Consider the following 47500-nt stretch of genomic DNA (forward strand, 5'->3'; position numbering starts at 1 on the left):
GGCCGTAACTATAACGGTCCTAAGGTAGCGAAATTCCTTGTCGGGTAAGTTCCGACCCGCACGAAAGGTGTAACGATTTGGGCACTGTCTCAACCAGAGACTCGGTGAAATTATAGTACCTGTGAAGATGCAGGTTACCCGCGACAGGACGGAAAGACCCCGTGGAGCTTTACTGTAGCCTGATATTGAATTTTGGTACAGTTTGTACAGGATAGGCGGGAGCCATTGAAACCGGAGCGCTAGCTTCGGTGGAGGCGCTGGTGGGATACCGCCCTGACTGTATTGAAATTCTAACCTACGGGTCTTATCGACCCGGGAGACAGTGTCAGGTGGGCAGTTTGACTGGGGCGGTCGCCTCCTAAAGTGTAACGGAGGCGCCCAAAGGTTCCCTCAGAATGGTTGGAAATCATTCGTAGAGTGCAAAGGCATAAGGGAGCTTGACTGCGAGACCTACAAGTCGAGCAGGGACGAAAGTCGGGCTTAGTGATCCGGTGGTTCCGCATGGAAGGGCCATCGCTCAACGGATAAAAGCTACCCCGGGGATAACAGGCTTATCTCCCCCAAGAGTCCACATCGACGGGGAGGTTTGGCACCTCGATGTCGGCTCATCGCATCCTGGGGCTGTAGTCGGTCCCAAGGGTTGGGCTGTTCGCCCATTAAAGCGGTACGCGAGCTGGGTTCAGAACGTCGTGAGACAGTTCGGTCCCTATCCGTCGTGGGCGTAGGAAATTTGAGAGGAGCTGTCCTTAGTACGAGAGGACCGGGATGGACGCACCGCTGGTGTACCAGTTGTTCTGCCAAGGGCATAGCTGGGTAGCTATGTGCGGAAGGGATAAGTGCTGAAAGCATCTAAGCATGAAGCCCCCCTCAAGATGAGATTTCCCATAGCGTAAGCTAGTAAGATCCCTGAAAGATGATCAGGTTGATAGGTTCGAGGTGGAAGCATGGTGACATGTGGAGCTGACGAATACTAATAGATCGAGGACTTAACCATATAATATGTAGCAAATGTTATCTAGTTTTGAAGGAATATGCCTTCATAGTTTGGTGATGATGGCAGAGAGGTCACACCCGTTCCCATACCGAACACGGAAGTTAAGCTCTCTAGCGCCGATGGTAGTTGGGACCTTGTCCCTGTGAGAGTAGGACGTCGCCAAGCAACTAAAAACACAAGTCATTTGACTTGTGTTTTTTTGTATTGTTAAAAAGAACGGGAAAGAAGTAAGGGTGATACAAACACGTTGCCCAAGAGTTAATCATATTATATAAGAGATGGGTGTATATTTTTCTGTAAATTGTTAAGGATTAGAAGTATAAAATAGGTTCACTAAAATAGGGAGGGAAGGCTATGAAATTACAAAGTGAAGTTTGTATTGTTTGTGAGACAAAAAGAAAAGAAGGTATATATGTTTATAATAATTTAATATGCTATGAATGTGAAAAGGATATGGTGAATACAGAGACAGATGATCCGAAATATATACATTATTTAAAGCAGCTTCGAAAATTAGAAGTATCATATTTTTAAATAGGCATATGCCTATTATTTTTTTTGTTCTGTATAATAGATAGAGAATGAATAATAAGGAAGAGATGTAGATGAATCAAAATCGTATGCCTTTATATGAGGCGTTAATAGAGTTTAAAGAAAGAGGGCCGTTATCCTTTCATGTTCCAGGTCATAAGAATGGTTTAAACTTCCCTCAGGAGGCAATAAGAGAGTTTAAAGATATTCTATCTATTGATGTAACTGAGTTAGCAGGACTAGATGATTTGCATAGTCCGTTTGAATGTATAGATGAGGCACAACAATTATTGGCTGAAGTTTATAATACAAAGAGGAGCTATTTTTTAATTAATGGTTCAACAGTCGGGAACTTAGCAATGATTTTGTCTTGTTGTGGGGAACATGATATTGTTCTTGTACAAAGAAATTGCCATAAATCAATTATTAATGCTTTAAAACTTGCGGGAGCAAATCCCATTTTTTTAGATCCATGGATTGATGAAGCTTATAACGTACCGGTGGGAGTTCGTAACGAAATTATTAAGAAAGCAATTGAAAAGTATCCAAATGCGAAAGCACTCATTTTAACGCATCCTAATTATTATGGTATGGGTATGGATCTAGAGGCAAGCATCGCTTTTGCACATGCACATAAAATCCCTGTTTTGGTAGATGAGGCACATGGGGCACATCTGTGCTTGGGAGAACCATTCCCAAAGTCAGCATTAACATATGGTGCAGATATTGTAGTTCATTCTGCACATAAAACATTACCCGCAATGACAATGGGTTCCTATTTACATATAAATAGTCACTTAGTAGACGAAGAGAAGGTTACTACTTATTTAAGTATGCTACAATCTAGTAGTCCATCGTATCCAATTATGGCTTCCTTGGATATAGCACGCTTTACAATGGCGCGTATAAAAGAAGAAGGTCACAGTGAAATTGTTGAGTTTTTACGAAGATTTAAGGAACAATTACGTTCTATTCCCCAAATCGCCATTTTAGAATATCCGTTGCAAGATGAGTTAAAGGTCACCGTACAAACTCGTTGTCAGTTATCAGGGTACGAATTACAGTCTGTATTTGAAAAGGTCGGTATATATACAGAGATGGCTGATCCGTACAATGTCCTATTTATTTTACCCTTACAAGTAAATGAGGGATATATGAAGGTTATAGAGATGATCCGAGTAGCATTGCAACATTATGAGGTGAAAGACAAGAGGGAATCTATTCGTTATACTTATAAAGGTGAATTCTCTCTTTTACCGTATACGTATAAACAACTAGACGGATATGAAACAAAGATAGTATCTATAGAAGAGGCTGTTGGAATGATAGCGGCGGAAATGGTGATTCCGTATCCACCTGGAATTCCATTGATTATGTATGGAGAGAGAATTACTTCAGAGCATAAAGAGCAAATTATGTATTTAGAGAGAGCGGGAGCTCGTTTTCAAGGTAATACGAAATATATGAAAGTGTATGATATAGAAAGTAGGTTTTAGGATGAAGGGATTATTTGTAACAATTGAGGGTCCAGAAGGTTCAGGTAAAACAACGTTAATTAAAAGCTTATTACCATATTTTGAAAAAAAAGCACAAAAGGTAATGGCGACAAGGGAACCAGGCGGTATTGCAATTTCTGAGGACATTAGGACGATTTTACATAAACAAGAATATACGATGATGGAAGCACGTACAGAAGCGCTTCTTTATGCTGCTGCGCGCAGACAACATTTAGTAGAAAAAGTTATGCCAGCACTTAATGAGAACTACCTCGTGTTATGTGATCGTTTTATAGATAGCTCTTTAGCATACCAAGGCTATGCAAGAGGATTGGGTATGGATAAGGTATTTGAAATAAATCGTTTCGCAACAGAGGACTGTATGCCTAGTTTAACAATTTATCTAGACATTGAGCCTGAGGTTGGTTTGGCTCGGATTGAAAAAGATGCAGGACGTGAAGTAAATCGACTAGATATGGAAGATATCTCTTTCCATAAACGTGTGCGCGAAGGGTATTTACAAGTTGTAGAACGTTTCTCGGATCGTATTGTATTGGTAAATGCTGATCAGCCGATGGAAAAACTTATAGAAGAAGTTGTTCAGATTATAGAAGATAAATTGTTATAATAGAAGGAAAGAATGAAATAAGTGAGGTATGCATTATGACGAAGACGTGGGAGCAGCTTTCTGCTATACAACCCATCGGTGTAAAAATGTTGATGAATAGCATTGCAAAAGAGCGTATATCCCACGCTTACTTGTTAGAGGGAGGTAAAGGGACAGGAAAGTTTGCGACAGCAATTCAAATGGCAAAGAGTTTTCTCTGTTCTGAGCGGAATGGGGTAGAGCCCTGCCATGTATGTACAAACTGTAAGCGAATTGATTCAGGTAACCACCCTAACTTACATATTGTAAAACCAGACGGATTATCTATTAAAAAGCAGCAAATTCATGATTTACAAGAAGAGTTTTCAAAAACAGGATTAGAGGCAAATAAAAAATTATATATTATTGAGCACGCAGATCGTATGACAGCAAATGCGGCAAATACACTTTTGAAATTTTTAGAAGAACCAAGTAGTGATACAACTGCTATTTTACTTACTGAACAAAGTCATCAAATTTTAAATACGATTTTATCTCGTTGCCAAGTTGTTACGTTTAGACCGTTACCTACGGAATCTTTAATTAGAAGATTACAGGATGAAGGGATTACAGCATCTTTATCGACACTTGCTGCTCAACTTACAAATAGTTTTGATGAAGCTTTAGCTTTATGTAGTGATGAATGGTTTGCACAAGCACGAGCTTTAGTGATAAAATTATGTGAAGCGCTCGAAAAAGATAAAACCTCTATTTTTTTTGTACAAGAAAAATGGGGAAAACACTTTGGAGAGAAAGAACAATTACAGCAAGGTTTAGATATGTTACTCCTTATTTATAAGGATTTATTATATGTTCAACTTGGAGAAGAAGATCGTCTTGTTTTTCATGATCAGAAAGAGATGTTTGAATCGTTTTCCTATGCTCAGAAGCGCATTGTATCAGCTCTCTTTAATATATTAGAGGCAAAAAATAGAATCAACGCTAATGTAAATGCGCAGCTTGTGTTCGAACAGTTAGTGTTGCGGTTGCAGGAGGGATGACCGTTTTGTATGATGTAGTAGGTGTTCGCTTTAAGAAGGCCGGAAAGGTATATTACTTTGATCCAAACCAGTTCGATATCTCTGAAAATGAGTTTGTCATTGTAGAAACGGTAAGAGGTATTGAATACGGAAAAGTAGTTATTACCAAAAAACAAGTTGATGAAAACGACGTTGTATTACCGCTAAAAAAGGTTATTCGTATTGCAAATGAAAATGATCGTACCATTGTTGAAGAGAACAAACATGCTGCCAAAGAAGCATATCAAGTCTGTCAACAAAAGGTAGTAGAGCATAATCTTGATATGAAACTTGTAGATGTAGAGTATACATTCGATCGTAATAAGATTATTTTCTATTTTACTGCGGATGGTCGGATCGATTTCCGCGAACTAGTGAAGGACTTAGCCGCAATTTTTAGAACAAGAATTGAACTAAGACAAATTGGTGTTCGTGATGAAGCGAAGATGCTAGGTGGTATTGGTCCATGTGGTCGTATGCTTTGTTGTTCTACTTTTTTAGGGGATTTTGAACCTGTATCCATTAAAATGGCAAAGGATCAAAATTTATCATTAAATCCTGCAAAAATCTCTGGTTTATGTGGTCGCTTAATGTGTTGCTTAAAATATGAGAATGATGAATATGAGGCAGCAAAGGAACAACTTCCTGATTTAGATCAACGTATACAAACCCCGCATGGTACTGGCCGTGTTATCGGATTAAATATTTTAGAAAGATTAATTCAAGTGGAACTAGTAGACAAGGAACGGATAGTAGAATATACGTTAGATGAGTTAGTGAATAAAGGGGTCGTTTCGAGTCAAACCACAGATTAATGAGGTGGGTGCTTGTGGAGAAAAAAGATATTTTTGAATCGGTTTCTAGTATGGAAGAGCAAATTGGACATTTATATAAACAGTTGGGAGAGTTAAAACAGCATCTTGCAGAGTTGTTGGAAGAAAACCAGCATATAAAAATGGAAAATAACAATTTGCGACACCGTTTTGAAGAAGTGCAGAATAAAGAAAAACAAAAAACTCAAAAACGTAAAGAAGTGAAGCCGAAAACGGATATTGGTGAAGGCTATGACAATTTAGCGAGACTGTATCAAGAAGGTTTTCATATTTGCAATCTACATTATGGAAGTGTACGTAAAGAGGGAGATTGTTTATTCTGTCTGTCATTCTTAAATAAAAAGTGAAATTACCTTTCCAATTATAATTGGAAAGGTAATTTTTTATACATGAAATAGGGTAGGTTAAGGGTAAGAAAAGGAGCAGTATATGAATTTATATGAAGATGAACGTTTAGATTACTTATTAGCACAAGACATGAAGATTATACAAAGCCCATCAGTATTTAATTTTTCTTTAGATGCCGTTTTACTTGCAGATTTTGCATGGGTACCAATTCAAAAGGGGAATTTACTTGATTTGTGTACAGGTAACGCGGTTGTTCCCCTTCTATTAAGTACAAGAACAAAAGGAAATATTACTGGGGTGGAAATTCAAGAACGCTTATATGATATGGGAGTAAGAAGTGTTCAATACAATGGGTTGGAGGAAAGAATTCACCTCATACATGGAGATTTGAAAGATATGCCAGAGAAACTTGGGCGTCATCAATATGATGTTGTTACATGTAATCCACCATATTTTCAAACACCTCAAACTTCAGAGAAAAATATGAATGAACATTTAGCGATAGCTCGTCATGAAATTATGTGTACATTAGAAGATGTTGTATCTGTAAGTAGTCAGTTAGTAAAACAAGGTGGGAAAGTAGCGTTTGTACATCGTCCAGGGCGATTACTAGACATTGTCACATTAATGCGTAAATATAAAATTGAACCAAAGCGTGTGCAATTTGTTTATCCTAAGGTTGGAAAAGAAGCAAATACATTGTTAATTGAAGGAATTAAGGATGGAAATGCAGATTTGAAAATTTTACCGCCTCTCGTTGTATATGAGAACAATAACGAATATACAAAGGAGCTACGTTCGATTTTATATGGAGAAGAATAAGCACTTTTTTTATGTGGTAGAGTGCTCTGATGGAAGTTATTATGCTGGATATACAAACCATATAGAAAAGAGAATTCAGACTCATAATAGCGGCAAAGGGGCTAAGTATACACGCGTCAGGCTTCCTGTTGTTTTAAAATATGTAGAGACCCACGATGATAAGCGTACAGCTATGCAAGCGGAGTATTACTTTAAGCAATTAACGAGAAAACAAAAAGAGGCATATATGCAAAAAGGAGAACGCTATGTGGCAACAAAAAAGCTTTCAACAAAATGAAAAGGGAGTTTTATATTTAGTACCAACTCCTATTGGAAATCTAGAAGATATGACATTTCGTGCAATCCGAATTTTAAAAGAAGTTGATTTAATTGCTGCTGAAGATACGAGACAAACGAAAAAACTTTGTAATTATTTTGAAATTGAAACACCTGTTACGAGTTATCATGAGCACAATAAAGAAGTAAGTGGGAAGAAACTATTAGAGAAATTAGAGGATGGAAAGAATGTAGCACTTGTTAGCGACGCTGGTATGCCGTGTATTTCTGATCCAGGTTACGATATTGTCGTTGAGGCAGTAGCTGAGCAATATCATGTAATTCCGCTTCCTGGAGCAAATGCAGCCCTTACAGCATTAATTGCATCCGGTCTTGAAACAAAGCAGTTTTATTTCTATGGTTTCTTGCAGAGAAACAAAAAGGAACGAAAGATGGAGTTAGAAAAGCTTCGTTATGTACAAACTACAATGATGTTTTATGAAGCGCCTCATCGTTTAGACGATACTTTAATTTCGATGCAGGAAGTGTTGGGAAATAGAGAGATTGTATTATGTCGAGAGTTAACTAAAAAATTTGAGGAATTTATTCGAGGGACAATCGAAGAAGCAATTGAGTGGACGAAGCAAAATGAAGTGCGTGGTGAGTTTTGTATTTTAGTAGCTGGTTCAACAGAAGAACCTGCTCCAGAAGAACAATGGTGGGAATCTCTTTCGGTATATGATCATATTGAATATTATATAAATGAAAAAAGTATGAATTCAAAAGAAGCGATTAAAACAGTCGCTAAAGATCGAGATTTGTCGAAAAGAGATGTATATCAAATCTATCATGTCGATAAAAAATAAGCTTCTCATAATTGAGAAGCTTATTTTGCTGTTTCGATATAATCTTGAAGTTCGTTTAAGATTTGCTCAGCGCCTTCTTTGCTTAAGATGATTTTACCTTCAGCTAAAGAAAGGTTACCGTCAGATACTTCACCAGTTACTTGGCAAGTCATGTTTGGTTTATATTTCTTTAAGATGATTTTTTCGTCATCAACATAGATTTCAAGAGCGTCCTTTTCTGCAATACCTAAAGTACGGCGTAATTCGATTGGAATTACTACACGACCTAATTCATCAACTTTACGAACAATACCAGTAGATTTCATAATTTTTTTCCTCCTAAATAAATAGTTTATAAGTTTCGAGTCTATTTTTAGATTCGTCATTTTTCGACAAAATACCCTATGGACATATGATACCAATCATTTACATTTCCGTCAATTCTTAAATTCTATATTTTTTAAAAAGATTTATAGATTTCTTATTTCTTATATATAATAGATTGAGAGGAAATTCCACAATTATTTACATTATTTTCTGAAAAAATAATAAATTAAAAGTGGAGATTGTATATTTTTGTGAAATATGAGCAATAGATGATAAAGATATCGAGCATTAAGACCTAAATTTAAAATTAGGTTGGCGTAAAGAAGATAAGTTAGATTTGGGCTGCTCGTAAAAGCCCAATTAATGTGGGCTAATAATTAGTGGGGAGGAACAAAAACCCTACTGATTAAAGTTTCACTTTATATATGAGTTTTTGATATACTGTTTATAAATACATATGAGGTTATTCGGGAGGTCCAAAACAATGACAGAGGAAAATAAGTCCTTTTATATTACTACCCCAATTTATTATCCAAGTGGAAAATTACACATTGGACATGCTTATACGACAGTAGCAGGAGATGCGATGGCACGATATAAGCGTATGCAAGGTTATAATGTGCATTATTTAACAGGAACTGATGAGCATGGACAGAAGATCCAAAAGAAAGCAGAAGAGTTAAATATTACGCCACAGGCATATGTTGATAACATTGTTGCAGGAATTAAAGAGCTTTGGGAGAAGATGGATATTTCTTATGATGATTTTATTCGTACAACTGAAGATCGTCATAAAGATGTTGTCGAAAAAATCTTTAAGCAATTAGTAGATCAAGGTGACATTTATCTTGATGAATATGAAGGTTGGTATTCTGTACAAGATGAGACGTTCTATACAGAGCATCAATTAGTAGATCCAATTATGGAAGGCGACAAAGTAGTTGGAGGAAAAAGCCCAGATAGTGGTCATGATGTAGAACTTGTTCGTGAAGAATCTTATTTCTTTAGAATGGGTAAATATGTCGACAGACTATTAAAGTTCTATGAAGATAATCCACATTTCATTCAGCCGGAGTCTCGTAAAAATGAAATGATTAATAATTTTATTAAACCAGGATTAGAAGATTTAGCGGTTTCTCGTACTTCATTTGACTGGGGAGTTCGTGTTCCTGGTAACCCAAAACATGTTATTTACGTATGGGTTGACGCATTATCTAATTATATTACGGCGTTAGGTTATGGAACAGCAAATGAAGAGAAATATAAAAAATTCTGGCCTGCAGATGTGCATTTAGTTGGGAAAGAAATTGTTCGTTTCCATACAATTTATTGGCCGATAATTTTAATGGCATTAGATTTACCTCTTCCGAAGAAAGTCTTTGCTCATGGCTGGATTTTAATGAAGGATGGAAAGATGAGTAAGTCAAAAGGAAACGTAGTAGATCCAGTTACATTAATCGATCGTTACGGATTAGATGCATTACGTTATTACCTACTTCGTGAAGTTCCATTTGGATCTGATGGTGTATTCACACCAGAAGGATTTGTGGAGCGTATTAATTTCGACTTAGCAAATGACTTAGGTAATTTATTAAATCGTACAGTAGCTATGATTGATAAGTATTTTAACGGAGAAATCCCTGCATTTAAAGAAAATGTGACGGAATTTGATGAAACGTTAGTAGCGTTTGCACAAGATACTTTGAAAAAAGTAGAAGAAGCAATGGAGAATATGGAATTCTCTGTAGCGTTAGGATCTATTTGGCAACTAGTTAGTCGTACGAATAAATATATTGATGAAACACAACCATGGGTATTAGCAAAAGATGAGAATGATCGTGAAAAGTTAGCTTCTGTAATGGCTCATTTAGCAGAAGTACTTCGTCAAACAGGTATTATGCTTATGCCATTCTTAACAGTAGCACCAAGCAAGATGTTTGCTCAGCTTGGCCTTACTGATGAAGCTCATAAATCTTGGGAAAGTCTATCTACAATTGGCTGCATTCCAGCTGGAACAAAAGTAGAAAAAGGAAACCCAATTTTCCCTCGTTTAGAAATGGAAGTGGAAGTAGAGTACATTAAAGAACAAATGAAAAGCTCTGCTCCTAAAGTAGAAGAGAAAAAAGAAGAAGAACCGAAGGCAGAAGAAATTACAATTGATGATTTCTTTAAAGTAGAATTACGCGTAGCTGAAGTACTATCTGCTGAACCTGTGAAAAAAGCAGACAAGTTGTTAAAAATTCAACTAGACTTAGGCACAGAAAAGCGTCAAGTTGTTTCTGGAATTGCAAAATTCTATTCGCCGGAAGACTTAAAAGGTAAAAAGGTTATTTGTGTAACAAACTTAAAACCTGTAAAATTACGCGGTGAATTATCGCAAGGTATGATTTTAGCGGGTGAAGAGAATGGCGTATTGTCATTAGCATCAATTGACCAAAATCTACCAAATGGTACAAAAATCAAGTAATTAAGACAAGAAAAGAGATGTTTCACGTGTAACATGTGTGAAGCGTCTTTTTTCTTTTTACACTCTCTATTTTTGCATTAAGATTGTAGTATTGTTATCGTTAAGTTATTAAAGAACTTATTTTTGTAGAATAAACTTGATTTCAATATAAAAGGAGTTATGTATTATGTTGTTTGATACACATTCACATTTGAATGCAGAGCAATTCGAAGAAGATTTGCAAGAGGTTATTGCCCGAATGAAAGAAGCGGGAGTTACTTATACAGTTGTTGTTGGTTTTGATGAAGTAACGATAAAAAAGGCGATGGAATTAGCTGAAGCCTATGATTTTATTTACGCTGCGGTTGGCTGGCATCCAGTTGATGCAATCGACATGACAGAAGAACATTTAGCTTGGTTAGAAGAACTTGCTTCTCATCCTAAAGTCGTTGCACTTGGAGAAATGGGCTTAGATTATCACTGGGATAAGTCTCCAAAAGAAATACAGAAAGAAGTATTTCGTAAACAAATTGCATTAGCGAAAAAAGTAAATTTGCCGATTATTATACATAACCGCGATGCAACTCAAGATATTGTCGATATTCTAGAAGAAGAGAATGCAGCTGAAGTAGGAGGCATTATGCATTGCTTTAGCGGTAGCGTAGAAGTAGCAGAGCGATGTGTTGATATGAACTTTTTAATTTCGTTAGGTGGACCAGTTACATTTAAAAACGCTAAGAAACCGAAAGAAGTTGCTACGGAGATTCCATTAGAGAAATTGTTAATAGAGACGGATTGTCCCTATTTAACGCCGCATCCATTTCGCGGGAAACGAAATGAACCGAGTTATGTAAAACTCGTAGCAGAAGAAATTGCGAATTTAAAAGGAATTTCTTATGAGGAAGTAGCAGAAATGACAACTAAAAATGCAAAAGTTTTATTTGGTGTTGAATAAAAAGAACGGGGGAAACCTGTTCTTTTTTATTTTGAGAAAAACTAGTAGAAGTAATCAAGAAAATAAATGTGAATGATGAAGTGTTACAATAAGGACAGAGAACAAAGATTTTTCTATTCTATTTTTTAAAATATAAGAATGGGGAAAATAATAATGGAAAAGTCGTCATTTTTTTGTTTTACTAAGTAGAGACGAAATGAGTGTGGAGGCAAGCATGAAAATAAAAGAGATTATCGTTGTAGAAGGTAAAGATGATACAGTTGCGATTAAGCGTGCTGTTGATGCGGATACAATTGAAACGAACGGTTCAGCAATCGGTGATCATGTTATTGAGCAAGTTAAATTAGCGCAGCAAAAAAGGGGCGTTATTATTTTCACAGATCCGGATTATCCTGGAGAGCGTATTCGAAAAATTATTTCTGACAAGGTTCCTGGCTGTAAGCATGCTTTTTTACCGAAGGAAGAAGCGCTTGCTAAAAGGAAAAAGGGTGTTGGGATTGAACATGCTTCTAATGAGTCGATTCGCCGTGCTCTAGAGAATATACATGAAGAAATGGAAGCTTACACAAGTGAAATTAGTTGGAGTGATTTAGTCGATGCAGGCTTAGTGGGCGGAGAAATGGCAAAGAGCCGCAGAGAAAGAATGGGTAAGCTATTAAAGATTGGTTATACAAATGCAAAACAGTTACATAAACGATTACAGATGTTTCAAGTTTCAAAGGAATCATTTGCAGAAGCTTATAAGCAAGTAATACAGGAGGAAAAAAAATGAAGGATATCGCAACGCCAAATCGTACAAAAGACATTGTTGAAAAGTATGGATTTTCATTCAAAAAAAGTTTAGGACAAAACTTTTTAATTGATACAAATGTATTAAATCGTATTGTCGATCATGCAGAAATTGGTTCAGAAAGTGGTGCAATTGAAATTGGACCAGGTATTGGTGCATTAACAGAGCAATTAGCGAAGCGTGCTAAAAAAGTAGTGGCTTTTGAAATTGATCAAAGACTATTACCAATTTTAGATGAGACGTTAGCGCCATATGGTAATGTTACAGTTATTAATAAAGACGTACTAAAAGCAGATGTACATGAAGTATTTAATGAGCAATTTGAAGAAGGGCAAGATGTAATGGTAGTAGCTAACTTACCGTACTATATTACAACGCCAATTTTATTTAAATTGCTTGAAGAAAAGTTACCAGTTCGTGGATTTGTTGTTATGATGCAAAAAGAAGTTGGAGATCGTTTAGCTGCTAAACCTGGAACGAAAGAGTATGGTTCTTTATCGATTGCCATTCAGTACTATACAGAGGTTGAAACAGTTATGACTGTACCGCGTACAGTGTTTGTACCACAGCCAAACGTTGATTCTGCAATTATCCGCCTTCTAAAGCGTCCTAAACCGGTTGTAGAGGTGACAGATGAAACGTTTTTCTTTGAAGTAGTACGAGCAAGTTTCGCACAGCGCCGTAAAACTTTAATGAATAATTTATCAAATAATTTAAATGGTTTCCCGAAAGATAAGGAGTTATTGGATCGAATTTTAACAGAAGTAGGAATTGATCCAAAGCGAAGAGGCGAAACGCTATCTATTGAAGAGTTTGCAACATTAAGTAATGCATTAGTTCTTCATAAATTATCATAAGAATATGAAAGGGACAGTTCAAGTTGAACTGTCCCTTTTGTCACCTTTCTCTCTCTAAATTCATACTTTAAAAACAGGTAAGATGGCCTAATGAGTTTGGAGGTAGGAGAATGGTTTTACATGTTGGAGAATTAGTGGAACGATATTCTCATAAGAGGGATATTCTTTTTCGTATTATAGAAATAAAAGGCGAGGTAGCTATATTGTTTGGAGAGGAAATTAGACTGGTGGCGGATGCGCCACTTGAAGATTTAATTAGTATAGATCAAAGAGAACATAAAAAAAGGGTGAAGCGTGAGAAAGAAACAATGGAGCGCACGTATCGTTTGTTTCAACAAGATTATGTACTGATGAAACAAAGGCATGAACATACTTCAACTGGTGGATACACAAGTGAGGTAAATTATTTTCAAATGCCGGGACGTGTATTGCATATAGATGGAGACCCTTTATATTTGCGCAAGTGCTTAGATTTATATAATAAAATTGGCGTTCCTGTTCAAGGTATTCATTGTAAAGAAACGGAGATGCATGAAAAAGTAGTAGACTTAATAGATCACTTTCGCCCAGACATTCTCGTTATTACAGGGCATGATGCATATACAAAATCAAAAGGAGTGAAGGGAGATTTAGCGGCATATAGGCATTCAAGGCATTTTGTACAGGCTGTTCGTGAAGTGCGAAAAAAATATCCATCATTGGATCAACTTGTTATTTTTGCTGGGGCATGTCAATCACATTTTGAGGCACTAATTCGTGCAGGGGCCAATTTCGCTAGTTCACCATCTAGAATTAATATTCATGCACTAGATCCTGTATATGTAGTTGGTAAAATTAGTTTTACTTCATTTATGGAGAGAGTCAATGTATGGGATGTCGTACGTAATACAATTACTGGTGAAAAGGGACTAGGTGGAATTGAAACGAGAGGGATTTTACGAACGGGATTACCTTTTCAACATTACGAAGAGTAAGCAGGGTACATATGTATCTTGCTTTTTTGTATGGAAGGATTTAAATGAATTTGGATAAAAAGAGGTAAGAACGTAAAGACTACGTAATGATACTTTTACAATATAGTATTTCTTCTATCTATTCAAACGCAGGATGATATTAGCTGTGAATCGCGGTTAATAATTAGGATAGATATTATCGTGCTTTAAGTGTTCAATCTAAATTACAGCGAGGTGTAGCGAAGTATATGTCAAAACGTTTAGATGAAATTAAAAGCGAATTAGATCACCATCTTGGACAGCGACTTATGTTAAAAGCAAATAGTGGAAGAAGAAAAACTGTGGAGCAATCAGGTGTACTAGCAGAAACATACCGTTCCGTTTTTGTTGTACAATTGGATCAACAAGAAGATGCGTTGCAACGTGTATCTTATAGTTATGCAGATGTTTTAACAGAGACAGTAGAGTTAACATTTTATGGAGACCCTCATAATGAGGTCATTTTATAATCCATATATCATTACATATATTCCCATAAATGAAAAGCTATATTATTTTGCATACTAACTATACCGTAGCAAAATAAGGAGGGACTCTGCATTGAGTAGACGAAGAGGTGTCATGTCAAACCAATTTAAAGAAGAGCTAGCAAAAGAGCTTGGCTTTTATGATGTTGTTCAGAAAGAAGGATGGGGCGGAATTCGTGCGAAAGATGCTGGTAACATGGTGAAACGTGCTATAGAAATTGCAGAACAGCAATTAATGAAACGAAACCAGTAGTTGTAAGATACTTTCTATGCTACGGTAGCCGAGGAGACATTCCTCGGCTTTTTGTACTCTAAAAGGTGCCATCATTTTACATAAGTAGTTTCATTCTGAATGCTTTTCGTTATAATTAGGGAAGTGTCATCGTCTTACTATAAATTTATGGTAAAATAAACGATAAAAGATTGAGTACATAGAGTGGGTGAATAGATTGAAGCTACTAGTGAAAGCACCAGCAAAGATTAATCTGTCGTTAGATGTACTGGGAAAAAGACAAGACGGATATCATGAAGTGAAAATGATTATGACAACCATTGATTTAGCAGATCGTCTAGAACTAACGGAATTAGCAGAAGACCGTATTGAAATTTTATCCCATAATCGGTATGTCCCAGACGACCAACGAAATTTAGCTTATCAGGCAGCGAAATTATTAAAAGAGAAGTTTAATGTAAAAAAAGGTGTATCTATTACTATTGAAAAAACGATTCCAGTAGCAGCTGGATTAGCAGGTGGAAGTAGTGATGCAGCAGCGACATTACGTGGTCTTAATAAATTATGGAATTTAGGGCTTACAATTGATGAGTTAGCAGAGCTTGGTGCAGAAATTGGATCAGATGTATCGTTCTGTGTATACGGAGGCACAGCAATTGCCACTGGAAGAGGAGAGAAAATTGAACATATAAAGACTCCGCCTTCTTGTTGGGTTATTTTAGCGAAACCACATATAGGTGTATCTACTGCTGATGTGTATGGAAATTTAAAGTTAAATCGAGTTACACATCCAAATGTAGATAAAATGGTTGATGTCATAAATTCTGGTGATTATAAAGGAATTTGTGATACTGTTGGTAACGTTTTAGAAGATGTAACATTTGGAATGCATCCTGAAGTTGCCCGTATTAAATCACAGATGAAGCGATTTGGAGCGGATGCTGTATTAATGAGTGGAAGTGGTCCAACTGTATTTGGACTTGTACACCATGATTCACGAATGCATCGCATTTATAACGGATTAAAAGGATTTTGTGAACAAGTCTATGCGGTACGTTTATTAGGAGAGCGAGAAACGCTTGAATAAAGACGTATAATACGTTATGATTTGTTTAGAATATTCGTGATTTGAGGTGAGAGTATGAAAATTAGAAGAAGTACAAGATTAGTCGATATGACTTATTACTTGCTACAAAACCCTCGTCAGCTAGTATCTCTCACTTTTTTTGCTGAAAGGTATCAATCGGCTAAGTCTTCCATTAGTGAAGATTTAGTTATTATTAAGCAAACGTTTGAACAACAAGGGGTCGGCACATTGCAAACGATACCAGGAGCAGCAGGAGGAGTGAAATATATACCGTATATAAGTGAAGAAGAGGCAGATCTAATTATTGATGAGCTTTGTGGCTTATTTGAAAACCCAGATCGTATTTTGCCTGGCGGTTACTTATACATGACAGATTTATTGAGTAATCCTCGCCATATTAATGGCGCAGGTCGTTTGTTTGCTTCTGTTTTTGCTAGGCAACCAATTGATGCAGTTATGACGGTGGCAACGAAGGGGATTCCACTTGCTTATGCAGTGGCAAATTACTTAGATGTACCAGTTGTAATTGCAAGGAAAGATAATAAGGTAACAGAAGGTCCGACTGTTAGTATTAACTATGTGTCGGGTTCTTCTAAACGAATTCAAACAATGACGTTAGCAAAACGCAGTCTTCCAGAAGGGTCGAATGTTTTAATTATTGATGACTTCATGAAAGCTGGCGGAACAATTCAAGGTATGATGAGTATGCTAGAAGAATTCAAGGCTAATGTTGTTGGTATCGGTGTATTAGTAGAATCTACAGATATTGAAGAACGACTAATTAATAATTTTGTATCATTAATTCGTCTATCGGAAGTTGATGTGAAAGAAAAAACGATTCAAGTGGAAAAAGGGAATTATTCTCTTGCACCATTTGATGAAGGGCTTGTAGAGGCGGAATAAAAGATAGAGCAGATAGCTCTATCTTTTTTATTTTATTTATAGATTATAAAATAGATGGACAAACTGCCTTTCGTACACTATTTTTAAAGAGTAAAATAAATAATAAAAGGGTGAAAAGTATGAAAGTTGTTCAAACAAGCAAGGCACCACAAGCAATTGGACCTTATTCACAGGGGATTATTGTAAATAACATGTTCTATAGCTCAGGACAAATTCCATTGATGGCAAATGGGGAGCTTGTAACAGGAGATGTAACAGTACAAACAGAACAAGTATTTCAAAATTTACAAGCGGTATTAGAGGAAGCAGGTGCTTCATTTGATACAGTCGTAAAAACAACAGTATTTTTAAAGGACATGGATGATTTTAATGCTGTGAATGAAGTGTATAGCTCTTATTTCTCTACTCATAAACCAGCTCGATCTTGTGTGCAAGTAGCAAAATTACCGAAAGATGTTTCCGTTGAAATTGAAGTAATCGCCCTAGTTAAGTAACCTTTTGTAAGCGATAACCTCCACTAATCTCTATATTCAACTACTTTAAAAATTTTTATCTTAAAAATTTTTAAAAAATTAAAGGGAAAATAGAAAATTTGTGGAATTTATACAAATATATCGCTTATTTAGAAAAGGGTGGTGAACACAAGATGGAAGTGACTGACGTAAGATTACGCCGCGTAAACACAGAAGGCCGCATGAGAGCAATTGCCTCTATTACTCTAGACCATGAATTTGTTGTTCATGATATTCGTGTAATTGATGGTAATAATGGATTATTTGTAGCAATGCCAAGTAAACGTACTCCAGATGGAGAGTTCCGTGACATTGCACATCCAATTAATTCTGGTACACGCTCTAAAATTCAAGATGCGGTTTTAACAGAGTATCATCGTTTAGGCGAGTTAGAAGAGGTTGAGTTTGAAGAAGCAGGTGCTTCGTAAAATTCGAATGAAAAGGGCTTTTGACAAAAAGCCTTATAATTTTGTAGCAAACTCCTGTAAGCATTTACAGGGGTTTGTTTTTTTGTTTTATATTTGGAAACTTCATAATTTATTAACATAAAAAGAAGAAACTACTAATTTTTTCAAAATCATTTTAAATAGTATAGCTTATTTCTTAAAAAAGATACTAAAGAGTAAAACATCTTATAAGAATTATGGTAAAATTTAATAGTTAAAATGTGTTTCTTGAAATATATGATGATTTAGGATAATATCTTTAATGGATAAATAGGTTGCGATGGAGGGTCTATATGTCAAACAGATTTGCAGTGATTCTAGCTGCAGGTAAAGGCACACGTATGAAGTCTAAGCTATACAAAGTGCTGCATCCTGTATGTGGAAAACCTATGGTACAACACGTAGTCGATCAAGTATCTCAATTAGGATTGCAGAAACTTGTAACGGTTGTTGGACATGGTGCTGAAATGGTACAAGAACAGCTAGGGAACGTAAGTGAATTTGCATTACAAGCAGAACAACTTGGTACAGCACATGCTGTAGATCAAGCTGCAAGTGTACTTGCAAATGAAGAAGGAACAACTTTAGTTATTTGTGGTGATACGCCTCTAATAACTGCTGAAACAATGGAAGCATTACTTCAGCAACATAAAGAAGCAGGAGCAATGGCGACGGTGCTAACAGCATACATAGAAGAGCCTGCTGGATATGGCCGTATTGTTCGTAATGAGAATGGTCATGTTGAAAAGATTGTTGAGCATAAAGATGCAAATGAGAAAGAATTAGCTATTAAAGAAATCAATACAGGTACGTATTGTTTTGATAATAAGGCTTTATTTGCTTCACTTTCTAAAGTTTCAAATGATAACGTGCAAGGTGAATATTACCTTCCAGATGTTATTGAGATTTTAAAAAATGAAGGTCATATCGTATCAGCTTATCAAACAGAGCAGTTCGATGAAACGTTAGGTGTTAACGACAGAGTCGCTCTATCGCAAGCGGAAATTATTATGAAAAACCGTATCAACCGAAAGAACATGGTAAATGGTGTTACAATTATTGATCCAAGTAACACTTATATTTCTGCTGATGCAATTATCGGTAGCGATACAGTTCTTCATCCAGGAACAATTATTGAGGGGAACACTGTAATTGGTTCTGATTGTGAAATTGGACCGCATACAGTAATTCGCGATAGTGAAATTGGAGATCGTACGACAATTCGACAATCTACTGTACATGATAGTAAGCTTGGTACAGAAGTATCGGTTGGTCCATTTGCACATATTCGCCCAGATTCAGTTATTGGAGACGAAGTACGCGTTGGAAACTTCGTGGAAATCAAAAAAACTGTCTTTGGTAATAGAAGTAAAGCTTCACACTTGAGTTATATCGGGGATGCACAAGTTGGAGAAGACGTGAATCTTGGTTGTGGTTCAATTACGGTGAACTATGACGGTAAGAATAAATTCAAAACTGTGATTGGTAATGGGGTATTTATTGGATGTAATTCAAACCTTGTTGCTCCAGTAACAGTTGAAGATGGTGCTTATGTGGCGGCAGGCTCTACAATTACAGAGAATGTTCCATCAAAAGCATTATCGGTAGCACGTGCACGTCAAGTTAACAAAGAAGACTATGTTGATCAATTGCTGAATAAGAAAAAATCATAATAATGTGGAGGGTTAATCTAGATGTCGACTCAATATCTAAATTCTAATTTGAAAGTATTCTCTTTAAACTCTAATAAGGAACTTGCTGAGCAGATTGCAAAGCATATTGGAGTAGGACTAGGAAAATGTTCTGTTGATCGTTTTAGTGATGGAGAAGTTCAAATTAACATTGAAGAAAGTATCCGTGGTTGCGATGTATTCATTATTCAATCTACAAGCTTCCCAGTAAACGAACATATCATGGAATTACTTATTATGATCGATGCATTAAAACGTGCATCTGCGAAAACAATTAATATTGTTATTCCTTACTATGGTTATGCGCGTCAAGACCGTAAAGCGCGTTCTCGTGAACCAATTACATCGAAACTTGTAGCAAACTTGCTTGAAACAGCAGGTGCAACTCGTGTAATCACTCTAGATTTACATGCTCCACAAATTCAAGGGTTCTTTGATATCCCAATCGACCACTTAATGGGTGTACCGATTCTTTCTGATTACTTTGAAACAAAAGGTCTTAAAGATATCGTAATCGTGTCTCCTGATCATGGTGGTGTAACTCGTGCGAGAAAAATGGCAGATCGTCTAAAAGCGCCAATCGCTATTATTGATAAGCGTCGTCCTCGCCCGAACGTTTCAGAGGTAATGAACATTATCGGTAATATTGAAGGCAAAACAGCGATTTTAATTGATGACATCATTGATACAGCTGGTACAATTACATTAGCAGCAAACGCTCTTGTTGAGAACGGTGCTTCTGAAGTATATGCTTGCTGTACACACCCAGTATTATCTGGTCCAGCAATTGAGCGTATTCAAAATTCAAACATTAAAGAGTTAGTTGTAACGAACTCTATCGTATTACCAGAAGAGAAGAAAATCGACAAAGTACATGAACTTTCAGTTGCTCCATTAATCGGAGAAGCAATCATTCGTGTATACGAAGAAGAATCTGTGAGTGTATTATTCAATTAATTGGATAGAATGAGACGTAACCAAAATTGGTTACGTCTTTTCGTATCGAAAAAAGAAAGTAGTGGTACAAGAATGAAATTGATAGTAGGACTTGGGAACCCAGGTAGAGAATATGAATTAACAAGGCATAATATTGGATTTATGGCCATTGATGAACTTGCGAAGCGTTGGAACATTTCTTTGAATGAACAAAAATTTAAAGGTGTATTTGGTGCAGGGTTTGTTAATGGAGAAAAGGTAATCTTATTAAAGCCGCTAACATACATGAATTTATCTGGGGAAAGTATTCGTCCACTTATGGATTATTATAAAATTGATGTTGAGGACTTCGTTGTTATGTACGACGATTTAGACATTCCTGTAGGTAAATTGCGTCTTCGCATGAAAGGTAGTGCTGGTGGACATAATGGTGTAAAGTCAACGATTTCGCACTTAGGAACACAAGAATTTCAACGTATCCGTATGGGAATTGATCGCCCGAAAAATGGAATGAAGGTAGTCGATTATGTATTAGGACGCTTTACATCTGAAGAGATTCCGGATGTTAACCATTCTATTGAAAAAGCAGCGGATGCATGTGAAGAGTGGCTAAATAAGCCTTTTCTTCAAATCATGAATACTTTCAATAGTTAAAAATGAGATTGGGAATATTTCTCTTTCGTTTTACCCATACTAGTAGTAATTGAATTTTTAGGAGGCTAGTATGGAAGGGTATTATTATTGCAGACACTGCGGAGGTAATGTAGGCTCCATTAACGCAGAAAAAGTATATAGCGACGTTTTATTTCAACTAACGGAGCAAGAAGTAGTAGAAATGATTCATTTTCATGAGAATGGAAATATATATATAAAAACGATTTGTGAATCGTGTCAAGAAACGCTCGCATCTTATCCTGAGTATTATGAGTATGAAAAATTTCTGCAATAAAATGTTGTCGCTTTGGCATGTCCAAAGCATTTTTCTGTTTTCCTTTTCCAAAATATTTGCATAAAATAGAATGACTTGCTCTTTATGTTGAGAGGAGTTTTAAAAATGATAGGTTTATTAGAGCAATTTTATAAAAATGAAGAGATACAATCGGTTATTAATGGGTTAGAAGATGGGTTAAAAGAACAACTTATATCAGGGATGGCAACGTCTTCTCGTTCATTATTAATGGCGGCTTTATATAAAAAAACAAAAAAATCACAATTAATCGTGACACATAACTTATACCAAGCACAAAAAGTACATGAAGATTTAGTGGCGTTACTTGGTGAAAAAGATGTGTGGTTATATCCAGTGAATGAACTGATAGCATCGGAAATTGGAGTTGCAAGTCCAGAATTGAAGGCGCAACGTATAGAAGTGTTAAATCGCTTGGCTGCGGGAGAGAATGGAATCATTGTAGCGCCAGTGGCAGGATTGCGTAGATTTTTACCAATAAAAGAATTGTGGAAGCAAAAGCAAGTTGAAATCAATCTAGGGCAAGAGATTGATTTAGATGCGCTCTTGCATACTTTACATCATATTGGCTATGAACGTAAGTCGATGGTAGAAGCTCCAGGGGAGTTCAGTTTGCGTGGGGGAATATTAGATATTTATCCTTTAACTGAAGAACTACCATTTCGTATTGAATTCTTTGATACAGAAGTCGATTCTATTCGATTATTTGATGTGGATGAACAGCGTTCTCAAGGTAAAAAAGAAAACGTTAGGTTTGGTCCGGCAACAGAGTTTTTATTTTCACAGGAAGAATTAAAATCAGGAATTCAGCATCTTGAAGAAGGCTTGACTAAGACGATGCAAAAACTTTCTGATGATAAACTAAAGACTAAAGTGCTTGAGACGGTAAGTCATGAAATTGAGATGTTGAAAAACGGGCAAAGTATAGAACAGATGTTTAAATACTTATCTATTTTCTATAAAGAACCTGCTAGTCTGATAGATTATTTACCAGAAGATGGTGTTGTAATTTTAGATGAGATTTCCCGTATTCAAGAAACAGCATCACATCTTGAAACAGAAGAGGCGGAATGGTATATATCACTTCTTGGTGAAGGAACAATTATTCAAGATTTATCTTTCTCTCACCCATTCGAGGGGTTTCTTCATCATAAAAAAAGAAGTTTTGTATATTTAACGTTATTCTTGCGTCATATCGCACACACACATCCGCAAAATATTGTTAATGTAACATGTAAAACAATGCAAGATTTCCATGGACAGATGAATTTGTTAAAAACAGAAATTGATAGATGGAATGAAGGGCATTTTACGACTGTTGTACTCGGAACAGATGATGAACGTGTGAAAAAATTACAACATATTTTAAGTGATTATGATATTGAGGCAGATATTGTAGAAGGTACAGATATTTTATTGCCTGGAAGGTTACAAATTGCTGTAGGTGATTTACATGCAGGATTTGAAATGCCGATGCAAAAGCTTGTTGTCATTACTGAAAAGGAGCTTTTTCATAAGAAAGTTAAAAAATCACAACGTAAACAAAAGCTATCGAATGCTGAACGTATTAAAAGTTATTCGGAATTAAAAGTTGGAGATTATGTAGTTCATGTAAATCATGGTATAGGTAAATTTTTAGGTATTGAGACATTAGAGATTAATGGTGTTCATAAAGATTATTTAAATATTAAATATCAAGGTAATGATAAGCTATACGTTCCAATTGAACAAATTGATCAAGTTCAAAAATATGTAGGATCTGAAGGTAAGGATCCGAAAGTTTACAAATTAGGTGGGAATGATTGGAAAAAGGTTAAAACGAAAGTTGAAAAATCTGTACAAGACATTGCGGATGACCTAATTAAACTATATGCTGAGCGCGAAGCTTCAAAAGGCTATGCATATACGCCAGATACGGCAGAACAACAAGAGTTCGAATCATCTTTCCCATACCAAGAGACAGAGGATCAGTTACGTTCTATTGACGAGATTAAAAAAGATATGGAACGCGGACGCCCGATGGATAGGCTCCTTTGTGGTGATGTAGGGTATGGGAAGACTGAAGTGGCTATTCGTGCGGCATTTAAAGCGATTATGGATGAAAAACAAGTTGCAATTTTAGTACCGACAACGATTCTTGCGCAGCAACACTATGAAACAATTCGAGAGCGTTTTCAAGATTATCCAATCAATATAGGCTTATTAAGTAGATTCCGTACGAGGAAACAACAAAATGAAACAATTAAGGGCTTAAAGGATGGAACAGTAGATATTGTAATCGGAACACATCGTATTTTATCTAAAGATGTTACTTATAAAGATTTAGGGCTTCTTATTATTGATGAAGAACAAAGATTTGGTGTGACACATAAAGAAAAAATTAAACAATTGAAGGCGAATGTTGACGTATTAACATTAACGGCAACTCCGATTCCGCGGACGCTTCATATGTCTATGCTTGGTGTGCGCGACTTATCTGTTATTGAGACACCACCAGAAAATCGTTTCCCAGTCCAAACGTATGTAGTCGAGTATAATCCAGCGTTAATGCGAGAGGCGATAGAGCGAGAGCTTGCAAGAGGTGGTCAAGTTTACTTCTTATATAACCGTGTAGAGGATATTGAAAGAAAAGCAGATGAAATTTCGATGTTAGTTCCAGATGCCCGCGTAACGTACGCACATGGGAAAATGAACGAAAGCGAATTAGAGTCTGTTATGCTATCATTTTTAGAAGGACAGCATGATGTTCTTGTAAGTACAACAATTATTGAGACGGGTGTAGATATTCCGAATGTAAATACGTTAATTGTATTTGATGCAGATCGTATGGGATTATCACAGTTGTATCAGCTTCGTGGGCGTGTTGGACGTTCTAATCGTGTTGCATATGCATACTTTGCGTATAAACGTGATAAAGTGCTGTCAGAGGTTGCAGAGAAGCGTCTACAAGCAATTAAAGAGTTCACGGAACTTGGATCTGGTTTCAAAATTGCGATGAGAGATTTATCTATTCGTGGAGCAGGTAATTTGTTAGGGGCAGAACAGCATGGATTTATTGATTCTGTCGGATTTGATCTATATTCTCAAATGTTAAAAGATGCAATTGAACAGCGTAGAGGAACAGATGGGGCTGAAAATATAGTTAATGTTGAAATTGACTTAGAGGTAGATGCATACTTACCAGATGCTTATATTTCAGATAGTAAGCAAAAAATTATGATGTATAAACAATTTAGAGGTGTTTCTGCAATTGAGGATATTGAAGAATTGCAGGAAGAAATGATCGATAGATTTGGCGATTATCCACAAGAAGTTGGTTATTTATTACAAATTGCAAATATTAAAGTGTTGGCAATGAAAGAACAAATTGAATTAATTAAGCAGAATAAATTTGAAGTAACATTCCTGTTTTCTGAACAAGCAAGTCAAAATATTGATGGTGGAAAATTATTCATGCTCGGAAATAGTTTTGGACGTATGATTGGTTTAGGAATGGAAGGATCACAATTGAAAATTGTTATGAAAACAAATGGCATAGAGACATCGAAGTGGTTAACGATTGCTGAAAATTTATTAAAAGGCTTACCAGATGTAAAAAAAGAAGTAATAAATGCCTAAAATAAGATAAAAAAATACAATTCGACGTGCATAGAAGAACTAATGTGTAAAATACTATATCTAACAGTTGGTGATTTTTACATGAACAGGTAAATTCACCACTTTGATCATCAGTAGAAAGTGAGGCAGCATTAGAATGAAAGCAACTGGAATCGTACGTCGAATTGATGATTTAGGCAGGGTCGTAATCCCGAAGGAAATTCGTAGAACTTTACGTATTCGAGAAGGAGACCCACTAGAAATATTTGTTGATCGCGATGGAGAGGTAATTTTAAAGAAGTATTCTCCAATTAGTGAGCTAGGTGATTTTGCAAAAGAATATGCTGATGCTTTATATGACAGCTTAGGACATAATGTGCTTGTGTGTGATCGAGATTCTATCATCGCAGTATCAGGCGTATCGAAAAAAGAATACTTAAATAAAAGTGTTGGCGATTTAATTGAAAAAACGATGGAAGAACGAAAGTCTGTTATTATGACGGATGAAAGTGATATTTCCATTATTGATGGTGTAACAGAAAAGGTTCATTCTTATACAGTTGGACCAATTGTTGCAAACGGAGATCCGATTGGAGCCGTCATTATTTTTTCAAAAGAAGCTATTATAAGCGAGATTGAGCATAAAGCGGTTAATACCGCTGCCAGTTTCTTAGCGAAACAAATGGAACAGTAAGGGTATATTGATTTTAGAAGTAGCAATCTTTCCTAATTATGATCTTTCTTTTTGAGAAATCAATTATTTGGAGATATATGTATATTGAATGAAGGTAGCACTTTGCTACCTTTTTTCATTGAATATTTTTAACGTGTAGGAACTCATTATTACCCGTGTTGGGAAGGGAGTTTGTTCTTTTCTTTATGATATAATACGAGAGGTGAGAATAGAAAAAGGAGTTTTCTTGTATGGAAGCGAAGAAGTATCAAGCCTTTTGGCGTGGGGCTATTATATTAACGATTGCAAGTTTCGTTACAAAAGTATTAAGCGCTTTTTACCGTATTCCATATCAAAATATAGCGGGGGATATTGGGTTTTATATTTACCAACAAATTTACCCGTTTTATGGATTTTGTTTAATTTTAGCTACTTATGGATTTCCTGTTATCATTTCGAAAATGGTTGCAGAACGATTAGAGCGGGGAAAACAAAAAGAAGCAGAAGAAATTATTTGTGTATCTTTTTGGTTCTTATTAGGAATTGGTTTTATAGGCTTCTTTACATTGTTTTTTGGGGCCGAAACAATTGCGGTAGCTATGGGCGATATACACTTAGATAAGTTACTACGTGTTATTTCATTTTCATTCTTATTGATGCCATTTTTGTCTGTAGCAAGAGGGTATTTTCAAGGATTTAATAATATGATGCCAACGGCTGTTTCGCAAGTAATAGAACAAACAATTCGAGTTTCTATTATTGTATTTTTATCGCTATTCCTAATTGCTCACGGATTTGATTTATATACAGTTGGTGCAGGGGCTATGTTAGGCTCAATTGCGGGTGGTCTTATTGGAATTATTGTACTTATATTGTATATGCGTCAAGATTTTCGTTCTATATTCTTCAAAAGTGCAGCGAGAATTAAGGGTAAAAGGAAAATAGTTAAAATCCTTTTTTGGCAGGGGTTAGCGATTTGTGTTAGTAATTTAGTGCTTATTTTTATACAGATGGCTGATTCAGTGTCCTTTTACAGCTTACTTATTGGTGCGGGAGAACAGGCTGAAAATGCAAAGGTATTAAAGGGTGTTTATGATAGAAGTATTCCGCTAATGCAATTAGGTACTGTTGTGACGACTTCTTTCTCGTTGTCACTTATTCCGATTATTACAGCGGCGAAGGAAAGAGGAGATCTTTCCTTTATTCAAGAAAAGGTAAAGTTAGCAGTGAAAATAACATGTATTATTGGACTTGCAGCAGCTATTGGACTAACTTGTATTATTCAACCTACGAATATTATGTTGTTTGAAAACAGTGATGGATCAGATGTTTTATCTATTTTATCGTTATCTATTTTATTTAGTTCATTGTCAATTACGACAGCTTCTATTTTACAAGGATTGGGGCAAACGTTTAAGCCAGCATTATTTGTTGTATTTGGAGGTTGCTTAAAGTTAGCGTTAAATTATATATTCATGCCTTATTTTGGTGTGAAAGGTGCAGCCTTTGCGACTTTATGTGCGTTAATTATAATCTCTGGACTAAATACTTTGTTGCTTACGAGAGCTGTATCAGGGTCGCTTATCAATAAGCGAAATATGTTAGGGATAGTAATTAGTGGTATCTGTATGGGATTTGTATTAATGATATTCACACGTGTGTTACAGATGTCTGGATTAGTAATTGATACGGAACATAGAGGAAGCGCGACACTTGAAGCGTTGTTAGGTGTAGCCATTGGCGGATTGACATATATGTTTTTTATTTTGAAATTACGTGTATTTACAAAAAAAGAATTAGGAACCGTTATGAAACAAGAGAAAAAAGAAGGTTCATTGAAGAAGAGTGGATAGAGGTGACTGGTTGTGAGTGGAATCATTACTATTTTAGGTTTAGGAGCTGGTGAATTAGATCAGCTAACGATGGGTGTATATCGAAAAATAAAAGAAGCAGACCATCTGTTTGTTAGAACGAAAGAACATCCAGTTATAGAAGAATTGGAGAAAGAAGGCGTACAATATACGTCTTTTGATGCTGTATATGAAGCACATGATACGTTTGAAATTGTATATGAAACAATTGCGAATAAATTGCTAGAACAAGCTGAAGGTACAGAAATTATCTATGCTGTTCCCGGGCATCCACTTGTAGCAGAAAGAACAGTTCAGCTACTGTTGGAAAAAGGAGAAGTTTCAAATGTTGAAGTGCGAATTGAGGGTGGACAAAGTTTCCTTGATCCTATGTTTGCAAGTCTAAAGATTGATCCGATTGAAGGATTCCAATTACTTGATGCTACATCATTTGAAAGAGGGCAATTAGAACTGCGTCAACATTTAATCTTTTGCCAAGTATATGATGCATTCGTTGCATCTGATGTGAAATTAACATTAATGGAGATGTTACCAGATGATTATGAAGTGTATATCGTAACAGCTGCAGGAACTTCATTTGAACAAGTAAAGAAGGTACCGTTGTACATGTTAGATCATGAAACGGAATTGAATAATTTAACGAGTGTGTACGTGCCGCCAGTTCAGGAGCGTGCGTCCTTGTATCAACAGTTTGATGTTCTTAGAGAAATTATTGCGGAACTTCGTGGTCCAAATGGTTGTCCGTGGGATAAAAAGCAAACACATCAATCATTAAAGAAATATTTAATTGAGGAAGCTTATGAAGTGTTGGAAGCAATCGATGAAGAGGATGATGATCACTTAGTAGAAGAATTAGGTGATATATTATTACAAGTTATGCTTCATGCTCAAATCGGAGAAGATGAAGGTTGGTTCTCTATAGATGATATCATTCGAACTCTATCTGAGAAAATGGTTCGTCGCCATCCGCATGTGTTTGGAAATACGGATGTAAACAGCGCTGATGAAGTGATTGCAAATTGGGAAGAAATTAAAAAACAAGAAAAAGGATTCGTGAAAGAATCTGTTTTAAATGGTGTTCCCAAAAGTTTGCCGCAGTTACTACGCGCCTATGAAATTCAGAAGAAAGCTGGTAAGGTTGGATTTGATTGGGTTGATGTGCAACCGATGATAGAGAAAGCTTTGGAAGAATGGCAAGAGTTCCAACAAGAGGTTACAAATATGGATGAGAAAAAGATGCTGGGTGAGTTTGGTGATTTACTATTTGCATTTGTTAATATAGCTCGTCATTACAAAATAGATCCAGAAGAGGCGTTACGTTCAACTAATGAGAAATTTACTGGTCGTTTTTTATACATGGAGGCAAAAGTAGCTGAAATGAATAAAGAGATGAAAGATTTATCATTAGAACAGTTAGATGTTTTATGGGAAGAAGCGAAACAGACAGAGCGTTAATAGGGGGATTTGATATGCGTCTAGATAAGTTTTTAAAAGTATCACGTTTAATTAAAAGAAGAACATTAGCGAAAGAAGTAGCTGATCAAGGAAGAATATCTATTAATGGTCAAGTGGCAAAAGCAAGTTCTGATGTGAAAGTAGCTGACGAATTAACAATTCGTTTTGGTCAAAAAATAGTGACTGTGAAAATAAATGAATTAAAAGAAACAACTAAAAAAGAAGATGCAGCAAATATGTATAGCTTAGTTCGTGAAGAAAAAGTAAAAGCGGAAGAAGGCTTGTTCTAAAATCATTTATCCCCTCATACATTACTATTAGCTAGTAAAAACCTATGGGGGGATTTACGTGAATAATGGTTACTCACCTACGTCTTCTAATCAACAAAATGTTTCTGTAGAGCATGACATTATTATGCGTGGCAGGCGTATAATTGATATTACCGGTGTGAAGCAGGTAGAGAGTTTTGATAGCGAAGAGTTTTTACTAGAGACCGTAATGGGTTTTTTAACAATTCGTGGTCAAAATTTACAAATGAAAAATTTAGATGTGGAAAAAGGTATTGTGTCGATTAAAGGGAAAGTTAATGAGATGCTGTATATTGATGAAAATCAAGGGGAAAAAACTAAAGGTTTCTTTAGTAAGTTGTTTAAATGAGCTTAACAATTCAGTTGTATACAATGCTTTCAATGATTGGAATGGGTGCTTGGATTGGAGCGTCTTTAGATACATATCAACGTTTTTTAAAGCGCCAAGAACGTAAACGTTGGCTTGTATTTATACATGATATATTATTTTGGATTGTCCAAGCATTATCCGTCTTTTATGTATTGCTTCTCGTAAATGAAGCTGAGCTACGTATATATGTGTTTTTGGCATTATTATGTGGTTTTGCGGCATATCAAAGCTTACTGAAGGCACTATACATGAAGCTGTTAAATTTTCTCATCTATATTTTTATGCAAACAACATATTTTTTTGTTCGAATTATACAGCTACTCATGATAAAACCTGTTATTATTATAGCGCAGCTATTTATTGCATTTATATTATTCTTATTTCGTATACTGCTTTCAATTGGACATGTGTTATGGAAAATGGTGATTTGGATATTACTTTTCATATGGAAAGTTTTTTTCTGGCCTGTTCGATTTATTGCTTCGCTCATATGGAAACTTCTCCCTAATCGTGTTAAACTTTTTATAGTGAAACATATAGGGTTCCTGCAATATATAGCAAAATTGAAGGAACATATCTTCCAACTATGGGAGCATATAAAAAAGAAGTTAGGGGGACCTCGGAAATGAGGGAACTGAGACAAAGAACAATCGAAAAACAGAGTCCAAATCCTGTTAAAGAGCATATAATACAAACGGATGAGAACAGGAAGCGACTTTATCGCCGTTTAGCGGTTTTTCTTGTCTTTACTTTTACAATTATTGCGAGTATTGGTGTAACGTTTTATCAACAAAACAGTTCCATTAAAGCAAAAGAAGCAAAAGTTAAGGACATGAAAAAAGAACTGGATTCATTAACGAATAAAGAAAAAAGTCTAAAAGACGAAGTTCAAAAGTTAAATGATGAAGAGTACGTATTAAAGATTGCTAGAAGGGATTATTTCTTCTCTGGTAAAGGGGAGATAATTTTTCCTGTTTCTAAGTAGAGTATGTCTTATTGACACTATATTTTAGGATTATATATAATAAAGTAAAATTTGACTTTTTAACCACTAAGGAGGAGCATTTTTTTTATGTCAATCGAGGTAGGCAGCAAGTTACAGGGTAAAGTAACAGGTATTACAAATTTTGGGGCTTTTGTGGAGCTGCCAGAGGGCTTAACGGGTCTTGTTCATATTAGTGAAGTTGCTGATAACTATGTAAAAGATATTAACGATCACTTAAAAGTGGGCGACCAAGTAGAAGTAAAAGTTATTAATGTTGAAAAAGATGGAAAGATTGGTTTATCTATCAAAAAAGCGAAAGAACGTGAAAAAACAGAAGGAGATCGTCCACGCGGTGAATACCAACGCGGTGGTGATCAACAACGTTCTGGACGTCCACAACGTAATAATCGCTCTTTCAACAGAGATAATCGCGGTGGCGGTAACGACCGAGCTCCGAAAGAAACATTTGAGCAAAAGATGGCACGCTTCTTAAAAGATAGCGAAGATCGTTTAACTTCTTTAAAGCGTAACACAGAGTCTAAACGTGGTGGCCGTGGCGCGCGTCGCGGATAATAAGGACGTTTAGTTTTTAACATATAGAGAGGTACCCAGAGTGATGGCTCAGGGTGCTTTTTTATATGTTAAAAATATTTTTAAAAAAGTTTTTGAGATGTGTTGACTTTAATTAGTATCTGATGTAAGATACTAATTGTCCGTTAAATAAGACGACATGGCGGTGTAGCTCAGCTGGCTAGAGCGTACGGTTCATACCCGTGAGGTCGGGGGTTCGATCCCCTCCGCCGCTATATTTAATTTAACGGCCCGTTGGTCAAGTGGTTAAGACACCGCCCTTTCACGGCGGTAACACGGGTTCGAATCCCGTACGGGTCATCTAAAAAGATCATGCAAATTTGCATGATCTTTTTTTGTTAAATAAATTAAGATATACAACACTTCTACAAAATCACCCTATATTTTCTGAATATTTAATTAAAATCTCAAAAATAACTTACATACCGTGTATATCTGTAGAGTTATTTCGAATAAAAAGTCGAACGATTATAAAAGTGAAAACTGTTGTTTTGACAAAAAAACCAACAATCATCTTTTATAATGACAGTAATTAAACTATGCAGGTGGTGTTAAAAATATGCCTAAAGCAGGAAGGAATACTATGAATACAAGTGCATTGGCAATGAATGAGAGTCAGCTTGGAGGAATAAAGTGGACGAGTAAGTTGCGAATGAAATTTGAGCAAGTTTTCTTTAGATGGGGATTTATTATTGTTGTTATTGGTTTTCTTTTGGGACGAGCATATATATTAACAAATATTTTACCGTTTGCACTTCCATTTTTTGCTGCTGTTTATGTTATGAAGCGGGATAAGATGCCGCTAGCATTTTTAGCTCTAATGGGAGGAGCTCTTTCGGTATCGATAGATAATTTGTTTTTTACCTTTGCATCTATCTTTACCTTCTTCATTTATAATATCTTCTTTAGTCGATTTACACGTAAAACTGTTGGACTTGTTCCATTTCAAGTATTTATCTCCGCATTAACCGCACACTTAGTTGTTGTATATTTTGCGCAACAAACTGTCACCATGTACGATTTACTCGTTAGTACCATTGAGGCTGGGCTTAGTTTCGTATTAACTATGATATTTTTACAAAGCGTCCCGCTTTTAGTGGAAAGGAAAGGAAAACAACAGGCATTAGAGACGGAAGAAATTGTTTGTTTGATTATATTACTAGCATCTGTTTTAACGGGTACAACAGATTGGTTTGTATATGATGCTTCTATTCAACATATTTTTACAAGGTATTTAGTGCTAGTATTTGCATTTATTGCAGGTGCTGCCACAGGATCCACAGTAGGGGTTGTAACAGGACTAATATTAAGTTTAGCAAATGTGTCTAGCTTGTCTCAGCTTAGCCTTCTTGCTTTCTCTGGATTGCTTGGTGGATTGTTAAAAGAAGGGAAGCGTTTAGGTGTTAGTTTAGGTTTATTAATTGGGACAAGCTTAATTACATTATATGTGGACAAACAGACAAATATTGTAACAACTTTAATTGAGTCAGGTGTAGCGATTGTTATCTTCTTATTAACACCGAAGCTTGTTTTGGATCGTATTGCTAAATTTATGCCAGGTACACAAGAGCATTCGCAAGACCAACAACAATATTTAAGAAGGATGCGTGATGTTACAGCAAATAAAATCAACCAATTTGCAAATGTATTTGCTGCTCTATCTAATAGCTTTTCTGTATATGGGTATGTAGAGGAAGAAGATAAAGAGACAGAAGCAGATTTGTTTTTGAGTACAATTACTGCGAAAACATGTCAAACATGCTTTAAAAAGGATCAATGTTGGGTAGTGAATTTTGATAAAACGTACGATTATATGAAACAAATAATGAATGAAACGGAAGAAGGAACCCTGCAACATAATCGTAAATTAGTTCGTGAGTGGGACAAGCATTGTGTGAGAGGGAAAAAAGTGACGGATTTAGTAGCGGGTGAATTAGATCACTTCTATGAGGGACAAAAATTACGAAAACAAATGAAGGAAAATCGTAGAATAGTAGCGGAGCAACTATTAGGTGTATCAAAGGTTATGGAGGATTTTGCTAAGGAGATACAACGAGAGCGTGAAAATCATCAAGTGCAGGAAGAACAGATTATGCAAGCATTCCGTGATTTTGGTGTCGAAGTAGAGCATGTTGATATTTATTGTTTAGATAGAGGAAGTATTGATATTGAAATGTTAATTCCAGTTGCATCTAATGAACATGGTGAATGTGAAAAGTTAGTTGCACCGATGCTTTCGGATATCCTTAAAGAAAATATTGTCGTTAAACATGAAGAAAAGTCTTCTTATCCAAATGGCCATAGTTTAATATCATTTGGTTCGGCGAAGACGTATTCTCTTGATACAGGATTGGCTACAGCTGCAAAAGGCGGTGGATTTGTTTCGGGTGACTCTTATGCGATGATGGATTTAAGTGTTGGTAAATATGCACTTGCAATTAGTGATGGTATGGGGAATGGGCAAAGGGCTCATATGGAAAGTAAGGAAACGGTGAAATTATTACAAAAAATACTCCAATCGGGCATTGATGAAGAAATAGCAATTAAGTCTATCAATTCAATTCTTTCTTTGAGAACGACAGAAGAGATGTTTACGACGTTAGATTTAGCTATGGTAGATTTGCGGGATGCGAGTGCAAGGTTTTTAAAGATTGGATCAACGCCGAGTTTTGTTAAACGCGCAAATAATATTTTGAAAATTGAAGCAAGTAATTTGCCGATGGGAATCATTGAAGATGTTGAAGTTGATGTGGTGGGTGAACAATTAAAAACGGGCGATATTCTTATTATGATGAGCGATGGGATTTTTGAAGGAGCACAGCATGTGGAGAATCATGAATTGTGGATGAAACGAAAAATTAAAGAATTGCAAACCGAAGACCCGCAAGAAATTGCTGATATCATTATGGAAGAAGTGATTCGCTCTTGTGATGGTTATATAAATGATGATATGACTATTGTAGTGGCAAAAGTGAAGAAAAATATGCCGAAGTGGGCTACGATTCCGATTGTAGGAATGCAGGCGCAGTAAAATGTAAGTGGAATGTTTATCTATAATTTGATTTTAAAAACCTAGGTGAATACCTAGGTTTTTTTGTGGAAAAAGGTAATGTTATTAATTTTGTGAATATACACGGAGGATGTAAGATAAAAATGTAATTTTTGTATATCTTTTTTTTTGCACAATGTTTGTAAAAGTTGTACCATTGTAGACAAGGCAACTAACGTTGCTGTTCTTGTTTAATGAAAGGTGATTACGAAGTTGAAAGATACATTTGTTGAAAAAGTAGATGACTTTGTAAAGCAGCATGATGTATTAAAAAATGATTCAACAATTGTTGTGGGAGTTTCTGGTGGTCCTGACTCGTTAGCGCTTTTATATTATTTATTAGAAAAAAGAGCGGAAAAACAGTTGGAAATTGTAGTAGCTCATGTGGATCATATGTTTAGAGGTGATGAATCTCATGAGGATTTACGGTTTGTGCAGGGCCTTTGTGAAGAACTGGGAATTATTTGTGAAACGATAAGGATTAATGTATCACAATATCAACAGCAATACGGAATGAATGCACAGGTTGCTGCTAGAGAATGCAGATATGCATTTTTGGAAAGAATAATGAAGAAATATGATGCAAGATATGTTGCTCTTGGACATCATGGAGATGATCAAGTCGAGACAATTTTAATGCGTCTTGTAAGAGGGAGTACTCCGAAAGGATATGCAGGAATTGCAGTGAAGCGTCCTTTTCATAATGGGTATTTAATTAGGCCGTTACTTGGGGTAACGAAGGAAGAAATTGTTGATTACTGTAATAAGCTAAATTTAATGCCACGTATAGATCCGAGTAATAAAAAGGAAGTATATACAAGGAATCGATTACGTAAATATGTCCTTCCTCATTTGAAAGAAGAAAATCCACAAGTGCATGAGAAATTCCAAAAATTTAGCGTGCAGATGCAAGAGGATGAGGCTTATTTGCAGGAATTAGCTTTTGAGAAAATGAATAAAGTAATTACAAAAAAAAGTGATAAACAAATTAGCTTATCAATTCCTGCCTTTGAATCCATGTCTATGCCTTTACAAAGAAGAGGGATTCAACTAATATTAAACTATCTTTATGAATATAAGATTCCATCTTCTCTTTCTTCCATACATATTGACAAGGTGATTGAGTTTTTTAAGCGGACACAACCTTCAGGTTCACTTGATTTTCCAGGTGATTTGAAAATTGTTCGTACATACGAGGAGTGTAGCTTTAGATTTAAACAAGAAATTGTTTCTCCTTTTTTACAAGATTTATCAGTACCCGGGACCATTACGCTATTGAACGGGGATGAATTTGTAACAGAGGTGAGCGAAGATATACCAAGTAACATGAATGAAACAGTATTTGTTGCTAAGTATAATGATATATCATATCCACTTCGTATTCGTTCTAGGGAAAATGGAGATCGCATGTCAATACAAGGTATGAATGGCACAAAAAAGATAAAAGCTATTTTTATCGAAGCAAAAGTACCGAAAGAAAAAAGAGAAGAATGGCCGGTCGTTTGTGATGCAAGTGGGACCATTATTTGGGTACCCTTGTTGAAGCGATCTGCATTTGCAATTTCGAAAGAGATGGCAAAGAAGGATAAATATATGATTATTCACTACAAAAGCAAGGAGTCTTCCGGGAGGATAATGAAATGATGAATCAAGATATCGAAAAAGTATTAATTTCTGAAGAGCAAATACAAGAAAAGGTGCGCGAACTAGGTGCAATTGTTGCAGAGGATTATAAAAACACAGTACCTCTTGCAATTGGTGTATTAAAAGGCGCAATGCCATTCATGGCAGATTTATTAAAGAGAACAGATACATATCTTGAAATGGATTTTATGGCTGTATCTAGTTACGGTCACTCTACAGTTTCAACAGGCGAAGTGAAAATTTTAAAAGATCTTGATACTTCTGTAGAAGGTCGCGATATTTTAATCGTCGAAGATATTATTGATAGTGGTCTTACACTAAGCTACTTAGTAGACTTATTCAAATATCGTAAAGCGAAGTCTGTAAAAATTGTTACATTATTAGATAAGCCAACAGGCCGTAAGGTTGATCTGAAAGCGGATTATGTTGGATTTACTGTTCCACATGAATTTGTAGTAGGATATGGATTAGATTATAAAGAGCAGTACCGTAATCTTCCTTATGTAGGCGTATTAAAACCAAGCGTTTACTCAAATTAATTAAATATAGGCTTCACAATTGTATAGGAAAGTTTTTCTATGTTACGATTTACTATAGTGTTTATGCCGTGAGAGGAGGTTAGGAATGAATCGTATCTTCCGTAATACCATCTTTTATTTACTGATATTCTTAGTAGTAATTGGAATCGTGAGCTATTTTAATGGTTCGACACAAAAAACGACATCAGTTAGCTACGACAAATTCATTACTAAACTAGAAAGCGGTGAAGTGCGTAATGTGCAACTTCAACCGAAAAATGGTGTATTTGAGGTAAAAGGACAATTTAATAACTCTAGCCAAGGAGAACAATTTGTTACTTATGCACCAAATACTGAGGAATTACAAAAGAAAATTAATGATAAAGCGAAAGGTGCCGAAGTTAAGTATCAACCAGCAGAAGAAACAAGTGCCTGGGTAACATTCTTTACTTCAATCATTCCATTTGTCATCATCTTCATTTTATTCTTCTTCTTATTAAACCAAGCTCAAGGCGGCGGTAGCCGTGTTATGAACTTCGGGAAAAGTAAGGCGAAGTTATATAATGATGAAAAGAAAAAAGTTCGTTTCAGAGATGTTGCTGGTGCGGATGAAGAGAAACAAGAACTTGTTGAGGTAGTTGAATTCTTGAAAGACCCTCGTAAGTTCTCTGAAGTTGGTGCTCGTATTCCAAAGGGTGTCCTATTAGTTGGACCTCCAGGTACAGGTAAAACTTTATTAGCACGTGCTGTTGCAGGTGAGGCTGGCGTTCCATTCTTCTCTATCAGTGGTTCTGACTTCGTAGAGATGTTTGTGGGTGTCGGTGCATCACGTGTACGTGATTTATTTGAAAATGCAAAGAAAAATGCTCCTTGTATCATTTTCATTGATGAAATTGATGCAGTAGGGCGTCAACGTGGCGCAGGTCTTGGTGGTGGCCATGATGAGCGTGAGCAAACGTTGAACCAATTACTTGTTGAAATGGATGGATTCGGTGCAAACGAAGGTATTATTATCATCGCTGCGACAAACCGTCCTGATATTCTTGATCCAGCATTATTACGTCCAGGTCGTTTTGACCGTCAAATTACAGTAGATCGTCCAGATGTAAATGGCCGTGAAGCTGTACTGAAGGTGCATGCTCGTAATAAACCGCTTGATGAGAATATCAACTTAAGAGCAATTGCAACTCGTACGCCAGGATTCTCTGGTGCTGATCTTGAAAACTTATTAAACGAAGCTGCTTTAGTAGCTGCGCGTCAAGATAAGAAGAAAATTGATATGAGTGACATTGATGAAGCAACGGATCGCGTTATTGCAGGTCCGGCTAAGAAAAGTCGTGTTATCTCTGAAAAAGAACGTAATATCGTTGCTTTCCATGAAGCGGGTCATACTGTAATTGGTGTTGTTCTTGATGAAGCTGATGTCGTTCATAAAGTAACAATTGTCCCTCGTGGTCAAGCTGGTGGATATGCAGTAATGCTTCCGAAAGAAGATCGTTACTTCATGACAAAGCCAGAGTTACTTGATAAAATCACTGGTTTACTTGGTGGTCGAGTAGCTGAGGAGATTGTATTTGGTGAAGTGAGTACAGGTGCTCACAACGACTTCCAACGTGCGACGGGCATTGCAAGACGTATGGTTACAGAATTCGGTATGAGTGATAAGCTTGGACCAATGCAATTTGGTAGTTCGCAAGGTGGTCAAGTGTTCTTAGGAAGAGACTTCCATTCAGAGCAAAACTACAGTGATGCAATTGCACACGATATCGATGTAGAAATGCAAACGATTATGAAAGAATGTTATGCTCGTGCAAAAGACATTCTTACTGAAAATCGTGATAAGCTAGATCTTATTGCAAAAACGTTACTTGAAGTAGAAACGTTAGATGCTGAGCAAATCAATCATTTATGTGATTACGGCAGATTGCCAGAACGTCCAACATCTTCAGATGATGTGAAAGTAAACATCAACATGAAGAAAGACGATGAAGATAAAGAAGATAAGTAAGAAACGAAGGAGTGACTATCGTCACTCCTTTTTTGTTTGTTAAAACCTTTGTTAATTATTATTGAGAACTTAGTGGATAAAGTAATTTAAGTAAAACTAGTATTAAAAATTGAAATAGAGAGCAATCTTTTTGTAAAATGATGAGGATAGGAAAGCTGATTATATAAGTATGTGTGATATGATGTTTTTATAAGTTTTATACATACTGCACAAATATAGATTAAATAAGATAAGTGGTGAGAATATGATTTTTGTATTGGATGTAGGGAACACAAATGCTGTACTAGGTGTGTTTGAAGAGGGGGAACTTCGTCAGCATTGGCGCATGGAAACAGATCGTCATAAGACAGAAGATGAATATGGAATGCTTGTAAAGCAATTGCTTGAGCATGAAGGTCTTTCGTTTGAAGATGTGAAAGGTATTATTGTGTCTTCAGTCGTACCACCAATTATGTTTGCTTTAGAGCGCATGTGTGAAAAATATTTTAAAATTAAACCGCTTGTAGTAGGGCCTGGGATAAAAACAGGGCTAAATATTAAATATGAAAATCCGCGTGAAGTAGGCGCAGACCGAATTGTAAATGCAGTAGCAGGAATCCACTTATATGGAAGTCCGCTTATTATTGTTGATTTTGGTACGGCTACTACATATTGTTATATTAACGAAGAAAAGCATTATATGGGTGGAGTTATTACGCCAGGAATTATGATTTCAGCAGAGGCTTTATATAGCAGAGCAGCAAAACTTCCTCGTATCGAAATTACAAAACCAAGCAGTGTAGTTGGGAAAAATACAGTAAGTGCGATGCAATCGGGTATTCTTTATGGTTATGTTGGACAAGTGGAAGGTATTGTTAAGCGTATGAAAGAAGAAGCTAGACAAGAACCTAAAGTTATTGCAACAGGTGGATTAGCAAAATTAATTTCCGAAGAATCGAATGTAATTGATATTGTAGATCCATTTTTAACGTTAAAAGGTTTATACATGTTATATGAACGTAATGCAAATTTACAGCATGAGAAAGGTGAATAAATACGTATGAAAGATTATTTAGTAAAAGCGTTAGCGTTTGATGGAGAAGTGCGTGCGTATAGTGTACGTACAACAAATACAGTAAGTGAGGCGCAAAGACGTCATGATACATGGAGAACAGCTTCAGCGGCACTAGGGCGTTCTTTAACTGCGGGTACAATGATGGGCGCAATGTTAAAAGGTGAGCAAAAGTTAACGATTAAGGTAGAAGGTAACGGTCCGATTGGTCCTATCTTAGTAGATGCTCATGCAAATGGAGATGTACGTGGTTATGTAACGAATCCGCATGTTGATTTTGAAGGAACAGAACAAGGGAAGTTACGTGTATATCAAGCGGTAGGTACAGAGGGGTTTGTAACTGTAATTAAAGATATTGGAATGCGTGAGCCGTTTATTGGTCAATCTCCAATCGTTTCAGGAGAATTAGGAGAAGACTTTACGTATTATTTTGCAGTTTCTGAACAAACGCCTTCTTCTGTAGGTGTTGGTGTTCTTGTAAATGGAGATGATAGCATATTAGCGGCAGGTGGATTCATCCTTCAAATTATGCCGGGTGCGCAAGATGAAACGATTTCATTTATTGAAGACCGTTTACAAAAGATTCCACCTGTATCAACGTTGATTGAACAAGGACTTTCTCCGGAAGAGCTACTATATGCAGTTCTTGGAGAAGATAAAGTAAAAGTATTAGAAACAATGGATGTTCAATTTAATTGCACATGCTCACGCGAGCGTATTGAGAGTGTATTAATTAGTTTAGGTAAAACAGAGTTAGAGCAAGTTCGTGAAGAAGAGGAAGAGACAGAAGTTCACTGTCATTTCTGTAATGAACGATACAAGTTCTCTAAAGAAGATATTACAAATTTAATCGAGAATTTGTAATAAGGGAATTAAGAGGAGCAATCCTCCAAATGAATTGACAAACAGGGAATTTTCTGACAAAATCTAAATATAGATAAAACCAATAAAAATACTCGGTGTTAGGAGTGACAGGAATGCGAGTGGCACAATCAGTTTCAGAATTAATCGGGAAAACGCCGATCGTTAAGTTGAACCGCATCGTAGAATCAGACAGCGCAGATATATACTTAAAATTAGAATTTATGAATCCGGGGAGTAGCGTTAAAGATCGTATCGCATTAGCTATGATTGAAGATGCTGAAAAAAATGGATTATTAAAAGAGGGCGATACAATCATTGAGCCGACAAGTGGTAACACAGGAATTGGTTTAGCGATGGTAGCGGCTGCTAAAGGATATAATGCAATCTTAGTAATGCCAGAAACAATGAGTATTGAGCGTCGTAATTTATTACGTGCTTACGGTGCGGAATTAGTATTGACTCCAGGGCCTGAAGGAATGGGTGGAGCAATTCGTAAAGCGACTGAATTAGCAAAAGAGCATGGCTACTTTATACCACAACAGTTCAAAAACCAATCGAATCCAGAAATTCACCGTTTAACAACAGGTCCAGAAATTATTGAACAAATGGGTGACCAATTAGATGCGTTTATTGCAGGTATTGGTACAGGTGGAACGATTACTGGTGCTGGTGAAGTACTGAAGGAAGCGTATAAAGATATTAAAATTTATGCAGTAGAACCTGCAGATTCACCAGTATTATCTGGTGGGAAACCAGGTCCACATAAAATCCAAGGAATTGGGGCGGGATTTGTTCCGGAGACGTTGGATGTAGAAGTATATGATGAAATTATTCAAGTGAAAACAGAGCAAGCATTTGAATATGCGAGAAGAGTGGCTAAAGAGGAAGGTATTTTAGTTGGTATCTCTTCAGGCGCAGTTATTTATGCAGCAACAGAAGTTGCGAAAAAGTTAGGTAAAGGGAAAAAGGTACTTGTTATTATCCCGAGTAACGGTGAACGTTATTTAAGTACACCACTTTATCAATTTGAATCATAATTAAACGCGATTGAAAAAGCATCCTTGAAAAAGGGTGCTTTTTCTTTTGGGATTGGAAATAGGAAAAGAGTGAATGACTAGAAAACTTCATGTAAAATAAGAGGTAGTATAATTAAATTATTTTCACTAGCCTTCGAGTATAATCAATCTCTATATAAATAACTTATGTAGTTTGAGCTGGTTAATCTAAGAGGGTGGGATAAAAGAAGACGGGGTGTTGATATGCAACGAAGAAAATCTTTAGCGCTTTCTATTCCATATCAGTTAGATTTCTTTAAGCAATATAAATTTCTTTCTCAGGGTAAATCGCAACATATTTTGTTAGAAAGCGGCCGTGGCGGTCGTTATAACATTGTAGGGCTGAACCCAGTAGCGGTAATCCGAGGGAAGGATGAAACGTTACATATAAGTGAAAGTGGTAAGGAAACAATAAAACGAGGGAATCCGTTAGATTTAATGCAAGAATATATGGAACAATGGAAGACGGACTATAACCCAGAGTATCCGCCTTTTCAAGGTGGTGCAATTGGCTATTTCAGTTATGACTGTATCCGTTATATTGAAAAGCTGCCTTCTCTTGCGGAAGATGATATTAATATACCTGACATCTTCTTTTTATTATTTGATGACGTATTTGTCTATGATCAAAAAGAACAAGTGTTATGGGTTATTACGCATTATGTAGATAAATATGAAGAGGCAAAAGAACGGCTAAATGAGTGGAAGAGTCTTTGGATGACAGAAGCGCCTGAAGTGACTGTGCCCTTTGAAAGTCCTGAAAAGAAAAGTGAAGCAGTTGCTTTTACTGAAGCCGGCTTTATGAAGGCAGTTGAATGTATTCAAGAATATATTGGGGCGGGTGATGTGTTCCAAGTAAACTTGTCGACGAGACAAGAAAGAACGTTACAGACACACCCACTAGAAATTTATACAAGTCTTCGTGAAATTAATCCATCTCCATATATGGGTTACCTGGAGCTTGGGGATTTTCAAATTGTTAGTGGATCGCCAGAGTTGTTAATTAAGAAACAAGGAACTGAAGTAAGTACAAGACCAATTGCTGGAACGAGATCTAGAGGCGCAGATGAGCAAGAGGATAAAGAATTAGCAAGAGAATTAATTGAGAACGAAAAAGAAAGAGCAGAGCATGTAATGCTTGTGGATTTAGAAAGAAATGATTTAGGACGTGTTTGTAAATATGGCACTGTAGAAGTGGATGAATTTATGGTAATTGAGAAATACTCACATGTTATGCATATTGTTTCTAATGTGCGTGGTGAGGTGGAAGAAGATAAAGATGCTTTTGATTTAGTGAAGGCTGTATTCCCTGGGGGAACAATTACTGGTGCCCCGAAAATACGTACGATGGAAATTATTGAGGAATTAGAACCTGTTCGAAGAGGGATTTATACAGGTTCAATCGGTTGGATTGGTTATTCTGGAGATACAGAATTGAATATTGTAATTAGAACGCTTCTTGCTAAAGATGGAAAAGCTCATGTACAAGCAGGGGCGGGAATTGTAATTGATTCAAATCCAGAAAATGAATATAAAGAGTCGTTAAAAAAGGCGATTGCTTTATGGCGTGCAAAAGAACGTAGCGAAGAAACGGTTAGGTGAGAGAAATGATATTAATGATTGATAATTATGATTCTTTTACATTTAATTTAGTGCAGTTTCTTGGAGAACTTGGACAAGAGCTCGTTGTTAAACGTAACGATGAAGTGACCATTTCAGATATTGAGAATATGAAACCAGATTTTCTAATGATTTCTCCAGGTCCATGTAGTCCTAATGAAGCGGGGATTAGTATGGAAGTTATTAAATACTTTGCTGGAAAGATTCCGATTTTTGGAGTTTGTCTAGGGCATCAATCCATTGCACAAGTGTTTGGTGGAGAGGTTGTCCGTGCAGAACGATTAATGCATGGGAAAACGTCGCTTATGCATCATGATGGAAAGACGATTTTTTCGGATATTCCTAATCCGTTTACTGCGACGCGCTATCATTCCCTTATTGTTAAGAAAGAGACGTTACCCGATTGCTTAGAGGTAACATCTTGGACAGAGGAAGGAGAAATTATGGCACTTCGTCATAAGACATTGCCGATAGAGGGTGTGCAATTCCATCCGGAATCTATTATGACTTCTCATGGGAAAGAGTTGTTACAGAATTTCATTTGTAAATACAGTCCAAGTGCAACGTTATGTTAATTTACGTAAATGGTCAGTATGTAGAAGCAAGTGAGGCGAAAATTTCTCCTTATGATCATGGTTATTTATATGGTCTTGGAGTTTTTGAAACGTTTCGTATTTATAATGGTCATCCTTTCTTATTGGATGATCATTATGACCGTTTAATAGAAGCGCTGGATACATTGCAAATTAAATGGACAATGACAAAAAATGACGTGATGCTTATTTTGAAAGATTTACTCGCTAAGAATGAATTGAAGCATGCATATGTACGTTTTAATGTATCAGCGGGTATAGATGAAATAGGATTACAAACGGAAATGTATGAAGAGCCTTCGGTTATTGTTTTTATAAAACCTTTAACAGCTCCAGGAGATGTAGTGGAAAAAGAAGGTGTTATTCTAAAACAAGTGCGAAATACACCGGAAGGAACATTTCGTCTGAAGTCTCATCATTATTTAAATAATATTTTAGGGAAGCGTGAAATTGGAAATGTTGTGAGTAAGGAAGGTATTTTTCTTACTGAAGCAGGTTATGTTGCAGAGGGTATTGTTTCCAATCTATTTTTTGTGAAAGGTGATATTTTATATACACCTTCGTTAGAGACAGGGATTTTAAATGGTATCACTCGTGCGTTTATTATAAAGAGTGCTGAAGAATTAAATATAGAAGTAAAGGAAGGTTTCTTTACAAAAGATGAGCTACTTTCAGCGGATGAAGTCTTCGTAACAAACTCCATTCAAGAAATTGTTCCGCTTTATCGTATAGAAGCGCAGGATTTCCCGGGTAAAGTAGGAGTGGTTACAAAAAGTTTAATGTACCTTTATGGAATGCAAAGAGAGAAATTATGGAGCAGAAATGAATTACGAAGAGGAGATGTGTAGTTTGAAGTGGGATTATGATTTACGCTGCGGCGAATATACATTGAATTTAAATGAAAAGACATTAATTATGGGGATTTTAAATGTAACACCAGATTCGTTTTCTGATGGTGGGAGTTACAACGAGGTAGATGCTGCGGTACGTCACGCAAAAGAAATGCAAGGTGAAGGTGCTCATATTATTGATATTGGTGGCGAATCTACTCGCCCGGGTTTTGCTAAAGTATCAGTAGAAGAAGAAATAAAGCGAGTTGTCCCGATGATTCAAGCAGTTTCAAAAGAAGTAAAATTGCCTATATCTATCGATACATATAAAGCTGAAGTTGCAAAGCAAGCAATTGAGGCTGGTGCTCATATTATTAATGATATTTGGGGAGCGAAGGCGGAGCCGAAAATTGCTGAAGTCGCAGCTCATTACGATGTACCCATCATTTTAATGCATAACCGCGATAACATGAATTATCGTAATTTAATGGCGGATATGATTGCTGATTTGTATGACAGTATTAAAATTGCTAAAAATGCTGGTGTGCGAGATGAGAATATTATTTTAGATCCAGGTATCGGTTTTGCTAAGACACCTGAGCAGAACTTAGAGGCGATGCGTAATTTAGAACAGTTAAATGTGCTAGGTTATCCGGTTCTCTTAGGTACTTCGAGAAAGTCCTTTATTGGGCACGTATTAGATTTGCCAGTAGAGGAACGCCTTGAGGGAACGGGAGCTACTGTTTGTCTTGGTATTGAAAAGGGCTGTGAGTTTGTTCGTGTCCATGATGTGAAAGAAATGGCGCGTATGGCTAAAATGATGGATGCGATGATTGGTAAGGGGGTAAGGTAATTGGATAAAATTTATATCCATGATATGGAGTTTTATGGTTATCATGGCGTGTTCCCAGAGGAGAATAAATTAGGTCAGAGATTTAAAGTTGACTTAACGGTGGAGTTGGATTTAAAGCGTGCAGGGGAAAGTGATGACTTAGAGCATTCGGTCAATTATGGCGAGCTTTTCGAATTATGTAGAAAAGTTGTTGAGGATAGAAAGTATAAGCTTGTGGAGAGTATCGCTGAAAATATTGCTGCAGATATATTAAAACAATATGAAAGTATTTCGCGCTGTACAATTAAGGTAATTAAGCCGGATCCACCGATACCGGGTCATTATCGTGCTGTAGCAGTAGAAATTACGAGAGAACGTCCATGAACAATATAGCTTACATTGCATTAGGGTCAAATATTGGAGAGCGTTATACGTATCTAACCGAAGCGATTCAGTTTTTAAATAAAAATCCTTATATTCAGGTTGATGATATTTCATCTGTATATGAAACTGAGCCAGTTGGCTATACTGACCAAAGTTGCTTTTTAAATTTAGTTATAAAAATTTCTACCAATTTATCACCACAAGAATTATTGAAAGTAACACAAAAAGTAGAAAATGACCTAGGAAGAAAAAGGGAAATTAGGTGGGGGCCGAGGACTATCGACCTTGACATTTTACTTTATAATCAAGAGAATATTGAAGCAGAGAATCTTATTGTTCCGCATCCGCGGATGTTTGAAAGAGCTTTTGTTATCGTTCCGTTGTTAGAAATTAATCAAGACATAAAACAAAACATTTCATGTTCACAAGTAGAAGAAATGAAAAGGCGAGAGGGAGTAACGGTATGGAAGCAGAAAAATGGGGAAGACGCATTCGTGCTTTTCGAAAGCTAAAAGGTTACACACAAGAAGGTTTTGCTAAAGCACTAGGGGTATCTGTATCTGTTTTAGGTGAGGTTGAGAGAGGGAATAGATCGCCTTCTCAAGATTTTGTAGTAGAAGTTGCTAAGGCATTAAATGTTTCGATAGAGGAATTAATGCCAAAGTGATTGTACGGGAAGGAGTAGATTGATTGTTAAAGATTGCAAATATCGAGATGAAAAATCCGGTTGTACTAGCACCGATGGCGGGAGTGTGTAACTCTGCATTCCGTTTAACAGTAAAAGAATTTGGTGCCGGATTAGTTTGTGCTGAAATGGTAAGTGATAAGGCAATATTACTTAATAATAAAAGAACATTAGATATGTTATATATCGACGAGAGAGAAAAGCCATTAAGTTTACAAATTTTTGGTGGAGAGAAAGAAACTCTTGTAGATGCTGCGAAATATGTAGATAAATATACGACAGCAGACATAATTGATATTAATATGGGTTGTCCAGTGCCGAAAATCGTTAAATGTGATGCTGGAGCAAGGTGGCTTTTAGACCCGAATAAAATATATGAAATGGTAGCAGCGGTTGTAGATGCTGTTGAAAAGCCGGTTACAGTTAAAATGCGTATCGGTTGGGATGAAGAACATATTTTCGCAATAGAAAATGCTAGGGCTGTTGAGCGTGCTGGTGGCCAAGCTGTGGCGGTTCACGGACGTACACGAGTGCAAATGTATGAAGGAAAAGCGGATTGGGATATTATTAAACAAGTAAAACAATCTGTAAATATCCCGGTTATCGGAAATGGTGATGTCGCAACGCCGCAAGATGCAAAGCGTATGCTTGATGAAATTGGTGTAGATGGTGTTATGATTGGTCGTGCTGCTCTTGGAGATCCGTGGATGATTTATCGTACGGTAAAGTATTTGGAGACAGGTGAATTAATGCCGGAACCAACAGTGCGCGAGAAAATTGATGTATGTATGTTGCATCTAGATCGTCTTATCGACTTAAAGAATGAAAGTGTCGCTGTAAGAGAGATGAGAAAACATGCAGCTTGGTATTTAAAAGGTGTTCGTGGTAATGCGAGTGTACGTAATGGTATTAATGCTTGTAACACACGGGAAGACCTTGCGAATGTGTTAGGTACATTTGTAGAAGAAGTGGAAGCGAAACAACAAACAATTTACGTTGGTTAATAATGGACATAGGAGATTGACATTCTTCTATACACTTCCTATAATTACGTGAAAGAAAGAAGAGCTGCCAGTTAGTTGCTGGCAGTTTTTCTAGT

Annotated in this window: 49 protein-coding genes, 2 tRNA genes and 2 rRNA genes (1 of these 53 only partly in view); 52 read left to right on the forward strand and 1 reads right to left on the reverse strand. The window is 36.4% G+C overall.

All coding sequences use genetic code 11. The annotated features are described in order from the left end of the window. From BHV55_RS00165 to rsmI, 11 genes are all read left to right on the forward strand, one after another. A 23S ribosomal RNA gene (locus tag BHV55_RS00165) occupies nucleotides 1-994 on the forward strand; it begins 1928 nt to the left of the window's first position. Between the two features lie 49 nt (nucleotides 995-1043). Beyond that, a 5S ribosomal RNA gene (gene rrf, locus BHV55_RS00170) occupies nucleotides 1044-1159 on the forward strand. 189 nt (nucleotides 1160-1348) lie between these two features. Beyond that, nucleotides 1349-1528 carry a sigma factor G inhibitor Gin gene (locus BHV55_RS00175; protein ID WP_000776279.1) on the forward strand — a complete coding sequence of 60 codons (180 nt, stop codon included), beginning with the start codon at nucleotides 1349-1351 and terminating at the stop codon, nucleotides 1526-1528. Nucleotides 1529-1599: 71 nt separating this feature from the next. After that, nucleotides 1600-3021 carry an aminotransferase class I/II-fold pyridoxal phosphate-dependent enzyme gene (locus tag BHV55_RS00180; protein WP_001075296.1) on the forward strand — a complete coding sequence of 474 codons (1422 nt, stop codon included), beginning with the start codon at nucleotides 1600-1602 and terminating at the stop codon, nucleotides 3019-3021. A gap of 1 nt (nucleotide 3022) precedes the next feature. Next, nucleotides 3023-3649, forward strand: a complete 627-nt coding sequence (tmk, locus tag BHV55_RS00185) for a dTMP kinase (RefSeq protein ID WP_000677214.1) — start codon at nucleotides 3023-3025, stop codon at nucleotides 3647-3649. A 35-nt stretch (nucleotides 3650-3684) separates the two neighbouring features. After that, nucleotides 3685-4668 carry a DNA polymerase III subunit delta' gene (gene holB / locus BHV55_RS00190; protein WP_000169563.1) on the forward strand — a complete coding sequence of 328 codons (984 nt, stop codon included), beginning with the start codon at nucleotides 3685-3687 and terminating at the stop codon, nucleotides 4666-4668. A 5-nt stretch (nucleotides 4669-4673) separates the two neighbouring features. After that, on the forward strand, nucleotides 4674-5501 hold the full coding sequence (locus BHV55_RS00195; RefSeq protein WP_000272429.1) for a PSP1 domain-containing protein: 828 nt from the start codon (nucleotides 4674-4676) through the stop codon (nucleotides 5499-5501). 14 nt (nucleotides 5502-5515) lie between these two features. Further along, nucleotides 5516-5866, forward strand: a complete 351-nt coding sequence (yabA, locus tag BHV55_RS00200) for a DNA replication initiation control protein YabA (protein ID WP_000412063.1) — start codon at nucleotides 5516-5518, stop codon at nucleotides 5864-5866. 82 nt (nucleotides 5867-5948) lie between these two features. Next, a complete protein-coding gene (locus tag BHV55_RS00205) occupies nucleotides 5949-6689 on the forward strand; it encodes a tRNA1(Val) (adenine(37)-N6)-methyltransferase (RefSeq protein WP_001055367.1) in 741 nt (246 codons plus the stop codon). Next, complete coding sequence (locus tag BHV55_RS00210) at nucleotides 6676-6966, forward strand: GIY-YIG nuclease family protein (protein WP_000414350.1); 291 nt, start codon at nucleotides 6676-6678, stop codon at nucleotides 6964-6966. Before BHV55_RS00205 ends, BHV55_RS00210 begins: the two co-directional genes overlap by 14 nt. Further along, on the forward strand, nucleotides 6935-7810 hold the full coding sequence (gene rsmI / locus BHV55_RS00215) for a 16S rRNA (cytidine(1402)-2'-O)-methyltransferase (protein ID WP_000267821.1): 876 nt from the start codon (nucleotides 6935-6937) through the stop codon (nucleotides 7808-7810). Before BHV55_RS00210 ends, rsmI begins: the two co-directional genes overlap by 32 nt. Before the next feature lie 20 nt (nucleotides 7811-7830). Here rsmI and BHV55_RS00220 read toward each other — a convergent pair whose 3' ends face one another. After that, on the reverse strand, nucleotides 7831-8115 hold the full coding sequence (locus BHV55_RS00220) for a transition state genes transcriptional regulator AbrB (protein WP_000843036.1): 285 nt from the start codon (nucleotides 8113-8115) through the stop codon (nucleotides 7831-7833). Nucleotides 8116-8600: 485 nt separating this feature from the next. On the opposite strand from BHV55_RS00220, the gene metG reads away from it, so the two are divergent. The 41 genes from metG to dusB all read left to right on the forward strand — a co-directional run bounded on the left by metG (nucleotide 8601) and on the right by dusB (nucleotide 47405). Beyond that, complete coding sequence (gene metG, locus BHV55_RS00225; protein WP_000134135.1) at nucleotides 8601-10583, forward strand: methionine--tRNA ligase; 1983 nt, start codon at nucleotides 8601-8603, stop codon at nucleotides 10581-10583. Nucleotides 10584-10749: 166 nt separating this feature from the next. Further along, nucleotides 10750-11517 (forward strand): TatD family hydrolase, encoded by a 768-nt coding sequence (locus BHV55_RS00230; RefSeq protein ID WP_000895843.1) that lies wholly within the window; start codon nucleotides 10750-10752, stop codon nucleotides 11515-11517. Between the two features lie 214 nt (nucleotides 11518-11731). Continuing rightward, nucleotides 11732-12289 carry a ribonuclease M5 gene (gene rnmV, locus BHV55_RS00235; protein WP_000692835.1) on the forward strand — a complete coding sequence of 186 codons (558 nt, stop codon included), beginning with the start codon at nucleotides 11732-11734 and terminating at the stop codon, nucleotides 12287-12289. Further along, a complete protein-coding gene (gene rsmA / locus BHV55_RS00240; RefSeq protein ID WP_000651548.1) occupies nucleotides 12286-13164 on the forward strand; it encodes a 16S rRNA (adenine(1518)-N(6)/adenine(1519)-N(6))-dimethyltransferase RsmA in 879 nt (292 codons plus the stop codon). Before rnmV ends, rsmA begins: the two co-directional genes overlap by 4 nt. 110 nt (nucleotides 13165-13274) lie before the next feature. Then, on the forward strand, nucleotides 13275-14138 hold the full coding sequence (gene yabG / locus BHV55_RS00245) for a sporulation peptidase YabG (RefSeq protein WP_070757063.1): 864 nt from the start codon (nucleotides 13275-13277) through the stop codon (nucleotides 14136-14138). 227 nt (nucleotides 14139-14365) lie between these two features. Further along, nucleotides 14366-14626, forward strand: coding sequence for a biofilm formation stimulator Veg (gene veg, locus BHV55_RS00250; RefSeq protein ID WP_000044347.1), 261 nt, complete (start codon nucleotides 14366-14368; stop codon nucleotides 14624-14626). Nucleotides 14627-14717: 91 nt separating this feature from the next. After that, a complete protein-coding gene (sspF, locus tag BHV55_RS00255) occupies nucleotides 14718-14897 on the forward strand; it encodes an acid-soluble spore protein SspF (RefSeq protein WP_002094215.1) in 180 nt (59 codons plus the stop codon). Between the two features lie 196 nt (nucleotides 14898-15093). Next, entirely contained in the window at nucleotides 15094-15963 is an 870-nt protein-coding gene (gene ispE / locus BHV55_RS00260; RefSeq protein WP_000772104.1) for a 4-(cytidine 5'-diphospho)-2-C-methyl-D-erythritol kinase, read from the forward strand. Nucleotides 15964-16017: 54 nt separating this feature from the next. Next, nucleotides 16018-16866 carry a pur operon repressor gene (gene purR, locus BHV55_RS00265; RefSeq protein WP_000702466.1) on the forward strand — a complete coding sequence of 283 codons (849 nt, stop codon included), beginning with the start codon at nucleotides 16018-16020 and terminating at the stop codon, nucleotides 16864-16866. 119 nt (nucleotides 16867-16985) lie between these two features. After that, nucleotides 16986-17360, forward strand: a complete 375-nt coding sequence (locus BHV55_RS00270; protein WP_000869811.1) for a RidA family protein — start codon at nucleotides 16986-16988, stop codon at nucleotides 17358-17360. A 152-nt stretch (nucleotides 17361-17512) separates the two neighbouring features. Next, on the forward strand, nucleotides 17513-17806 hold the full coding sequence (gene spoVG, locus BHV55_RS00275) for a septation regulator SpoVG (RefSeq protein WP_000454041.1): 294 nt from the start codon (nucleotides 17513-17515) through the stop codon (nucleotides 17804-17806). A gap of 311 nt (nucleotides 17807-18117) precedes the next feature. Continuing rightward, nucleotides 18118-19497, forward strand: a complete 1380-nt coding sequence (glmU, locus tag BHV55_RS00280; protein WP_000071039.1) for a bifunctional UDP-N-acetylglucosamine diphosphorylase/glucosamine-1-phosphate N-acetyltransferase GlmU — start codon at nucleotides 18118-18120, stop codon at nucleotides 19495-19497. A 21-nt stretch (nucleotides 19498-19518) separates the two neighbouring features. Further along, a complete protein-coding gene (locus BHV55_RS00285; RefSeq protein ID WP_000107420.1) occupies nucleotides 19519-20472 on the forward strand; it encodes a ribose-phosphate diphosphokinase in 954 nt (317 codons plus the stop codon). 72 nt (nucleotides 20473-20544) lie between these two features. Further along, nucleotides 20545-21105, forward strand: a complete 561-nt coding sequence (gene pth, locus BHV55_RS00290) for an aminoacyl-tRNA hydrolase (RefSeq protein ID WP_000767702.1) — start codon at nucleotides 20545-20547, stop codon at nucleotides 21103-21105. Between the two features lie 70 nt (nucleotides 21106-21175). Beyond that, nucleotides 21176-21400, forward strand: a complete 225-nt coding sequence (locus BHV55_RS00295) for an anti-sigma-F factor Fin family protein (RefSeq protein WP_000399438.1) — start codon at nucleotides 21176-21178, stop codon at nucleotides 21398-21400. Between the two features lie 105 nt (nucleotides 21401-21505). After that, nucleotides 21506-25036: a transcription-repair coupling factor gene (mfd, locus tag BHV55_RS00300; protein WP_048568262.1), complete on the forward strand. Its 3531-nt coding sequence runs from the start codon at nucleotides 21506-21508 to the stop codon at nucleotides 25034-25036. A 136-nt stretch (nucleotides 25037-25172) separates the two neighbouring features. After that, nucleotides 25173-25709: a stage V sporulation protein T gene (gene spoVT, locus BHV55_RS00305; RefSeq protein WP_000648302.1), complete on the forward strand. Its 537-nt coding sequence runs from the start codon at nucleotides 25173-25175 to the stop codon at nucleotides 25707-25709. Nucleotides 25710-25939: 230 nt separating this feature from the next. Continuing rightward, the gene (locus tag BHV55_RS00310; RefSeq protein ID WP_070757064.1) at nucleotides 25940-27541 is read left to right on the forward strand and encodes a putative polysaccharide biosynthesis protein; all 1602 of its coding nucleotides are present in this window, start codon (nucleotides 25940-25942) and stop codon (nucleotides 27539-27541) included. A 12-nt stretch (nucleotides 27542-27553) separates the two neighbouring features. After that, nucleotides 27554-29014 (forward strand): bifunctional methyltransferase/pyrophosphohydrolase YabN, encoded by a 1461-nt coding sequence (yabN, locus tag BHV55_RS00315; protein WP_000014241.1) that lies wholly within the window; start codon nucleotides 27554-27556, stop codon nucleotides 29012-29014. Nucleotides 29015-29028: 14 nt separating this feature from the next. Further along, nucleotides 29029-29304: an RNA-binding S4 domain-containing protein gene (locus BHV55_RS00320; protein ID WP_001234876.1), complete on the forward strand. Its 276-nt coding sequence runs from the start codon at nucleotides 29029-29031 to the stop codon at nucleotides 29302-29304. A 58-nt stretch (nucleotides 29305-29362) separates the two neighbouring features. Continuing rightward, nucleotides 29363-29671 carry a sporulation protein YabP gene (gene yabP, locus BHV55_RS00325; RefSeq protein ID WP_001059104.1) on the forward strand — a complete coding sequence of 103 codons (309 nt, stop codon included), beginning with the start codon at nucleotides 29363-29365 and terminating at the stop codon, nucleotides 29669-29671. Beyond that, nucleotides 29668-30321: a spore cortex biosynthesis protein YabQ gene (gene yabQ / locus BHV55_RS00330; RefSeq protein ID WP_070757065.1), complete on the forward strand. Its 654-nt coding sequence runs from the start codon at nucleotides 29668-29670 to the stop codon at nucleotides 30319-30321. The genes yabP and yabQ overlap by 4 nt, the downstream gene beginning before the upstream one ends. Next, nucleotides 30318-30677, forward strand: a complete 360-nt coding sequence (gene divIC, locus BHV55_RS00335; RefSeq protein WP_001208738.1) for a cell division protein DivIC — start codon at nucleotides 30318-30320, stop codon at nucleotides 30675-30677. Before yabQ ends, divIC begins: the two co-directional genes overlap by 4 nt. An 87-nt stretch (nucleotides 30678-30764) precedes the next feature. Next, nucleotides 30765-31250 (forward strand): S1 domain-containing RNA-binding protein, encoded by a 486-nt coding sequence (locus tag BHV55_RS00340; RefSeq protein WP_000021451.1) that lies wholly within the window; start codon nucleotides 30765-30767, stop codon nucleotides 31248-31250. Nucleotides 31251-31409: 159 nt separating this feature from the next. Continuing rightward, nucleotides 31410-31483 (forward strand) — tRNA-Met (locus BHV55_RS00345). A gap of 13 nt (nucleotides 31484-31496) precedes the next feature. Next, nucleotides 31497-31568, forward strand: a tRNA-Glu gene (locus tag BHV55_RS00350). Between the two features lie 259 nt (nucleotides 31569-31827). Beyond that, nucleotides 31828-34299 (forward strand): stage II sporulation protein E, encoded by a 2472-nt coding sequence (gene spoIIE, locus BHV55_RS00355; RefSeq protein WP_001123552.1) that lies wholly within the window; start codon nucleotides 31828-31830, stop codon nucleotides 34297-34299. A gap of 231 nt (nucleotides 34300-34530) precedes the next feature. After that, complete coding sequence (gene tilS / locus BHV55_RS00360; RefSeq protein WP_000655458.1) at nucleotides 34531-35961, forward strand: tRNA lysidine(34) synthetase TilS; 1431 nt, start codon at nucleotides 34531-34533, stop codon at nucleotides 35959-35961. Next, complete coding sequence (gene hpt / locus BHV55_RS00365; RefSeq protein WP_000981844.1) at nucleotides 35958-36500, forward strand: hypoxanthine phosphoribosyltransferase; 543 nt, start codon at nucleotides 35958-35960, stop codon at nucleotides 36498-36500. Before tilS ends, hpt begins: the two co-directional genes overlap by 4 nt. An 85-nt stretch (nucleotides 36501-36585) precedes the next feature. After that, entirely contained in the window at nucleotides 36586-38487 is a 1902-nt protein-coding gene (gene ftsH / locus BHV55_RS00370; protein WP_001079672.1) for an ATP-dependent zinc metalloprotease FtsH, read from the forward strand. A gap of 244 nt (nucleotides 38488-38731) precedes the next feature. After that, nucleotides 38732-39520: a type III pantothenate kinase gene (locus tag BHV55_RS00375; protein WP_000578368.1), complete on the forward strand. Its 789-nt coding sequence runs from the start codon at nucleotides 38732-38734 to the stop codon at nucleotides 39518-39520. 6 nt (nucleotides 39521-39526) lie between these two features. Beyond that, the gene (gene hslO, locus BHV55_RS00380) at nucleotides 39527-40402 is read left to right on the forward strand and encodes a redox-regulated molecular chaperone HslO (protein WP_000656372.1); all 876 of its coding nucleotides are present in this window, start codon (nucleotides 39527-39529) and stop codon (nucleotides 40400-40402) included. A 113-nt stretch (nucleotides 40403-40515) separates the two neighbouring features. Next, complete coding sequence (gene cysK / locus BHV55_RS00385) at nucleotides 40516-41439, forward strand: cysteine synthase A (RefSeq protein ID WP_001261719.1); 924 nt, start codon at nucleotides 40516-40518, stop codon at nucleotides 41437-41439. Between the two features lie 222 nt (nucleotides 41440-41661). Continuing rightward, nucleotides 41662-43059: an aminodeoxychorismate synthase component I gene (gene pabB / locus BHV55_RS00390; protein ID WP_070757066.1), complete on the forward strand. Its 1398-nt coding sequence runs from the start codon at nucleotides 41662-41664 to the stop codon at nucleotides 43057-43059. Nucleotides 43060-43064: 5 nt separating this feature from the next. Beyond that, complete coding sequence (pabA, locus tag BHV55_RS00395; RefSeq protein WP_000602296.1) at nucleotides 43065-43652, forward strand: aminodeoxychorismate/anthranilate synthase component II; 588 nt, start codon at nucleotides 43065-43067, stop codon at nucleotides 43650-43652. Next, on the forward strand, nucleotides 43646-44518 hold the full coding sequence (gene pabC, locus BHV55_RS00400; RefSeq protein WP_070757067.1) for an aminodeoxychorismate lyase: 873 nt from the start codon (nucleotides 43646-43648) through the stop codon (nucleotides 44516-44518). Before pabA ends, pabC begins: the two co-directional genes overlap by 7 nt. Next, on the forward strand, nucleotides 44493-45353 hold the full coding sequence (gene folP / locus BHV55_RS00405; RefSeq protein ID WP_002103948.1) for a dihydropteroate synthase: 861 nt from the start codon (nucleotides 44493-44495) through the stop codon (nucleotides 45351-45353). The genes pabC and folP overlap by 26 nt, the downstream gene beginning before the upstream one ends. Further along, nucleotides 45354-45716: a dihydroneopterin aldolase gene (gene folB / locus BHV55_RS00410; RefSeq protein ID WP_000358062.1), complete on the forward strand. Its 363-nt coding sequence runs from the start codon at nucleotides 45354-45356 to the stop codon at nucleotides 45714-45716. Next, nucleotides 45713-46228 carry a 2-amino-4-hydroxy-6-hydroxymethyldihydropteridine diphosphokinase gene (folK, locus tag BHV55_RS00415; RefSeq protein ID WP_001059447.1) on the forward strand — a complete coding sequence of 172 codons (516 nt, stop codon included), beginning with the start codon at nucleotides 45713-45715 and terminating at the stop codon, nucleotides 46226-46228. The genes folB and folK overlap by 4 nt, the downstream gene beginning before the upstream one ends. After that, nucleotides 46180-46383 carry a helix-turn-helix domain-containing protein gene (locus tag BHV55_RS00420; RefSeq protein ID WP_000387024.1) on the forward strand — a complete coding sequence of 68 codons (204 nt, stop codon included), beginning with the start codon at nucleotides 46180-46182 and terminating at the stop codon, nucleotides 46381-46383. The genes folK and BHV55_RS00420 overlap by 49 nt, the downstream gene beginning before the upstream one ends. A 23-nt stretch (nucleotides 46384-46406) precedes the next feature. Further along, on the forward strand, nucleotides 46407-47405 hold the full coding sequence (gene dusB, locus BHV55_RS00425; protein WP_000912251.1) for a tRNA dihydrouridine synthase DusB: 999 nt from the start codon (nucleotides 46407-46409) through the stop codon (nucleotides 47403-47405). Nucleotides 47406-47500: the final 95 nt, after the last annotated feature.

It is taken from the genome of Bacillus sp. RZ2MS9, assembly GCF_001816185.2.
Lineage (GTDB): Bacteria > Bacillota > Bacilli > Bacillales > Bacillaceae_G > Bacillus_A > Bacillus_A cereus.

Coding starts and splice junctions, on each gene's coding strand:
- BHV55_RS00175 (WP_000776279.1), top strand. CDS start 1,349: ATGAAATTACAAAGTGAAGTTTGTATTGTTTGTGAGACAAAAAGAAAA.
- BHV55_RS00180 (WP_001075296.1), top strand. CDS start 1,600: ATGAATCAAAATCGTATGCCTTTATATGAGGCGTTAATAGAGTTTAAA.
- tmk (WP_000677214.1), top strand. CDS start 3,023: ATGAAGGGATTATTTGTAACAATTGAGGGTCCAGAAGGTTCAGGTAAA.
- holB (WP_000169563.1), top strand. CDS start 3,685: ATGACGAAGACGTGGGAGCAGCTTTCTGCTATACAACCCATCGGTGTA.
- BHV55_RS00205 (WP_001055367.1), top strand. CDS start 5,949: ATGAATTTATATGAAGATGAACGTTTAGATTACTTATTAGCACAAGAC.
- BHV55_RS00210 (WP_000414350.1), top strand. CDS start 6,676: ATGGAGAAGAATAAGCACTTTTTTTATGTGGTAGAGTGCTCTGATGGA.
- rsmI (WP_000267821.1), top strand. CDS start 6,935: ATGTGGCAACAAAAAAGCTTTCAACAAAATGAAAAGGGAGTTTTATAT.
- BHV55_RS00220 (WP_000843036.1), bottom strand. CDS start 8,115: ATGAAATCTACTGGTATTGTTCGTAAAGTTGATGAATTAGGTCGTGTA.
- metG (WP_000134135.1), top strand. CDS start 8,601: ATGACAGAGGAAAATAAGTCCTTTTATATTACTACCCCAATTTATTAT.
- BHV55_RS00230 (WP_000895843.1), top strand. CDS start 10,750: ATGTTGTTTGATACACATTCACATTTGAATGCAGAGCAATTCGAAGAA.
- rnmV (WP_000692835.1), top strand. CDS start 11,732: ATGAAAATAAAAGAGATTATCGTTGTAGAAGGTAAAGATGATACAGTT.
- rsmA (WP_000651548.1), top strand. CDS start 12,286: ATGAAGGATATCGCAACGCCAAATCGTACAAAAGACATTGTTGAAAAG.
- yabG (WP_070757063.1), top strand. CDS start 13,275: ATGGTTTTACATGTTGGAGAATTAGTGGAACGATATTCTCATAAGAGG.
- veg (WP_000044347.1), top strand. CDS start 14,366: ATGTCAAAACGTTTAGATGAAATTAAAAGCGAATTAGATCACCATCTT.
- purR (WP_000702466.1), top strand. CDS start 16,018: ATGAAAATTAGAAGAAGTACAAGATTAGTCGATATGACTTATTACTTG.
- BHV55_RS00270 (WP_000869811.1), top strand. CDS start 16,986: ATGAAAGTTGTTCAAACAAGCAAGGCACCACAAGCAATTGGACCTTAT.
- spoVG (WP_000454041.1), top strand. CDS start 17,513: ATGGAAGTGACTGACGTAAGATTACGCCGCGTAAACACAGAAGGCCGC.
- glmU (WP_000071039.1), top strand. CDS start 18,118: ATGTCAAACAGATTTGCAGTGATTCTAGCTGCAGGTAAAGGCACACGT.
- BHV55_RS00285 (WP_000107420.1), top strand. CDS start 19,519: ATGTCGACTCAATATCTAAATTCTAATTTGAAAGTATTCTCTTTAAAC.
- pth (WP_000767702.1), top strand. CDS start 20,545: ATGAAATTGATAGTAGGACTTGGGAACCCAGGTAGAGAATATGAATTA.
- BHV55_RS00295 (WP_000399438.1), top strand. CDS start 21,176: ATGGAAGGGTATTATTATTGCAGACACTGCGGAGGTAATGTAGGCTCC.
- mfd (WP_048568262.1), top strand. CDS start 21,506: ATGATAGGTTTATTAGAGCAATTTTATAAAAATGAAGAGATACAATCG.
- spoVT (WP_000648302.1), top strand. CDS start 25,173: ATGAAAGCAACTGGAATCGTACGTCGAATTGATGATTTAGGCAGGGTC.
- BHV55_RS00310 (WP_070757064.1), top strand. CDS start 25,940: ATGGAAGCGAAGAAGTATCAAGCCTTTTGGCGTGGGGCTATTATATTA.
- BHV55_RS00320 (WP_001234876.1), top strand. CDS start 29,029: ATGCGTCTAGATAAGTTTTTAAAAGTATCACGTTTAATTAAAAGAAGA.
- yabQ (WP_070757065.1), top strand. CDS start 29,668: ATGAGCTTAACAATTCAGTTGTATACAATGCTTTCAATGATTGGAATG.
- divIC (WP_001208738.1), top strand. CDS start 30,318: ATGAGGGAACTGAGACAAAGAACAATCGAAAAACAGAGTCCAAATCCT.
- BHV55_RS00340 (WP_000021451.1), top strand. CDS start 30,765: ATGTCAATCGAGGTAGGCAGCAAGTTACAGGGTAAAGTAACAGGTATT.
- spoIIE (WP_001123552.1), top strand. CDS start 31,828: ATGCCTAAAGCAGGAAGGAATACTATGAATACAAGTGCATTGGCAATG.
- hpt (WP_000981844.1), top strand. CDS start 35,958: ATGATGAATCAAGATATCGAAAAAGTATTAATTTCTGAAGAGCAAATA.
- ftsH (WP_001079672.1), top strand. CDS start 36,586: ATGAATCGTATCTTCCGTAATACCATCTTTTATTTACTGATATTCTTA.
- BHV55_RS00375 (WP_000578368.1), top strand. CDS start 38,732: ATGATTTTTGTATTGGATGTAGGGAACACAAATGCTGTACTAGGTGTG.
- hslO (WP_000656372.1), top strand. CDS start 39,527: ATGAAAGATTATTTAGTAAAAGCGTTAGCGTTTGATGGAGAAGTGCGT.
- cysK (WP_001261719.1), top strand. CDS start 40,516: ATGCGAGTGGCACAATCAGTTTCAGAATTAATCGGGAAAACGCCGATC.
- pabB (WP_070757066.1), top strand. CDS start 41,662: ATGCAACGAAGAAAATCTTTAGCGCTTTCTATTCCATATCAGTTAGAT.
- pabA (WP_000602296.1), top strand. CDS start 43,065: ATGATATTAATGATTGATAATTATGATTCTTTTACATTTAATTTAGTG.
- pabC (WP_070757067.1), top strand. CDS start 43,646: ATGTTAATTTACGTAAATGGTCAGTATGTAGAAGCAAGTGAGGCGAAA.
- folP (WP_002103948.1), top strand. CDS start 44,493: ATGAATTACGAAGAGGAGATGTGTAGTTTGAAGTGGGATTATGATTTA.
- folK (WP_001059447.1), top strand. CDS start 45,713: ATGAACAATATAGCTTACATTGCATTAGGGTCAAATATTGGAGAGCGT.
- BHV55_RS00420 (WP_000387024.1), top strand. CDS start 46,180: ATGGAAGCAGAAAAATGGGGAAGACGCATTCGTGCTTTTCGAAAGCTA.